Consider the following 42,141-nt stretch of genomic DNA (forward strand, 5'->3'; position numbering starts at 1 on the left):
CGAGCCTCGTTACGACGAGCTGTTCACCCTGATCCAGGCCGAACTGCGCCGCAGCGGCTACGAAGACCTGATCCCGGCCGGCATCGTGCTGACCGGGGGCACAGCGAAAATGGAAGGTGCGGTCGAACTGGCCGAGGAAATCTTCCACATGCCGGTGCGCTTGGGCGTACCGCACAGCGTCAAAGGGCTCGCTGATGTCGTCCGCAACCCGATTTACTCAACCGGCGTAGGCCTGTTGATGTACGGGCTGCAAAAACAATCGGATGGCATTTCGCTGTCCGGGATTGTCGGCAACAGCAGCTACAGCGACGAAACCAAGGCACCGGTGCTTGAGCGTATCAAGCGTTGGGTGCAGGGCAATTTCTAAGTTTCAACGTTCAACGGTTTCACAGCTTCAGATTCAGGGCTTCACCAGCAGTATCGGCAGGCAGTAGGCAAAACTAACTAGAAAGCGGAAGGAGAGAGAAAATGTTCGAACTCGTAGACAACGTCCCGCAAAGCCCGGTTATCAAGGTTATCGGCGTAGGCGGTGGTGGCGGCAACGCTGTCAATCACATGGTCAAGAGCAACATCGAAGGCGTGGAATTCATCTGCGCCAACACCGACGCTCAGGCGCTGAAAAACATCGGCGCGCGGACCATTCTGCAGCTGGGTACCGGCGTGACCAAGGGCCTTGGCGCTGGCGCCAACCCTGAAGTCGGTCGTCAGGCCGCACTGGAAGATCGTGAGCGCATTGCAGAAGTTCTGCAGGGCACCAACATGGTTTTCATCACCACTGGCATGGGCGGCGGTACCGGTACCGGTGCAGCACCGATCATTGCTGAAGTGGCCAAGGAAATGGGCATTCTGACGGTCGCAGTCGTGACCCGTCCGTTCCCGTTCGAAGGTCGCAAGCGTATGCAGATCGCCGATGAAGGCATCCGCATGCTGTCCGAAAGCGTCGACTCGTTGATCACCATTCCCAACGAGAAGCTGCTGACCATCCTCGGTAAAGACGCCAGCCTGCTGTCGGCTTTCGCCAAGGCTGACGATGTACTGGCCGGTGCCGTTCGCGGTATCTCCGACATCATCAAGCGTCCGGGCATGATCAACGTCGACTTCGCCGACGTGCGTACCGTGATGAGCGAAATGGGCATGGCGATGATGGGCACTGGCTGCGCCAGCGGTCCTAACCGTGCACGTGAAGCGACCGAAGCGGCGATCCGCAACCCGTTGCTCGAAGACGTCAACCTGCAGGGCGCTCGCGGCATCCTGGTCAACATCACTGCCGGTCCTGACCTGTCTCTGGGTGAGTACTCGGACGTGGGTAGCATCATCGAAGCGTTCGCTTCCGAGCACGCGATGGTCAAGGTCGGTACCGTTATCGATCCGGACATGCGTGACGAGTTGCACGTGACCGTGGTTGCCACCGGCCTGGGCGCGAAAATCGAGAAACCTGTCAAGGTTATCGACAACACGCTGCAGACCACCCAGCAGGCTCCTGCGCAGCAGGCGTCCCGTCAGGAAGCACCGTCGGTCAACTACCGTGACCTGGATCGTCCTACCGTGATGCGCAATCAGGCACACGCAGGCGCTACAGCAGCGGCGAAGATGAATCCAAACGATGATCTCGATTACCTGGACATCCCGGCTTTCCTGCGTCGTCAGGCCGATTGATGAAATGTATCAGGGGTATTAGGGTGATTGGTGTTCAGCAAAGGCATGGTCTGCTATCATCGCCAGCCTTTGTTGATACCAGTTCGCAACTTGCGCTGAAGCGGCCCATGCCATGATAAAACAACGCACCCTGAAAAATATTATCCGTGCCACAGGTGTAGGCCTGCACTCCGGGGAGAAGGTTTACCTGACCCTCAAGCCCGCACCTGTGAATACCGGCATTGTGTTTTGCCGAGCTGACCTTGACCCCGTCGTGCAGATCCCTGCGCGTGCGGAAAACGTCGGTGACACCACTCTGTCGACCACTCTGGTCAATGGTGATGTCAAAGTCGACACGGTAGAACACTTGCTCTCGGCCATGGCTGGCCTTGGCATCGATAACGCCTACGTCGAGCTCTCTGCCTCCGAAGTTCCTATCATGGACGGCAGCGCAGGCCCTTTCGTATTCCTGATTCAATCGGCAGGCCTGGAAGAACAGGACGAGCCGAAGAAATTCATCCGTATCCTGCGTGAAGTCACAGTCGAGGAGGGCGGTAAACGCGCTACTTTTGTGCCTTTCGAAGGGTTCAAGGTCAGTTTCGAGATCGATTTCGATCACCCCGTCTTCCGTGACCGCACCCAGAGTGCAAGCGTGGACTTTTCCAGTACTTCCTTCGTGAAGGAAGTCAGCCGTGCCCGGACCTTCGGGTTCATGAGTGATATCGAGTACCTGCGCAAGCACAACCTCGCACTCGGCGGCAGCGTGGAAAACGCCATCGTGGTCGACAAGGACGGTGTACTGAACGAAGACGGCCTGCGTTACGAGGACGAATTCGTCAAACACAAAATCCTCGACGCCATCGGTGACCTCTACCTGCTGGGCAACAGCCTGATTGGTGAGTTCCGGGGTTTCAAATCGGGGCATGCACTGAACAACCGTCTGCTGCGTACGTTGATCGAGCAGAAAGACGCTTGGGAAGTGGTGACTTTCGAGGATGCCAGTACGGCACCTATTTCTTACATGCGTCCTGTCGCGGCCGTGTAAGCAAGCTTTACTCTCTTTCCTTTTGTTCTTTAAAGGCTGCCCTCGGGTGGCCTTTTTTTATGGGTTTTTCAGGGGAGGTCAGTGCTGGCGGCGATCAGGCAGGGTTACTTCCTGTCCTTTGCATGGCTGGCCAGTCTTTCCAGTGCGGCACGCAAGCGCGGATCGGTGATGCCTTCAGCGGTGGCCTGAATGTTTTCGGCAGCCACTGCCGACAGGTCGATGGTGTGCGTGGCAGCTCCGCGTGGCGCTTCAGGCGGCTGCACCTTGAACACAATGCGGGTCAGGTTGATGAATTCGTCGAAGGCCATCATTTGCCGGTGCAGGCGTTTCTGCTGGTAGCGCAGGCGCGTGGCCCAGTGACCGTCCGTCACGATCAGCAACAAGGTACCTTCGCGCCACGAAGCCACGCGACAATGCTCCCGGGCCGCTGGTTGCAGCTGGCTTTCGAGCAGGCGCTGCAAGTGGCTGAGTCGCTCGGCGTGACGAAATATAGCCTTCAGGGGCTTGGCTTCACGCAGCAAAACCGCGGGCGGGCGGGCGTTCAGAGGACGAAAGGCCATGGTGGGATGCCTGGGTAACAAGATGAACATCTTAACAGAAAGCGTTCTGACGGCTGCTTTTCAGGGCATTTCCGTGCTTTCATATGCAAATCAATGAGTAACTTCCCCGGATAACGGGTTGAAGTGCTTGAAAATGGCCCCATTGTAAACCTGCCCCGTCACAGCGCTGTGCCAGCATCGTGGAATAACGCCACTTTCCTCACCATCGTTTCCGGGTAGAATGCTCGTTCGCATGCGGCCATCTGGGCTGCACGGGCGACTCACGGGGCCGCCCTCCATTCCTATGTGTGGAAGATCCTGTCGATATGTTTGCGCCTTTGTTGAAAAAACTTTTTGGAAGCAAGAACGAGCGTGAAGTAAAACGCATGCTCAAGACGGTACAGATCGTCAATGCCTTCGAAGAGCAAATGGTGGCCCTTTCGGACGAGCAACTGCGCGCCAAGACCGAAGAGTTCAAGGCCCGCATAGCCAAAGGCGAGACCCTCGATCAATTGCTCCCTGAAGCCTTTGCTGTCGCTCGTGAAGCGGGTAAGCGTGTCATGGGCATGCGCCACTTCGACGTACAGTTGATCGGCGGCATGACCCTGCACGAAGGTCAGATCGCGGAAATGCGTACCGGTGAAGGTAAAACCCTGGTCGGTACGCTGGCTGTCTACCTCAACGCATTGTCCGGCAAGGGCGTTCACGTGGTTACCGTGAACGACTACCTCGCTCGCCGCGATGCCAACTGGATGCGTCCGCTGTACGAATTCCTCGGCCTGACCGTAGGCATCGTCACGCCATTCCAGCCGCCGGAAGAGAAGCGCGCCGCCTACGCTGCCGATATCACTTACGGCACCAACAACGAGTACGGTTTCGATTACCTGCGCGACAACATGGCGTTCAGCATGGACGACAAGTTCCAGCGCGAACTCAATTTCGCCGTGATCGACGAAGTCGACTCGATTCTGATCGACGAAGCGCGTACGCCGCTGATCATCTCCGGTCAGGCTGAAGACAGCTCCAAGCTGTACACCGAAATCAACCGCCTGATCCCCAAGCTCGAGCAGCATATCGAGGAAGTGGAAGGCGAAGTCACCAAGCCGGGTCATTTCACCGTTGACGAGAAAACCCGTCAGGTCGAGCTGAACGAAGCCGGTCACCAGTTCATCGAGGAAATGCTCACCGAAGTCGGCCTGCTGGCTGAAGGCGAGAGCCTCTATTCGGCGCATAACCTGGGCCTGCTGACTCACGTCTATGCCGGTCTGCGGGCGCATAAGCTGTTCAATCGCAACGTCGAATACATCGTTTCCGACGGTCAGGTGCTGCTGGTTGACGAGCACACCGGTCGTACCATGCCGGGTCGTCGCCTCTCCGAGGGCCTGCATCAGGCTATCGAAGCCAAGGAAAACCTGAACATTCAGGCCGAAAGCCAGACCCTGGCATCGACCACGTTCCAGAACTACTTCCGTCTGTACAACAAGCTGTCCGGCATGACCGGTACGGCCGACACCGAAGCGTTCGAATTCCACCAGATCTACAACCTGGCCGTGATGGTCATCCCGCCTAACAAGCCTTTGGCGCGCAAGGACTTCAACGACCTCGTCTACCTGACGGCGGAAGAGAAGTACGCCGCCATCGTCACCGACATCAAGGCCTGCCTTGCAGAAAACCGTCCGGTGCTGGTGGGTACAGCGACCATCGAAACTTCCGAGCACATGTCCAGCCTGCTCAACAAGGAAGGCATCGAGCACAAGGTTCTGAACGCCAAGTTCCACGAGAAAGAAGCGGAAATCATTGCGCAGGCCGGTCGTCCGGGTGCATTGACCATCGCCACCAACATGGCCGGTCGTGGTACTGACATCCTGCTGGGAGGCAACTGGGAAGTCGAGGTCGCCAATCTGGAAGACCCGACTCCGGAGCAGATCGCGCAGATCAAGGCTGACTGGCAGAAACGCCATCAGCAGGTGATCGAAGCGGGCGGCCTGCACGTCATCGCCTCCGAGCGCCACGAATCGCGCCGTATCGACAACCAGCTGCGCGGTCGTGCCGGCCGTCAGGGCGACACCGGCTCCAGCCGTTTCTACTTGTCGCTCGAAGACAGCCTGATGCGCATCTTTGCCTCTGACCGGGTGAAGAACTTCATGAAGGCGCTGGGCATGCAGTCCGGTGAGGCCATCGAGCATCGCATGGTGACCAACGCCATCGAAAAAGCGCAGCGCAAGGTGGAAGGTCGCAACTTCGACATCCGCAAGCAATTGCTGGAGTTCGATGACGTTGCCAACGAACAGCGTAAAGTGATTTATCACATGCGTAACACGTTGCTGGCCGCCGAGAACATTGGCGAGACCATTGCTGACTTCCGTGAAGAAGTGCTCAACAACCTGATCAGCCAGCATATTCCGCCACAATCCCTGCCGGAGCAGTGGAATGTTGCCGGTCTGGAATCGGCGCTCAACACCGACTTCGCGGTTCAACTGCCGATCCAGCAGTGGCTCGACGAAGACGACAACCTGCACGAAGACAGCCTGCGCGAAAAAATCATGGCGCAGCTGCTGGTGGCTTACAACGAGAAGGAAGACCAGGCCAGCGCCGAAGCCCTGCGTTCCTTCGAGAAGCAGATCCTCCTGCGCGTGCTGGACGACCTGTGGAAAGATCACCTGTCGACCATGGACCACCTGCGTCACGGTATCCACCTGCGCGGTTACGCTCAGAAGAACCCTAAGCAGGAATACAAGCGCGAGTCCTTCACGCTGTTCCAGGAACTGCTCGATTCGATCAAGCGCGATACTATCCGTGTGCTTTCGCATGTTCAGGTTCGCCGCGAAGATCCAGAGGAAGAACAAGCACGCCTGCGTCAGGAAGCCGAAGAGCTGGCCAGTCGCATGCAGTTCGAACACGCGCCTGCACCGGGTATCGAGCAGCCGCTGCTCGACGAAGAGGGTGGCGAAGCGCCTGTTGCCGTTGCATCCGAGCCGGTTCGCAACGACCAGAAACTGGGCCGCAACGAGCTGTGCTGGTGTGGTTCGGGCAAGAAATTCAAACACTGTCACGGCCAGATCAACTAAGCCTTTGACTGTGTAATACCTGCGCCGCGACCGGCTTGCCCGTCGCGGCGTTTTTTCATTGATCGCCGTACCGATGCGGACGGCGCCACACTCCATGAGGAGCACCCCGATGGCTGTTGGTCTTGGTCCTTTGCCTGCGTTGCACCCGGTTCCCGGTTTTGAACTTGGCATTTCTTCTGCCGGCATCAAACGCCCGGGGCGCAAGGATGTCGTGGTCATGCGCTGTGCCGAAGGCTCCAGCGTTGCCGGTGTATTCACCTTGAATGCGTTCTGCGCAGCGCCGGTCATTCTGGCCAAACAGCGTGTTCAGGGCACCGTGCGTTATTTGCTGACCAACACCGGTAATGCCAATGCGGGCACAGGCGAACCAGGTCTTGTGGCGGCGCGGCGTACCTGCGAGAAACTGGCGCAACTGACTGGCGTCGATGCTTCTGCGGTGCTGCCGTACTCGACGGGCGTGATCGGCGAGCCGCTGCCAGTGGAAAAGATCGAAGGCGCTCTGCAGGCTGCGCTGGATGATCTGTCTGTGGATAACTGGGCCGCTGCGGCGACCGGGATCATGACTACCGACACCCTGCCCAAGGGCGCCAGCCGTCAGTTTAGCCATGACGGCGTGACCGTCACTGTGACCGGCATCAGCAAGGGCGCAGGCATGATTCGACCGAACATGGCGACCATGCTCGGTTACATCGCCACCGATGCCAAAGTGGCGCAGAGCGTGCTTCAGGACCTGATTCGTGACGGCGCCAACAAGTCGTTCAACCGCATCACCATCGATGGCGACACCTCGACCAACGATTGCTGCATGCTGATCGCCACCGGTCAGGCTGACCTGCCGGAAATCACCGAGGCCAAAGGCCCGCTATTCGAAGCGTTGAAGAAAGCCGTGTTCGATGTGTGCATGGAAGTCGCTCAGGCCATCGTGCGTGACGGTGAAGGTGCGACCAAGTTCGTGACCGTTGAAGTCAACGGTGGCGGCAATCATCAGGAATGCCTGGACGTCGGTTATGCCGTGGCCCACTCGCCACTGATCAAGACCGCGCTGTTCGCCTCCGACCCGAACTGGGGACGTATTCTGGCGGCTGTCGGCCGTGCCGGTGTGCCGGATATGGACGTGAGCAAGATCGACGTATTCCTGAGTGGCGTGTGCATCGCCAGCCAGGGCTGCCGCGCCACGACCTACACCGAAGAGCAGGGCTCGGCGGTGATGGCCGAAGAAGAAATCACCATCCGTATCGAGCTGGGCCGCGGCAATTGCAGCGAAACGATCTGGACCACCGATCTTTCTCACGAATACGTGAAGATCAATGCGGAATATCGCACCTGATTCAATGCCCGGCGCGCCGGCATCCTGTCTTCGCGCCGGGCTCAATGGAGCTGAACCATGAGCCTGCACCTGATTATCGGCGACAAACGCTACTCCTCCTGGTCGCTGCGTCCCTGGCTGGTGCTGGAAATGACCGGTGCTTCGTTCACCGATCAGGTCATCCGCCTGAACCAGCCTGACACCCGTGCGAACATTCTCAAGTATTCACCCACCGGCAAGGTCCCTGCGTTGCAGTGCGAGCACGGAACGATCATCGATTCGCTGGCCATTTGCGAATACCTGGTCGAACGTTTTCCGGACGCTGGCCTGTGGCCGAGTGACGTCGCTGCGCGTGCCCAGGCACGTTCTGCCTGCGCGCAGATGCACAGCGGCTTTGTCAGTCTGCGTTCGAACATGCCGATGGACCTGCGCCAGGATCAGGCACTGGAAGTAATCCCGGTCGATACCCAGAACGACATCGACCGTATCGTCGAACTGTGGGCCGAATGCCGCACTGCGTCGGCCGAAAGCGGTCCGTTTCTGTTCGGCAAGCCAAGCATTGCCGACGCGTTCTTTGCCCCGGTAGCCATTCGCCTGCGCAGCTACCGTGTCGAGTTGCCTGAAGAAGCGCTGAAGTACATCGAAACCATTTACCAGTGGCCTGCTTTCAAACGCTGGCAGCAGGCCGGTCTGGAGGAGTCCTGATCGTGAAACGAGTTCATGTGGCCGCCGCCGTCATTCGTGACGCTGACGGCAGCGTATTGATTGCCCGACGTGCCGACACTCAGCATCAAGGCGGCCTCTGGGAGTTTCCTGGCGGCAAGGTCGAGGAGGGCGAGACCGTCCAGGACGCGCTCGCACGTGAACTGCAGGAAGAGCTGGGCATCCTGGTGACGGCGGCACGTCCGCTGATCAAGGTTTGTCACGACTATCCGGACAAGCAGGTGCTGCTGGACGTCTGGGAAGTCTCGGCCTTCACTGGCCTGGCGCATGGTGCAGAAGGGCAGCCGCTGGTCTGGGCCAGCCCGCGTGAGCTGGCCAATTATGACTTTCCGGCCGCCAATCAGCCTATCGTCGCGGCGGCACGTTTGCCCGGCGAGTACCTGATCACCCCTGAGGGGCTGGACAATATCGAGCTGTTGCGCGGTATGCAGAAAGCCATCGCAGGCGGCATCAAACTGGTCCAGTTGCGTGCGCCGGGTGGTTACGACCCCAAGTACCGTGACCTGGCCGTGGATGCGGCGGGCCTGTGTGCCGGCAAGGCGCAGCTCATGCTCAAAGGGCCTCTGGAGTGGCTGGGCGACTTTCCGTCCGCCGGTTGGCACCTGACGGCGGAGCAACTGCGCAAGTACGCCAGTCGCGGGCGTCCGTTCCCTGAGAACCGTTGGCTGGCGGCGTCATGCCATAACGCCGAAGAGCTGGCTTTGGCAGAGCAGATGGGTGTGGATTTCGTCACCCTGTCGCCTGTTCAGCCAACCCTGACCCACCCGGATGCGCAGCCACTGGGCTGGCCGCAGGCAACGCAACTGATTGCAGGCTTCAATAAGCCGGTCTTTCTGTTGGGTGGCGTAGGCCCTGCCGAGCGTCAACAGGCCTGGGAAAGCGGCGCACAGGGCGTGGCCGGGATTCGCGCGTTCTGGCCTGACGAGATCGTCTGACGCTCAGCAGAGGACGCAGAGCTCCCAGAACGGCATGCCCACGCAGAGTATCTGACGTTATACACAAGTCTGCTCTTGATTCTGGCCGCAGGCCGTGGGAGTGAGCTTGCTCGCGAAGAGGCCAGTAAAACCCCTGAAAATGGGGCGTCTGGACCAACGTCTTTGTGAGCGATGCGGACCGCCGCCCCGCTCAATCCCACAAGGCCTATACATAACGCCAGGCCGCTGGCGTGAGGATGTCTTCTGTGCTGCTCCGTGTAATGGATATGCCCATCAAACCGGCTTGGGCGCGGGCTGCCAAAGGATCTCGGCAATGCCCTGTCGTCTGGCGATCAATCGAGCAGCGACGAACAGCAGGTCCGACAGCCTGTTGATGTACGCCAGCCCTGCGCCTTCCAGCGGCTCGACGGCATTCAGATGCTGACAGCGACGTTCTGCACTGCGCGCCAGGCTGCGGCAGATGTGCGCTTGGGCGATCAGCGATGAACCGCCTGGCAAAATGAAATTCTCCAGTGGCCCCAGTTCGTCATTCCAGACATCGATGGCGGCCTCCAGTCGCTCGACCTCGGCTTCGTTCAGCGCCTTGTAGGTCGGCATGGCCAGTTCGCCGCCCAGATCGAACAGACGGTGCTGACACGGTGCAAGTACTTCGATCACTTCCTTGAGGGCCGGGACGCGCTGAGCTTCATCGATCAATCCTGCCAGCAATAGCCCCAGCTGGCTGTTGAGCGTATCGACCTCACCGATGGCCTCGACGCGCGGATGATCCTTGGAGACCCGACGGCCATCGCCCAGACCGGTTTCACCGGCATCGCCAGTGCGCGTGTAAATCTTCGACAAACGAAAGCCCATTGATGCGATTCCTGATCAGGATTTTGAAATGACCTGCTGCTGAACGCTCACCTGGTTGGCCACCAGCGGTAGACGCAGCGTAAAGCAGGTGCCTGTGCCGAGAGAGGAATGTACCTCCATCTGGCCTTTGTGGTTGTTGGTGACAATGAAGTAGGACACCGACAAGCCCAGTCCGGTGCCCTGGCCGATTTCCTTGGTGGTGAAAAACGGCTCGAACGTACGCTTGCGGATGTTCTCCGACATGCCGATGCCGTTGTCCTCGACCTGGATCTCGGCCCACGGCGGATTGAGGCGCGTGCGCAGGGTGATGCGCCCGGGCTCTTCGCTCTCCGGCCGCTGGTGAATGGCCTGCGCGGCATTCTTCAGCAGGTTCAGCAGCACCTGCTCCAGCTCGTTGGCAATGCACGGCACCGGACCCAGTTCGGGGTCGAACTGACGGATGATGTGCTGGCCCTTGAAGTCGAAACCGATGGTCAGATCGAAGTCGTTACTGGCGATCTCCACGGCCTGATCGATCAAGGCAGGCAAGTCGCAGGGTGATAACTGACGACTGCTCAGGCGGCTGAAATTGAGCATGTGGCTGACAATTTTTGCAGCCCTGGCACCGGCCTGCTGAATGCCGTCGAGCAGTTTGGGCACTTCGCGGCTTTCCAGGTAATGGTTGACCTGCGCCAGATCGACGCCGTCGGCCTCGGCCTGCTCGATGTTCTTCGGCAGCTCCGGGGACAGCCGCCGGCGGATGTTCTGCACGTTGTGCAGAATGGCGCCCAGCGGGTTGTTGATCTCATGCGCCATGCCTGCTGCGAGCCCGCCGACGGACAACATTTTTTCCGACTGCACCATCATTTCTTCCAGTGATATGCGCTGGGTGATGTCATCGATCCGGATCACCACGCCGCGCCCGGCATCACCGGTCAATGGGTAGAACGTCAGCGCGTAGTGGCGGGACTCGTCATTCTTGATCCAGGTCACGCGCTCGATCTTGGTCACGCTGTGGCGCTCGACGGTGTGCTTGATCTGCGGCAGAAACGAGCGCATCGGCTCGAAGGCCAGGAAGATCGGCTGGTTCAGCGCTTCGTCCAGAGTCGTCCCGGACAATGCCGTCGCCTCCTGATTCCACTGGGTGACGTATAGCTGTTCATCCAGCGCGATCATCGCCGACGGCATCGAGTCGATGATGCTGTTGAGGTAGTTCTGGAAGCCGGTTAGCTTCTTCTCGATCTTGCTGCGCACCTGGACTTCCAGCTCCAGCTTGCGGTTGGTGTGGCGTGTCTCCTCGGCCAGCCCTTGGGCCTGATCGTAGGCTTCCTGCGAGTCGTCCCGCGCGCGCTTGAGTTGCTGTTCACGCGCTTCGATACGCGACAGCATGGTGTTGAACGCCTCGGCCAGGCTGCCGATTTCATCCTCGTTACCGGGTTCTGCGCGGAGTGCGTAGTTCTCTTCGCGGGTCACCTGCCGGGACAGTTCTTCAAGCTGATAAATAGGTTCAGTAATCAGGCGCCGAATCTGCCGTGCCACCACCAGCCATAGCAACACGCTGAACACCAGAATGCCCAGGCTGGCAGTCAGCGTACCGGTGTAAAACGCTGGGGGCAGCTCGCTGCTGGCAACCAGCAACAGATGCCCTGGCGGCTCGTCGCCCTTCGGTACGGTAATGACCTGCGTACTGCGAAATTCGGTCAGGCGCCAGTTGTCCATGTCTTTGAAGTGTCTGGGCAGCTCAAGGCTTTCGCCCTGATGCATCTGCTCAAGCCGCTCGCCGTTGTTGTCATACAGGGCTGCGGCACGTAACGGCCCGTAGCTTCTCAGTTCCTTGAGCAGCGCGCGCGCCTCATCAGGCGAGTACAAGGCCCGTTCGTTGAGGTTGGCGCTGCTAATCAGCCGGCCAATGGTCTGCAGGGCCTGCGGAGCCATCGCCTCCTGAGAGATGTAATAGGCCGCGCTGATGAAGGTCAGGTTGGCGACCAGCAGTACGGTGGTCATCAGGACCAGCAGGGCGGCCAGCAGTTTCTGGCCGACTGGCAGGTTTTCCAGGCGTTGGCGCAAGGGCATTGGGCAAGTCGCAGTGACGGGTGATGCGAGCAGGGTAGCGCGGGCTAGTCGGTACGCAAACCCTTGCTTGCCAGATGGGCTGTCAGACGCGTCTGCAAATGCTGCAGGTGCGGTGCGGGGCTGCCATGACGCGCTGCGGCTGCGCACGCATAACCCAGCAGATAGCTGATTTCGGTGCGTCGTCCGTGAAGCACATCCTGATACATGGATGAATAGTTGGCGGCGGTCGCCTGGATGACCCGCAGCACTTCGGCATGCAGTTCCTGCGCGGCCGCTGGCTGGCCGCAGCGGCCCAGCAGCTCGGTCAGCTCGGCGCACAGCGTGGCGACCTCGCTGGCGTGCTCGAGCAGGCCACCATTACGGCAGTCATGCAGCACCGTCAGCGGGTTGATCGCGCAGTTGAGGGCCAGCTTGCGCCACAGGCGGGTCAGGATGTCCGGCGTCCATTGGTGGGGAATGCCACTGTCGTGCAAGTCCTGCAGAAGCGCGGGGGCTGTCGGGTTGGATGCATCCCCCAGCCAGTTGAAACCATGGCCAGCGAACCTGACGTGCCAGTCCGATTCCAGAAACGCGCCTTCGGTGCTGGAGGCAAACAGGCAGCGCGCGTGGGGGATTTGCGCAGCCACTGCGTCCTGGCTGCCCAGGCCGTTCTGCAACAGGATGACGTCGGCCTGCGCCGTCAGTCGCGGAGCCAGCTGAGCGACAGCCTGCTCGGCCTCGTAAGCCTTGCAGGTCACCAGCAGTCGTTCGATGGGTTGTCGATGGTCGGCGGTCTGCGCTTCGACCGGGTACGCATGGGCAATATCGTTCTCGACCAGCGTCACGCAGCTGCCATTGGCTTGATAGGCGGCCAGCCGATCAGCGTTGCGAAGGATCAACCGCACCGGCAGATTCGCGCGTGCCAGTCGCGTCGCCCAGAGACTGCCCAGGCTGCCTGCACCGAGAACATGCCATGTCACCGCCATCACAGCGGCACGTTATGGCGCTGAAGCGGTCTGCAGAAGGTGAAAACAAGGATGTGCATGGAGGCTCACAGTGAACGCTGGAAAAGTCTCGTTATAATGAGCGTTCTTTCACACCGTCAAGTCATGCGTGCCCGAATTGTGCGCACGCCGTTTATCTGGAGAACATACATGCCCTCGTTCGACGTAGTGTCCGAATTGGATAAACACGAAGTCACGAATGCCGTCGACAACGCTATCAAAGAGCTGGACCGTCGCTATGACCTCAAAGGCAAAGGCACGTTCGAGTTCAAGGAACTGACCGTCACGCTGACTGCAGAAGCAGACTTCCAGCTGGAGGCCATGATCGAAATCCTCAAGCTGGCGCTGGTCAAACGCAAGATCGACGCGAAGTGCCTCGAGATCAAGGACGCTTATGCTTCCGGCAAATTGATGAAGCAGGAAGTCATCCTGCGTGAAGGCATCGACAAGGAGCTGGCGAAGAAAATCGTCGCTCACATCAAGGAAGCCAAACTCAAGGTCCAGGCCGCCATTCAGGGCGAGCAGGTGCGGGTGACCGGCAAGAAGCGCGACGACCTGCAAGAAGCCATCGCAGCGTTGCGTGCCTACGATTCGGGCATGCCGTTGCAATTCAACAACTTCCGCGACTGATCGTTGCATTGAAAGCCAGGGAACCCTGCGTTCCCCGGCCAGTCCGAATCGCCCTGAGCATTGAAATGACGGCAGGCTGCCGTGGTTTTGATCGCAGTTCGTGACGAGTAAGGAGATAACGATGGATTTAAACGCAGAAGTCGGTCATCTGTGGCAAGCGTCGCAGGCCTGGATTCCGATGATCATGGAGTACGGCAGCCGCTTGCTGCTGGCAGTCGTTACATTGTGCGTAGGCTGGTGGCTGATCAACCGGCTGACCGGCAAACTGGGCGCCTTGCTGGCCTTGCGACACGCCGACCTGGCCTTGCAGGGCTTTGTCAGCAACCTGGCCAACATCATTCTGAAAATCCTGCTGGTGGTCAGCGTCGCGTCGATGATCGGCGTGGAAACCACCTCGTTCGTGGCGGCGATCGGTGCGGCCGGTCTGGCGATCGGTCTGGCCCTGCAAGGCAGCCTGGCGAACTTCGCCGGTGGCGTACTGATTCTGTTGTTCCGCCCATTCCGTATCGGTGACTGGATTGAAGCCCAAGGTGTGTCGGGAACCGTCGACAACATCCAGATCTTCCACACTGTACTGCGCACCGGCGACAACCGTACGGTGATCATTCCCAACGGCAACCTGTCCAACGGCATCATCACCAACACTAACCGCCAGCCAACCCGCAAGATCACCTTCGATATCGGCGTCAGCCACGATGCGGATTTGAGGAAAGCATTGCAGGTCCTGCTGAACATGGCAGACGACCCACGCGTACTGAAGGACCCGGCCCCACAGGCCGTGGTGGCAGCACTGGGGGAGAACGCAATTACCTTGTCCCTACGTGTCTGGACCAGCAGTGGCGACATGGGCGACGTGACGTCGATGTTCAACATCGAAGCGCGCGACCGCCTGAAGGACGCAGGCATCGAGATCCCACTGCCGCAACGGATTGTGCGGGTGGTTCAGGAATAGTGGTTTGTGCGGTATGACAAAGCCCTGGCTCGTGAGAGTCGGGGCTTTTCTTTGGGGGAGGGGCGGGATCAGGAAAACGCTATTTCCAAGGTGATAATCAAAAGTGTCGTCATTCCAGAGACTAAAGCATGGATGTAAAAACTGATTCGCCATTTTTTCGAAAATCGCCATGGCTTTGCCCAGCATGCGTAGATGAAGAAAATAATGGTCGCTACGACTTCTGTATTCATCAGTAAACCAAGCGTAACGGCAACTGCCAGTATTCCTTCGCCCAAACCGGTGGACAGACGGACTACACAAAATAGCAATGCGATAAGAATAATGGGCAGCCAGACACCTAATCCCATAATCGCAAGCAGAACGTGGTGCCGGGTGCTTTCTTTATTCACAGCGTTCATTTTCGCTCCATGATTGTTTTCCAGCAGTGATGCTCTGGTATCCCTTATCCGTCGACGATGAACATGCCTTTTGGCTCCCCGGCACGAACTGTAGGTTATTTACTGTAAATGTAACCGTCGTCGTCCTCATCTTCCTCGTCGATATCTTTGAGTTTTTCTTGGTGAGGTACGGGGTAAAGACCCAGTACAGCTGCTACTCCCGCAGATATGCCCATGAGGAATGGCGTGGGCTCGGGATACTGCGAAAGCTTCCGATCGGGTTCCTCTGTGGGATTAACGCCGCTGCCAGTGGGGAGCTTCATTATCTTCATACCATCAGCGGTGAGAATGCAGCGAGGCGGTACTATTTTGCCTTCAAACATGTCCACTATTTCGGCGTTGGGTAAGGGGGTGAGGGGCTCGCTGACCTGGGTGCCTGCGTCACTTTGCGTGAGCGTGAAGTTCTCGCCGTTCTTCTCGATACGAAACTTCGGCTTATTTTTAGGCTTCGCGGCGTAGTCGCCAATCAGTTCGTCACACGCGGATACGGAGTCCTGCGTACAGCCTCCCATTAAAATCAATGCCGCGACTAAATTTATCCCTACAAAGGCCCTACAAAAATGCGTATACATATTTTCTTCCTTGTTTACGATTGAGAGTGTTTAGTGACCGCTAAGGCGAACCGAAGATAAACGGATCTGCGCTGCGGTTCTGGCTGTTCTTCGCTTTGCGGGCTTCATCGGGCGGGCGGACCATTTGTACGGTCAGGCTGCCATCGGTGCCTGCGTAGACCACGGCGCTGACGCCGCCATCCTTGTAACTGGCGATCGTCGCCAGATTGATCTCGACCAGCGCACCACTGACCCCGGTATTGCCCAGACGACGACCGATGTCGTAACCCTCTTCGACATTGCCCAGCTCAAGACCGTGGCCGTCTTTGTTCAGGTCGTGCAGGGCGTTGTTCAGGGCAATTTCGGCTTCCGGGTTGTTGGTGCTGTCATAGAACACCCGCACAGGTTTCTGACCATCTGGCAAGGTATCCAGCGCCTGCACCCAGGCGGCTTGCAACGCTTTGGCTTGCAAGGCCGGTTTCAGACGCTTGCCGTTTTCATCCTGCATGGGCGCCTTGATCGGGCGGTGCAGATAGCCGAGTACCGGTGCAGCATCGAACTCCTTGACCTGATGCTGACCCCAGCGGATTGGTAGCCAGGGGGAGGGCTCGAAGTTGCCAGGGCCGCGATTGCTTATGGTTTTCCAGAGGGTGGGGAGTTGGGATTGCCAGTAGGCGGTGGACATGGTGCCTGGAGCGTAGGGGCTTTCAATCCCCTTGGCGTTCTCCTCGCTTTCGTACCAGTCTGAAAATGCTTTATCACGGCTCCAATAAAAAGCCCAAAGTTTGCCCAGATCGGTATTTTTGTTTTGATTGTCTTCTTTTTCGCTTATCGCATAAGGACGAATATACCGGTCTACACGATCCGAACGGGTGACAAGTAGGCCTGTCATGCTTTCGAACACGGTCGGTACGACCTGAGCATTTTTGGGCAGGCCGGGGGTACCACGTTTACGATAAATGTTTCGTGTGACGTCGCCGTCCTGACTTGCGATCAATGCTTGTGGGACCTGCGGATTATCGTTGAAGAACTTGAAAAGTCGCTCAATCATGGCTTGAGCATTGCTCGTGCTCTCATCGTCCTGCCATAGGAATAGCGTGACGCCGAGAGTAGCAGCATTGCGACCGGCGTTGATCAGGTTTGCGGCTCTGTAGGGTTTTTCATATGGATTAGGTGGGCCAAGCGCGAAGACTGGAATCGGCCAATAGGCTACGGATTCAGACGCTGAATGTTTGAAAGCGACTTGTAATTTTATATCTGCGCTGATCTCTCTAGCGTCGAGTGAGGGGTCATAATCCTTGGGATCCCGTGAAAAGATAGAGACAAAATTATTGTTTTTCTTTTTTATGAAATCCCAGATTTCAGACTGATGATCTTCATAGATGCCAATTCCGCCACCTCTTATCTCCAGTGAATAGGTTCGCTGTCGAGCAGCCTCCTGTTCTGCATTCTGAGTGATCACTTCGGATTTATAAGCGGCCAGTTCAGCTTTTTCATGAGCGACCGCGTTGCCCCACCAATGCCCGCTGTAGCTAAGCAGAACCGCACTTAAAATCCCTACAATGCCCCAGCGTGTTATCGAATGTATGTCACGCAATTCCATATGGTTTTCCTGTGCTTCCATTGCATGACCTGATCACGAAATATCCTAAACCACTCGCACATTCATGGCGTGGCTGGCCACACCCTGACAGCCGCACGCCAGTCGGTGGCCGTGCAGGACCACCGGTATGCCGTTCAGTTTTCGGGTGGGGTGGCCTTCGATAAAGGCGAACTCTCCTGAATGAAGCGGGCAGGTGGCTTTGTCGCCCAGCACGGCCGGAGGCTTGCCGTTGAGGGTGTGGGTGCCTGCCAGTTGGCAGGACACCACTCGGCCACCACTGCTGGTGGCGTCGCCCAGGCAGACCGGATAACTCACTCTGCAGGTGCCCCGCCGGTTGGCGAGCCGAAGGTGAACGGGTCTGCGCCGCGGTTCTGGCTGTTCTTCGCTTTGCGGGCTTCATCGGGCGGGCGGACCATTTGTACGGTCAGGCTGCCATCGGTGCCGGCGTAGACCACGGCGCTGACGCCACCGTCCTTGTAACTGGCGATGGTCGCCAGATTGATCTCGACCAGCGCACCACTAACCCCGGTATTGCCCAGACGACGACCGATGTCGTAGCCCTCTTCAACATTGCCCAGCTCAAGACCGTGGCCGTCCTTGTTCAGGTCGTGGAGGGCGTTGTTCAGAGCGATTTCTGCTTCCGGGTTGTTGGTGCTGTCGTAGAACACCCGTACAGGTTTCTGACCGTCGGGCAAGGTATCCAGCGCCTGCACCCAGGCGGCTTGCAAGGCTTTGGCTTGCAAAGCAGGTTTCAAGCGCTTGCCGTTTTCATCCTGCATGGGCGCCTTGATCGGGCGGTGCAAATAGCCGAGTACCGGCGCGGCGTCGAACTCCTTGACCTGATGCTGACCCCAGCGGATCGGCAGCCAAGGGGAAGGCTCGAAGTTGCCAGGGCCTCGGTTGCTGATGGTTTTCCAGAGGGTGGGGAGTTGGGATTGCCAGTAGGTGGTGGATATGGTGCCTGGGCCTAATGGATCTTTAATTCCTTTGGTCTTCTGCGCATCCTCATAGACTTTTCTGAATTTACGCGGCTGCTCCCAGTAGAAAGCCCAAAGCTTGCCCAGATCGGTATCTTTGTTCTGGTTGTCTTCTGCGTCGTTAGTCGCATAAGGACGAACGTAGCGATCCACCCGGTCCGCGCGAGTAATCAGCAGGCCTGTCATGCTTTCGAATACTGTTGGCACTACTTGAGTATTTTTTTGCAGGCCTGGAGTACCGCGTTCGCGATATAAGTTCCGCGTTACGTCTCCGTCTTCGCTTGCGATAAGTGCCTGCGGCACTTTCGGGTTATCTTCAAAAAAACCAAACAGCCGCTCAATCATACCTTGTGCGTAGTTGGTATTTTCGTCTTCTTGCCAGAGAAACTGTGTGACTCCTAGCGTCGCCGCATTGCGGCCTGAGTTGATAATACTTGCAGCGCGGTAGGCCTTCTTGTAAGGGTTTGGAGGCCCGAGCGCAAAAACGGGAATTGGCCAGTAAGCTACTGATGGGCTTGCCGCGTGCTGAAAAGCCACCCGAGTATTGATATCCGCAGTCGTCTCTCGCGAGCTTAACGATGGATCGTAGGCTTTGGCTTGTGAAGGAAATATCGATGAAAAGTTGTTATTTTTTTTAACAATTTCTCGCCAGACAGACGATTGATGCCAGTCATTGACTGCTATGCCTACGCCTCGTATTTCTAGTGAGTATGTTCGTGCCAGCGAAGTCTGTTGCTCTGCATTTTTAGCAATCACTTGGGATTTGTAAGCTGCCAACTCATGCTTTTCATTGGCAAGGGCTTTCCCCCACCAGTGGCCGCTATAGGCTAGCAAAACGACACCTAAAATCCCTGCTATACCCCAGCGCGTTACTGAGTTTATGTCACGAAGTTCCATGTTGGTTTCCTGTGCTTTTAGGTATACAAGAAAGACAAATCCGAGCCACAGAGCAAGCAAAATCCCGATGATCCATAGGTAAGCTTTTAGCTTCGGACGAAGTGATTTTTTCTGTAAAGGGGCACTCACTTGACACCCCTCGATTGCTGGTTGTCTTGGAGCAAGGGCGGCGGTGTAAGTTTGACTAGATCGTCGGAAGGAAACTCTCCTTCCTCATAGTAAAGATGGCTCGCGCTAACCAACTCCTGCGATTCCTCGCTAAGCCTTTCCCAGCCAGGTAAGTCAGTTGTTTTAGCAAACTGTTTTTTATCCATCTTCCAATCCGCGATCGCCACCAGCACATCACGCATTGCTGGATCGTCCAAGCATTTCGCCTGACCAATCGCAATATCCATCGCCGTTACCCGTCGATGGTTTTCAGAGCTACGCAACAGACCCGAGTGATAGCTATTGTCGTCTAGCACATCTTTGCTCTTGTCCATGTATTCACGTATTTCGTCCGGGGTTTCTTCCCGTTCTATATCGTAAGGATCCATAGGTTTCGGTGCGCCTTCGCCGGGCGTTCTTCGTTTGCGCATCATGCGAGTTTGTTCACCGGGCGCTTTGCCCATGTTCCATTTAGCGACCTCTAGCTCCAGATCTACGGGTCCAATCTGGCTGCGAACATAGCGCCATTTGAATTTGGCCCTGGGATTACCCAAGGCAGAGGCTTGGTTCGCATCATCCGGCCTGTCTAGCCCCGATGGGCTCGATTTTTCTGTCTTCTCCTCCCCTCCAAACATTTGGGGGGCATGTGGCGGGTACAGTTGTTCAGCGTTGATCAGGACTTTATGCCCTTTTTCTATAGCGCCTTTAGATAGGGGGCCAGTGAGCCATCCTCCGCCGGGATAGCGAGATTCGCCTTTGGCACGCAAAAGCTCATAGCCCGGTGGCTTGCCAACCATGACCGGCAAATTGTCACGCTTGCGCTTGGTCCACATGCGTTGATAAAAACGCACGGCTTTCAATTCAGCCATAGGATTTCGATCGCTATCCTTACCATGCGTATCCCACACCCCAAACGTACCGATGCCTCTTACGTCATCCAGTGCGACGGTGGTGTCGTCCGGGCAGAAATACAGGTACACCTTGCCGCGGTTATCGCGCTCGGGAAATACCGTCATGTTATCGTGACTGTCCAAGCGCGTACCTTGTGTAGGCGACCACTGCGGGCCGCTTCGTCCGCAGTAGGTTGCAGTGTTGCGCAGGTCCGACAGCGGCGGTTGGGCATGGGGTGCCTGAGTCACCTGCGCTACGATGCGGGTCAGTGTGGTTAGTGTGTCCTGATCTTTGGGGGTGACTTCCGGGAACAGGCAGTAGGGCGTGTCCACCATAATGATTGTGTCCGCGCAACGATGCCCCCCGTCAACCAACAGTGCTTGCGCCAGCAGGGTGATTAACGAGCCTTGGCTGTGCGCCATGATCGAAATGGTCTCGTCGGGAGAAACCCGGCGTATCTCCTTGACCATCATGGCGAGCCGATGAGCGGCCAGCACGTAATAACGCCGATGCGGGTTATTGCTCATAAAATGGGTATTGGGCAGCGTGAGGCTCGCAAGCTCAAGACGCGTGTTTAATTGCAAACCGTTGTCATACATCTGCAGTAGGTTGTTGGTGGCATTGACGAAAAAACCACCGGCCTTGCCGAAATGGCGATCAAGGCGATTGCGCTGTTTGTCCTGGTACTGGCCGCGTAGCTTGGTAGGGGCGTTGTTTTGGTCTCGACTGATTTCGCCCGGCTCGGCCCGATATCCCCAATAGAAGGGGATTAGCAGGCTACGGGTTTTCGGGTCGTCCGTATCGCGCTTATAAAGATAGGTGTCAGGGTCGTCAAGCAACTGCTTATCTCGATCTCCCAGTTGTTGTTTGGTATTGAGTTTTTCTCTCGCTACGCCGTACTTAGCCCCATAACGCCCCGGCACCAGATCCGGCCGGTCCAGTCGCTCATTCACCCCCTGACACAACCCGCTCTCCACCATGCTGTACGACGCCCCCGGGTCATTCACACCGTGCAGAAAGATCACTACGCCTGGCAAATCGCCGGGCACTTCCATTTTGCAGGTGGTGTTGAGGTTGGGGATCAGGCGTGTGTTGCCTTGGGCAACGGCGTATTCATCGGCGCCGTTCATTGCGCACCTCCTTTCGGGGTGCCGCTGCGCAGTGCCGATACTTGCGCCTGATGCATCATTTCGCGTTCCACGCGCTCGGTCAGTCCGTCTGCGTTCGTCATTCCTTTCACCAGGCTGCCATCTTCCAGTTTGATTTCATACGAGTGATCCGCTGCTGCCCGCGGGCTTTGTTCGCTGTGGCCGGGGTAGTGGAAGGTGACCTGCTGGGCGGCGGGGTCGCGGCCGAAAGAGGGGATAGCAGCGCTGTCGGTCTTGGGGCCGATCCAGTCGTGTTCGCTGGCGTGCACGGTGACTTTGCCCTGTGAGCCGATCTCGACGCCGCCGCCAATCTTGATGTAACTGCCGTCATCGGCGACCAGGCGGATGGTCGGCGCGGTGATGACCACTTCGCCTTCGACGGCCGAGACGTGCAGGTTTTTCTGGGCATTGAGGGCGATGTCGTCTTCCTGCGCTTGCACCAGCACCTTGCCGCGGTTGGCGATGGCGCTGATGCCTGCATCCTGAGCGAAGGCCGACAGCCCTTTGCCTGCTTGCAGGTGCATGGCCGCGCCGCTGGTCAATTGCAGGTTGTCCTGCGCAGTGGTGTCGTGATTTTCACCCGCATAGTGAACCTGCGAGCGTGGTGTGGCGCTGGCAATGCCGGCGGCAGCGGTCATGGCCAGTACCGGGTCGCCCAGGCCGTTATTGTCCGGCGCGGGCCATTGGTCGAGCGACTGGCGCAAGGCTTCCATACCTTTGACATCCACCGCCTGACTGCCACGTGCGGCTGCGGTTTCGCCGAGGGATTTGAACAGCTCGCCGCACTCGGCCAGCAGTTTGAGCAGCTCTTCGCGATCCAGCTGTGAGCCTTTTGCGTCGGTACGCGCATAGGTGGTCAGCAACATGCCTTGCGCGGCACGCAGGGCGATGGCGGCATCGGTGCGCAGTTCTGCGCCGTTGCCGCGTGGCTGAGCGGTGCCGTCAGTACGCGGATCGGTCAGTTTGCCCAGGTTGAGGGCAGTGGCCTGATGGGTCGTGCCCATGCGTGCGCGCAGCGAGCCCGGCGTGTCATCGAACAGCAGTTCGTTGAAGCCGCTGCCTTTGTGTTCCTGGGTGCGGATCCCCGACAGCGTGCGGTTGCCGGGCAGCCCCGAGGCCTTGCTGAAGCGTGGCGGCAGATTAATGTTGTTGTAGAGTACCGACGTCACCAGAGGCCGGTCGATATCGCCCGCCAGAAAGGTCACCAGCACTTCCTGGCCGATGCGTGGCATGAACTGATGCCCGAAGCCGCTACCGGCACTGGGCATCGCCACTCTTTAACCAGGTGGTGCCTTGCGGTAGGCTGTCGCCGCGCTGCCAGTGGAACCTGACCTGTATCCGCGCCAGTTCATCAGTGAACACTTCCTCACCTTCCGGCCCGACCACGATGGCGCTCAGAGGGCCCGGAATGCTCGGGCGCGGGACGGTGATCGGATGACGGTAGGGGATTTTGTGGCGAATGCACACGAACTCGTTTGTGTAGCCCGCGTCTTCGTCTGACAGGTAATTGTTGCTGCCCTCATGCTTGACCGATATCAGCAGAAAACTGCGATCTTCAGCAGAGCCGCGGTCATGATCAAAATGTTGGGTCAGTTCAAAGGTGTGGCCAGGGTACATGGCGCGGCAGTTACTGTTGCCGGTGAATGTCTTGCCCTGAACTTCAATGGCCTCCAGACGCTGACGTACCAGGCGTTCACCGTCATTGAAGGTGCCGTGGCTGTAGTGATCGAGCACGTCATACACTTCATACGAATCGACGTTGCCCTGCTCGTTGAGACTCGGCATGCCAACCGGCAGCGAATTGCGCGGCTGCTTGTAATCGAAAGTCTGAATGGACATGCGCCCCGACTGCAGGCGTCGATGGCTGCGCCATTCGGTAATCGAATCCGCTGTCTCGGTAACGGATGCACTGTGATAACGAATGGTGGGCTGTTGCGGCAGGGGCGAGAGGTCACGCGAGTGATCAAGAATGATCAGCGTGTGCTTTTCCTGATTGTGATCGAAATAGAAGAACAACCCTTCGTGTTCCAGCAAGCGCAATACAAAGGTCAGATCGCTTTCACGGTACTGGGTGATGTAACTGTGTGTCTTGAGTGGCTGGCTGAGTTGAAACTCGAAATCGGGCAACGCGCCATAGACCGCAAATACCGTTCGGATAACGGCTTCGATGGTCTGTTCCTGAAATATGCGCGAGTCGACGCGTCGCGAGAGCATCCACAGCCAGGGGCTCAGTGTTGCGCTGTAACGTGCCAGACCGCCGTCGCTGCCTTCCAGGCTGAAGGCACTGATATAGCCATTGATGAAGCGCGACTCGCCGGTGGCCAGCTCTATTGCCAGTTGTGCAGGCTGGCCGATCTGCGATTTGAGCTCCAGGCCGGCATCGCGACTGATCATCGACAACTCGAAACTGAACAGCTCGGACAGGCTTTCAGTGCCGGAAAAACGTTCCAGCAGGAGTTCCTGTTCGTCACGGGCAACGGTCGTCAGTTTGATCAGACGACGGTTTTGTGGCGCAAATAGCGCCGTTAGATCCTTTAACATTGTTGCTCCGTTATATAAAACCAGCCGCTCGTTCCGAGCGAGAGTGCTGATATAGAGAGGTGGGTGAGTCTATAGACTTCTTTCCGGGGGCATACAGTTAAATTGCAAAGGGCCATTACCGAGCGACATTACTCCTGAAGGCGCGGTGAGGCAGTGAGGAATGGCTAACGATGTCGTCGGCCAATTCATAAGAAGCTGTAGTGCGTTTCTTACGGCTTAATGAGAGACGCCACGAGGAAAGACTGTAAGGGGAGGGCGCGCGATATGAAAAAAGCCCTGGCGGGTGAGCGTCAGGGCTTTTTTATTCGGCGATTACTGCAGGCTTATATTGGCCAGCGTAACGATAATGCCGATTGCCGCGACGACGGCGGCGACTGCGTTGATCGAGAACACCGTGCGTAGGGTTGTGGAGAGTCTCCACGGTTTTACGGCGAATGCATAAATCAGCAGGAAGATGATGGCGAAGATTTCAACCTGCGCGAGCAGCACTACGGCGCTGCCAAACGCCATTGACCCGGACAGGGCATCAGCATCTCGCGACAGATAATATGTCAGCAGGGTGCCGATGATGGGCAGCCAGATCCCCAGGCTGATAAGGATCAGGGGAACGGGGTTGAAAGCGCGTGCTTTGTTTTCGGTGTCCAATGTTGTTCCTTGAAGGGTTGGCCAGGGCTCAGGGCTTGTCGATAACGGAAGCCTCTTGAGGCGGCTCGGTCTTCGCCGTGCGTATCTCTCGGTTCCATTGCAGGATGATCATCACTAGCGTCGGAATGCCCAGCAGCGCGGTGATCAGGAAGAAGTTGTGGTAGCCGTACTTTTCCACCACCACACCGGAGTAGCCGCCCAGCAGGCGCGGTAGCAGCAGCATGATGGAGCTGAGCAAGGCGTATTGCGTGGCGGAGAACTTCAGGTTGGTGAGGCTCGACAGGTAGGCGACGAACGCCGATGTCGCCAGCCCGGAACTGAGGTTGTCCAGCGAGATGGTGAGGATCAGCATCTTCACGTTCGGGCCCATGTCCGCCAGCAACAGGAACAGGATGTTGGTCGAGGCTGAGGTCAGGCCGCCGATGAACAGGATCGGCATGATGCCGAAGCGCACGATCAGCAGCCCGCCGATACCGGCCCCCAGCAGGGTCATGATCAGGCCGAAGATTTTGCTGACGCTGGCGATCTGGTCCTTGGTAAAGCCCTGATCGATGTAGAACACGTTGGCCATGACGCCCATCACCGTGTCCGACATCCGGTAGGTCGCGATCAGGCCCAGCAACAGCAGCGCTTGCCAGCGGTAGCGCATGATGAAATCGTTGATCGGAGTGAGCACCGGTGCCAGTCCGCGGCGACCCATCGAGGACAGGCAGGCGATGGTCAGGAGCGTGTAGAGAATCGCGCGTAAAAACGCCCGGTCTTCCAGCAACAGGTCCATCCAGCTGGTGCCGTTGAACAGCACACTGGCGAAGTCGGTATTGTAAAGTTGGGTAAACATCGCCGGTACGGAGACCAGCAGCACAATCAGCACGAACACCGAGGCCAACTGGTGCGTAAAGCCATAGCGCGCTGCCGACAGCTGGGTGCGCAGCGGCACCGGCGGCTCGCGCATGATCAGTGTGGTGACCAGGGCGGGCAGCATCAGCAGACCGAACAGCACATAAGTACCGGTCCACGCCGAATGCTTGTAGGCAAAGCCCGTCGAGCCGAAGCCCTCGGCGAAATACAGTGCACCCGCGGTCGCCAGCAGTGCAGCGACCCGGTAGCCGGACATGTAGCTGGCGGCGAGGGCAGCCTGTTGCGTGTCCTGGGCAATTTCCAGGCGATAAGCATCAATGGCGATGTCTTGCGTTGCGGAGGCGAAGGCCACCACTACGGCAATTGCGATCAGCCAGGACAAATGCTTCTGCGGATCGCAGAAGCCCATGCCTATCAGGCCGAGAATCACCAGGCTCTGTGCCAGCACCAGCCAGGAGCGACGTCGCCCGAGTTTGCCGAGCAGGGGCAGACGCCATTGGTCGAGCAATGGCGACCAGACCCATTTGAAGGCGTAGGCAAGGCCGATCAGGCTCGCATAGCCGATGGTCTCGCGCGCGACACCGGCTTCGCGCAACCACACGGACAATGTCGAAAAGACCAGCATATAAGGCATGCCCGCAGCGAATCCGAGCAGCAGTAACACTAATGTCGACGGGCTGGCATATGCGGCGAGCGCGGCGCGCCAGGTTTTACGGGGCATGGGCTGGAATCTGCCTCAGGTTACGAAAACAAAGGGCGCACTCTAACCGCTGTGCTATAGGGGACGCCAGCCATGGCGCTGCATATCAACCCGATTATTCACAATGGTCACGCCCTCGGCGCGTAAACGTGCCCGTTGTTCGTCACCGGAAACGCTGCCGGGCGGCAGACTGAGCCGACCACCGGCGCCCAAAACCCGGTGCCAGGGCAGGGAAGAGCCGTCCGGCAACTGGCTCAACGTACGGCCCACCCAGCGTGCAGCTCGGCCCAGGCCCGCCAGTTCGGCGAGTTGCCCGTAGGCGACTACTTTGCCTTCCGGTATCTGCGCCATCGTCAGGTAGAGAGCGGTGCGTCGTGCCTCGCTCGGCGATTGCCCTGCCGGGTAAAGTAATGTTAAGTCCGGGTCTGCCACGCGATAATCCTGTATAAAAACGATATTGATTGTCGTTCAGTGAACTTTTGGTTGTCCGGGCTGTCAGTTACCACCGTGCTTGGTGGTACATGGATCGTCCCGTCACCTCCCCCGCAGGAAAATGCCCGATTCCCGCCTTACAGAGCCTAGTTATCGCTTATGTTGTCCAGAACCCTGTTGTGCCTTGCAATCACTGCTGTTTCCACTCCATTGCTTGCCGATACCGTCTGGTTGAAGAATGGCGACCGCCTGACCGGCACAATCAAGGTGTTCGACGGCGGCAAGTTGCTGCTGCAGACCGAATACGGCGGCGCTATCGCGCTGGACTGGAAACAGGTCAAGACCCTGAAAAGCGATCAGCCGTTGCTGGTCAAGCAGGATGAGCATGGCGGCGAAGTCTCCAATTCGCTGCAGGCTGCGGATGACGGCAAGGTTGTGCTGGCCAATGGCGATGCGCCCAAGACCGTCGATCTGGCAAGTATCCATCAGATCATCAAGCCCAAGCCGGTTATCACGGATCTTGTCTGGAAAGGCAACATCGATGCGGCGCTGGATTTCCAGCAGGCCGAAAACGATACCAATGATTACAACGTGGCCTTCAAGACCTCTGCTCGCCATGGCGACTGGCGTCACAACGCCAAGGGCGATTACAACCGCGAGACCACCGACGATGTGGTTGGCACTGACAACTGGAGCGCCGAGTACTCGCTGGACCGCTTCCTGACCGAGAAATTCTTCTGGGACGGCCGCGTCAGCTACAAACGCGACAAGGTCGAGGATCTGTCTCGTCAGCGCGTCGTAGGTACCGGTCCAGGTTACCAGCTGTGGGATGACGAACTGGGTGCATTCAAGGTCGGTGCGCTGCTTAACCGTACCGATTTCGAGTTCTCCAACGACGAGAAGGAAAACTTCTATTCCGTTGCCGGCACCTGGGATTACAACCGCTACCTGATTGGCAAGAAGGTCGAATTCTTCACCAACGGCGAGCTGGGCAAGCCGCTGAGCTCCGTTGCCGATTACTCGCTGGATGTCGAGGCGGGGCTGCGCTACAAGGTGACCGACTGGGCGTCGCTTAACCTGAAAGCCGAGAAGAACGTCATCAGTGGTTCGAGCAATGGCGATGTCGACAAGACGCGCTACACCGCTGGCTTCGGCGTAAGCTGGTAAGCGAAGGGCGGGCGGCGCACACCCTGTGCGTCGCCCGCTGCTTTTACGCGCTGACTAGATTCGCATCGCGCCATCCAGCTCAAGGATGCGTCCGCTGAAATAATCATTCTCCAGAATATAAGCCACCGAGTGTGCAATCTCGTCCGGCCTGCCCATGCGCTTGAGCGGGATCGCTGAGGTCATCTTCTCCAGGGCTTCGGGGCGCATGCTGCCGGTCATTTCGGTTTCAATGAACCCAGGCGCCACACCTGCCACGCGAATGCCGTAGCGGGCCAGTTCCCTTGCCCAGGTAACCGTCGCAGCCGCCACGCCAGCCTTGGCTGCCGAGTAGTTGGTCTGTCCGATATTGCCCGCACGTGAAATCGACGAGATATTGATGATCGCGCCCTGACTCTTCTGCTCGATCATTTTCGCCGCCACTTCACGTGTGCAGAGGAATACGCCGGTCAGGTTGACGTCAATCACCGCCTGCCATTGCGCGAGGCTCAGTTTGGTCATCTCGCCATCCTTGACCTTGACCAGCAGGCCGTCACGCAGAATGCCAGCGTTGTTGACCAGGCCATGAATGGCGCCGAAATCCTCGGCGACCTTGCTGACCGTGTCGACGACCTGTTCTTCATTGGCAACATTGCACAGATAAGCGCGAGCCTTGACCCCGAGTGCCTCACAGGCGGCGACAGCCTGATCGAGTTTCTCCTGATTGAGGTCAAGCAGCGCCAGGTGGGCGCCTTTGCCGGCCAGGTATTCGGCCATGGCTCTGCCCAGCCCCTGGCAGCCGCCGGTGATGATTATCAGCTTGTCTTTCAATTCCATATGCGTGCCCAATCACAGTTGATCGTTTCCATGGCATCACTGGCGGGTTGCGAGTGCTTATGCCATAGCCAGAGCACGTTATAGGCTGTTTTTGCGCGTTCGTCTCGGGTGGGCCGCCAGCCCTGAAATACACCGATACACGTTTGTGAAGGCCTGGTTCAGCTCACTTGTGCGCATAATTTAGCGGTAAGCCAGATGCAGGGAGCTTGAATTAACGACCTTCTGACATCACATACGGTCTACTCGGAAGGCATTCTTCCCTTGAGGAACTCATTTGATGCGTGTTTTTTTGCTGCTGTTTCTATTATTCCCGGTACTTGAGCTGTTTCTGCTGGTTCGTGTCGGGATGTCCATCGGCTTTCTCTGGACCTTTCTGCTGGTCGTCGCGACGTCGATGCTCGGCTTGTTCGTGATGCGCGTGGCCGGTTTCGCGACGGCGCTGCGTGCACGCGAAAGCCTGGCGCGTGGCGAGTTGCCTGCGCAGGAAATGCTCGAAGGCCTGATGGTTGCCGTGGGCGGCGGCCTGCTGCTGTTGCCTGGTTTCATCAGCGACATTCTGGGTGTGATCTGCCTGCTGCCGATCACCCGTCGTCTGCTGATCAACAAGGTCCGCCAGCGCGCCCAGGATCAGGCCATGCGTCAGCGGGCCTTCGCCGATGATTTGCAGACACCTGCCAATCAGGGTGCGTCGAGTCATCGCCCGACGGCGATTCACCAGCCTACCCGCGAGCCCGACGTCATCGAAGGCGAGTTCGAGCATCGCGACAAGTAATCTTCCACACCCCCCGGCAGCGCGGCACCTCAGGGTGCCGCGTTCGTTTTGACCAGCCGGTTCGGGTGTAAAAAATTTCTACCCAAGACTTGTAATCACTTTGCTCGCCCTTATGTATGGGTCACCGCAAGGTTTCTGGCCTGAAGGCCAGACCGTATTCTGCGGTTCGCGCGTCGAACCGTAACCGGCAAGTCCGGATTTAAACCGGCCGGTGCACTCACCGGACGATCAAACAAACATAATCAGGAGATCGACAATGAAGCTTCGTCCTCTGCATGACCGCGTCGTCATCCGTCGCAGTGAAGAAGAAACGAAAACTGCCGGCGGTATCGTTCTGCCAGGTTCGGCTGCTGAAAAGCCTAACCGCGGCGAGATCGTTGCTGTGGGTACCGGCCGCGTGCTGGACAACGGCGAAGTACGTGCGCTGGCTGTGAAAGTGGGTGACAAGGTTGTGTTCGGCCCTTATTCCGGCAGCAACACAGTGAAAGTAGACGGCGAAGACCTGCTGGTGATGAGCGAGAACGAGATTCTTGCTGTCGTCGAAGGCTGAGTGCTCCCGCTGACTTCCGTTACTACTAAGTATTCAAGGAATAATGATCATGGCTGCTAAAGAAGTTAAATTCGGCGATTCTGGCCGCAAAAAAATGCTCGCCGGTGTAAACGTCCTGGCTGACGCAGTTAAAGCGACCCTGGGCCCTAAAGGCCGCAACGTTATCATCGAGAAAAGCTTTGGCGCTCCGCTGATCACCAAAGACGGTGTTTCGGTTGCCAAGGAAATCGAGCTTAAAGACCGTTTCGAAAACATGGGCGCGCAGCTGGTCAAAGACGTTGCCTCTCGTGCCAACGATGATGCAGGCGACGGTACCACTACCGCTACCGTTCTGGCTCAGGCCATCGTCAACGAAGGCCTGAAGGCCGTCGCTGCCGGCATGAACCCGATGGACCTCAAGCGCGGCATCGACAAGGCGACCATCGCCATTGTTGCCGAGCTGAAGAAGCTGTCCAAGCCATGCACCGACACCAAGGCTATTGCCCAGGTCGGCACCATCTCGGCCAACTCCGATCACTCCATCGGCGACATCATTGCTGAAGCCATGGAAAAAGTGACCAAAGACGGCGTTATCACCGTTGAAGAAGGTTCGGGTCTGGAAAACGAGCTGTCTGTTGTAGAAGGCATGCAGTTTGACCGTGGTTACCTGTCCCCGTACTTCATCAACAAGCCGGACACCATGGTTGCCGAGCTGGACAGCCCGCTGCTGTTGTTGGTCGACAAGAAGATCTCCAACATTCGCGAAATGCTGCCGGTTCTGGAAGCAGTCGCCAAGGCTGGCCGTCCTCTGCTGATCGTTGCCGAAGACGTTGAAGGCGAAGCGCTGGCCACTCTGGTCGTCAACAACATGCGCGGTATCGTGAAAGTTGCAGCCGTCAAGGCTCCAGGTTTCGGCGATCGTCGCAAGGCCATGCTGCAGGACATCGCTGTTCTGACTGGCGGTACCGTTATCTCCGAAGAGATCGGCCTGAGCCTGGAAACCACTACCCTGGAACACTTGGGTAATGCCAAGCGCGTCATCCTGAACAAGGAAAACACCACCATCATCGATGGTGCTGGCGTGAAAACCGATATCGACTCGCGTATCTCCCAGATCCGTCAGCAAATCGGTGACACCAGCTCGGACTACGACAAGGAAAAACTGCAAGAGCGTCTGGCCAAGCTGTCTGGTGGCGTTGCAGTGATCAAGGTCGGTGCCGGTTCCGAAGTCGAGATGAAAGAGAAGAAAGCCCGCGTTGAAGACGCCCTGCACGCAACCCGCGCAGCCGTTGAAGAAGGCGTGGTACCTGGCGGTGGCGTGGCACTGGTTCGCTCCCTGCAGGCTATCGAAGGTCTGAAAGGCGACAACGCTGATCAGGACGTCGGTATCGCTCTGCTGCGTCGTGCAGTCGAAGCGCCTCTGCGCCAGATCGTTGCCAACTCCGGTGACGAGCCAAGCGTTGTTGTTGACAAGGTCAAGCAGGGTTCGGGTAACTTCGGTTACAACGCTGCTTCCGGCGAATACGGCGACATGATCGAAATGGGTATCCTTGACCCGGCCAAAGTGACTCGCTCTGCTCTGCAGGCCGCGTCCTCCATCGCCAGCTTGATGATCACCACCGAAGCGATGATCGCTGACGTGCCTGAAGACAAGCCAGCAGGCGGCGGCATGCCGGACATGGGCGGCATGGGTGGTATGGGCGGCATGATGTAAGCCGGCTTTACCCCTTAAGCTACACCCATAAAGAACCCCGCCTTGTGCGGGGTTTTTTTATGGACTTTCTGTGCCGGACCAATCAGTGCGTCGGTTGTATGTTGCTGTTCGCGAGGCCCTTGGGTTCGGGACGATAAAGCACGAAGTAATAAACCCCCAGGCAGATCAGCCAGCAGAACACTGCGGTCCAGATGTTATGGGAAAAGAAGTGCGCACCTTGCAGCATTCGCCCGACAGAGAAAACAGTTCCCAAGCCAAACGCCAGAGCCAGACCCATTTTCGCCATCCGTGGGCGACGGTCGCGAAGGGCGAAGAACAGTGCGAACAGGGTAAAGCCGGTCGCCGCATGCCCGCCCGGCCAGCAGCGTCCTGGTTTATCGGTCGCAGGGCGTGGGCTCAACAGTTCGCTGTAGGTTTCCTGACCACCGAATTCTTTCAGGCTCCAGGGGCATTGCACTGAAGTCACCACTTTCACCGGGGTAACGAAGGCGGTGGAAAGCGCCATGGACAGCACCAGGCAACCCAACTCTCTGCGCCACGGGATCAGGCGCTCTACCTTGAAGGACGCCGCGAAGCCGATCATGGCCAAAGCGCCGAATACCATGACCAGCTGTTTGGCGCGGTCGTGGAGAACGTCTTCGAGAAAATAACTGTGCCTGCCGATGAACTGCCCGCTGACGGGATCGAAGGCCAGCTTGGCGATGTCCATGTCCAGTGACGTCAGTTCCAGCAGCATGAGGATCAGCGCCACGGCAATGGGGATACCCAGGTAAATCCACGGGTTGATCGAACGGGAGTAGGGTGGGGCGACGGTTTTCGACATATCGAATCCAGATCTTTGAAGGGCATGCCGCGATTATTGTGTGCGACGGTTCGTCTCAAAGTGTGTCATGAGCCTTATGAATCATAGGTGAAAAAATCGTCATGCCATATCGGCGCTGGCCCTGACGCCCACTTCGTCTTAAGCTGCGCCAGCCCAAACTGCATATGAGAGTGCTTTATGCGAATTCTTCTGGTTGAAGACAACCGCGACATCCTGGCGAACATGGCCGATTACCTGGGCATGAAAGGCTATACCGTCGACTGCGCCCAGGATGGCCTCTCAGGACTGCATCTGGCAGCCACCGAGCACTATGACCTGATCGTTCTCGACATCATGCTGCCCGGTATCGACGGCTACACCTTGTGCAAGCGCCTGCGCGAAGATGCCCGGCGCGACACGCCAGTCATCATGCTGACTGCCCGCGATCAGTTGGACGACCGCCTACAGGGTTTTCGCTCCGGTGCTGACGACTACCTGCTCAAGCCATTCGCCCTGTCTGAACTGGCCGCGCGGATCGAAGCGGTATTGCGTCGTGCCCAAGGCGGCGGGCGGCGTACCTTGCAGGTGGCCGATCTGGTCTATGACCTTGACACCCTCGAGGTGACACGTGAGGGGCGCATGCTCAAGCTCAACCCGGTCGGGCTCAAGCTGCTCGCCGTGCTGATGCAGAAGAGCCCGCATGTACTGCGCCGCGAGATTCTGGAAGAAGCCCTGTGGGGCGACGATTGCCCGGACAGCGACAGCCTGCGCAGCCATGTGCACCAGTTGCGTCAGGTGATCGACAAACCGTTTGGCAAACCGCTGTTGCAGACCGTGCATGGCGTGGGCTATCGCTTGGCCGAGGGCCGGGATGGAGTTTAAACAGAGTCTTGCCCAACGGATCATCATTGCCTTTGCATTGATGAGTGCACTGGTCGCCGGGTCGTTCGCCATCGGAATCATTTCCACCGTTCACCTGGTCGAAGAAAAGCTGATTTCCGCCGGCCTCGGGGGTGACCTCAACCGCCTGATGCTGATGGACAGTGTCAGCGACTGGAGCCACCGGCCCAAGCCCGACCAGTTGTTCTACTTCAGCAATGGTCCGGGTGACTTCGATCTGCCCAAGGACATTCGTCACCTCGAGCCAGGCTTCCACGAGGTGTTCCGTGGGCCGTTGTCCTACCACGCCATGATCGAGGTGGTGGATGGCCGGCATTACGCCCTGTTGCAGGATCAGAGCGATTTTGAAGAGCGTGAGCGGGTGCTGTTCGCCGTCGTGCTGGTCGGCTTCGTTCTGGCCCTGGCGCTGGCGGTGTTTCTGGGTTGGGTGCTGGCGCGCCGGGTCATGGCGCCTGTCGTACGTCTGGCCCGGCAGGTTCGTCACCGTGACCAGTTGCTTGGACTGGCACCGCCATTGGCGCCCGACTATGCCGCTGACGAAGTCGGCGAGTTGGCGGTGGCCTTCGATGCAACATTGGGTCGCTTGCGGCAGGCGCTGATCCGTGAGCGTATGTTTACCAGCGACGTGAGCCATGAACTGCGTACGCCGTTGATGGTGCTGGCCAGCTCTTGTGAGCTGCTGCTGGAAAACCCTGCGCTCGATCTGCGCGGCCGTCGTCAGGTCGAGCGTATCGGCCGTGCCTGCGAAGAAATGCGTGATCTGGTGCAAACCTTCCTCATGCTCGCGCGCACCCAGCGCGAAGACCCGGCCATGACGCCCAAGGCCACGCTGGTCGGGGTGGCCGAGCAATTGATCTCCCAGTGGCGTGACCCGATAGAGAGCAAGGGGCTGCAGTTGACCTACACGCCGCCTGCCGATGACCAGCTGTCCGATATTCGTTACAACGCGACCTTCCTGCATGCCGTGATGGGCAACCTGCTGCGCAACGCGCTGCATTACACCGATCACGGATTCATTGCGCTGACCCTGCACGCTGAAAGCTTCACCGTGGAGGACAGTGGCGTGGGCATTCCCGAGGAAAAACGCGAGGCGATGTTCGAGCCTTTCGTACGCGGCAACGAGCAGCGCGGAGAGGGGCTGGGCCTCGGGCTGTCACTGGTGCAGCGCATTTGCACCAATCAGGGATGGAGCGTCGATCTCACCCCTATGGAACCCCATGGTTGCCGGTTCAAGGTGACGCTCAACGTGGTCAAACCCTGACCTTCCTCTCGAGTAGACCGGCCTTATTGGGTAGCGGCCAATTGACTGCACTTCGTCGATTGGCCACACACTGCCTCTAACTCTCTGTAAAATCTCGAAACACCTGACGTTAAAAGGTAACATTTTTTTCACATTCAGATGACCTGACGGTGACGGCGGTGCCTTTAGTTTGGCCCCCATCAACATCAGGAGCTGCTCTCATGAGCGATCGCATCGAACTCGAGTTTTCCCGAAAGTACGACAAGACACATGCCCGCCAGTACCTGGAAAAGCATCAGGACGGTATCTGGCGCAAGCTGTCGCATCATCGCGATGAACAGCTGGCGAGAAAGGCTCTGCACATGGCCGGGGACCCGGGCCTGGTGCTGGACCTGCCTTGTGGTGCGGGACGCTTCTGGCCATTGTTGGCCGAGAAGCCGAACCGCTCGATCATCGGTGCCGATAACTCCGCAGACATGCTCAGCACCGCCTGTGCCTCGCAGCCGGCAGACGTTGTAAAAAGGGTACAACCTTTGCAGACATCTGCCTTTGCCATCGACCTGCCTGATAACGCAGTAGACAGCATCTTCTGCATGCGCTTGTTGCACCATGTTGGTCAGTCCAGCGACCGGATGGCTCTATTGCGCGAGTTTCAACGCGTAACCCGTGACAGCGTGATCGTCTCCCTCTGGGTGGATGGCAATTTCAAGGCATGGAAGCGTGCGCGTCTGGAGAACAAGCGTCAGCAGAAAACTGGGCGGGAAAGTTACCAGAATCGTTTTGTGTTACCTGTTGTTACCGCAGAAACCGAATTTGAGCAGGCAGGATTTCGCATTCAGAACCGAATGGATTTCCTGCCCATGTACGCCATGTGGCGAGTCTATGTCCTACGTAAAAGGTAAAAAGATGGGTTTGCAGTCCATGAAAGAACCAGTTGTGAACCCGATCCAGAATGAGTTCGATCAGTTCTGGAGCCAGCGTGGCGAATGGGTTGAAGAACCCAATGTGCGTCGCGGTGGAGAGAGTGGTGTGCAGCGGCTGGTCATGGACGATGGGCAGACCCTCTATGCCAAACGTCAGACAGGTCACATCTACCGTAGCCTGCTGCACCCGCTGGGCCGACCTACCGTGCTGCGTGAGCGCGAGGCGCTTGAGGGGCTTCGCAAGCTTGGCGTCGTCGTCCCCGAAGTGGTGTTTTGCGGTGCCGAGCGGGGCGAGGACAATGCCTGGCGGGCATTGCTGGTGACGGTGGCGCTGGAGGGCTTCGAGGAAATTGAAAAATGGCAGGCTGCCGGAGGGCGCGAGCGCCATGGCGAGCTGTTCTATGAGCGCGTGCTCAAGGAAGTGGCAGACACTCTGGCCCGCATGCACCTTGGCCGCTGGCAGCACAGCTGTCTGTACATCAAGCACATTTTCGTGCGGGTGACAGGGGACGGGCCGGACGCCAACGTCGAGGTCGCCTTGCTCGATCTCGAAAAGGGCCGTCGTCGCCTTACCGCGCAAGGCGCAGCCCAACACGACATGAAACAGCTACGACGCCATTCGTCATTCAGCGCTGCAGACTGGCAGAAGTTGATCTACTTTTATCAAGCAGCGTTTGGCAGCTCTATCAAAGGTTTAGAGTCATGAAGCTAGAAATGGCAAGAGGTCTGTTTATCTTCGGTGCGCTGGCAGTTGCCACCGTCGCCGTGGCGGCGCTTGAACAACCGTCCACCCGCATACTTACCACACAGCATGGCGAGGGCTACTGCCCACTGCCACGCGTGGCGAAGAGTCTGGTGAACGTACAGCCGGACCACGACCTTTTGCTGTTCATGTACAGCCTGGCGCAGGGTACCGGGGTTAAAAACTGAAGCCCTCACAGGCCCGGTATCTAACCCACCTCAGCCAGGTGAAGATGGTTGTCCCACAGCCCGGCCGGCAGGTCCAATGGCTGGGCCAGCAGCTGCGCCTTGCGGCAATCATAAAATCGGCAGCGTCCCTGGCCTGAGGTCACGACAAAGCCATCGGTCACAGCCCCCACGCCCGCGCAGTCCGGCAAGGGCGCATCCAGTTTCAATGCGCCACTGTCCAGATCCCAGATAAAGAAGCGGTTGCCGCGGGGTGCCGTCAGGGCCACCAGTCGCAGCTCGCTGTGTACTGCGACGCTGGCGGTGTAGTGGGCCATCGCGCGCAATTGCTCCTCTGCCACCGGAAACGCCTGGAATGGCTGGCCTGGACGCTTGATTGCCAGCAGCTCGGCCAACTCGTGGCTGTCGCCCATGAACTGTTGACCCGCGACGATGGTGCCATCGCTGGCGATGCCCATGTGGCGTACGCTGTTCATCTGTTGGGAAAGCGCTTCCTTGCTGAGCAAGGTGCCGTCACGCTGCATGATGACCAGGCTGGGTTGCATGGCATCGAGGTTCATCTCTACCCGACTTTCCGCTTCGGTGCGAATGCCGCCATTGGCGATCACCAGCGTTTCACCGTCCGGCATCCACGAGACCTGGTGCGGACCGATGCCATGCGTGGGGATCTCGGCCGAGTGCACCAGGCGCTCGTCAACGAAGCGGTAGATGCCCAATAAGCCGCGGCCTGGGTCACGGGTGTCGTTTTCCGTCGCATACAGCCATTCGCCGTCGCGATGGATCACCGCATGGCCGTAGAAGTGGCGGTCAGGCTGCGAAACGATGGTTTGCAGCAAGCGGCCATCGCGCAGATCGATCAGGTAGCTTTCAGTGCCAGGACGACGGGCGATGAACACCGCGAGTGGCAGGTCGGGATGATTGATGATGTCGTGGCAGCGCTGGCCCACCTGGGTCGCGAATACCTGCGTCCCGTCGAGCCTGAAACCCACCGCATAGTGCTTTCCGTCGCCATCGTCGCGAGCGGAAAGCAATAAGGGGCGTGTGTCTTTCTGCCGGAACAGTGTCCAGCCACCCAGCGTGCAGGCGCTGCGCAGAAGACTGCCGAGCGCCATGGCCTGACGTCGCAACATCACATGTACCTCTTGATCAATCGCCGTCGTTGGCGTTGAAACCCAACTGAATGCCGAGTGCCTTGGCCAGCTCGCCTTCGTGCAGGCGGTGCACGGCGTTCAGGCTGTCGTAAAACGCATTGAGTTGCTGGCGTCCTGCATCCGTGGCCAGCAGGTCGGCCAGTGGCGGCTTGAGTTCCGACAGCAATTTTCGGCTGTTAGCGTAGGCGGCGTCGATTTTGTCGGCCAGCGGTTTCTGCTCGGCGGGCAGCAGGCTGCGCAATCCCTTGTTGTCGACACCGGTCCACACCGTTTCGGCGCTGATCAGGCTGGCTTCCAGGCTGCTGAGCGACGACTTGCTGCGCCACGCATCTGCCTGGAATGGCTGCGGCTGCCCCTTGCTCTGACGACCCAGTGGCGTGCCAAGTTTCTTCTTCAGGCTGTCGAGCGCGGTGACCTGAACCCGCAGCAATTCGGCAATCGCCTCGTGGGAGTCGGCGTAGCGCTGATTGGGGAACTTGCTCAGTTGCGCGAGCATGCCGTCGGTGCTGTTCCAGCTGTTGAGGATTTCTTCGGCAAGCAGCTTTTGGCGCTCACCGATGGCCATCAGCAGCGGGCAGTAGCGCGCTTTCTGCTCGGCATTGGCCATGTCGATGTCAGCGTCGAAGAGGATGTATTCGTAGGCGGACAAACCCTGCACCACGACACTGGCCTTGGACAGTTCCTGAGCGGTGATCTGTGGCTGTGCAGTCACCAGTTGCTCGACCTGACGGCCCACCAGGTTTTTCTTGTCCGGCCAGAACTGTATTTGCCAGGCGCGGTTGCCTTCGGCCAGAGGACCGATCAACAGCGGTTGCAACTCTGCCCAGGTCTTCTGTGCTTTCAGAAAGTCGGCGCGGGCTGTGGCCAGATCAGTCTTGCCCTGGCAGAACGCCAATGCGCTGGCTGCCAACTGACGATCAGCCTCCACCCAACGGCTGTAAGTCGGCAGGATGACCTGTTTGGCAATCGCTGCGGACGTCACGGCCTGAGGATCGGATGGCGAGCAGGCACCCAAGGCAAGTGCCGCAAGGCTGGTCAGCAACAACTTGGGTCGGAACATGTCCGGCTCCTTATTTTTGAAAGAACGATGTTTGAACAGGAAGATTCTGCAAAGGGCGCAATCATAACGAATTCAGGAAGGCCAGCAGCGCTTCACGTTGCTGTGCGTCAAAAGCCAGAACCTGGCGCTTTGCCGCCTGGGCTTCGCCGCCGTGCCAGAGTATCGCCTCAAGCACATTACGTGCGCGACCGTCGTGCAACAGTTGGGTGTGTCCGCTTACCGTGCCGGTCAGGCCCAGCCCCCACAAGGGCGGGGTGCGCCACTCACTTCCGCTGGCCTGGAACTCGGTACGGTTATCGGCCAGCCCTTCGCCCATGTCGTGCAGCAGCAAGTCGCTGTACGGGCGAATCTCCTGATTGGCCAGCTCAGGCTCGGCGGCGTCGCTACGGGTTTTGAAAGAGGGGGTGTGGCATTGCTGGCAGCCCGCCTGGAAAAACAGGTTCTTGCCTGCCAGCACCTGCGGGTCGTCGACCTTGCGACGTGCTGGAACAGCCAGGTTGCGGGTGTAGAACTCCACCAGACGCAGGATGTTGTCGCTGACTTCCGGTTCGTCATCCGGACCATTGCCATTGGGCGCGGCCAGGCAATCGGTCTGGGCCGGCGTGCAGTCATCGAAAGGGCGCAGGCTGGTGGTCAGCCCCATGTCGCCGGAAAACGCGTGCACGTTCTGCTGGTTAAGGTTTGGCTGTCCGGCTTTCCAGCCAAACCTGCCCATCACTACTTTTTGCCGAGCATCGTCCCAGACCCAGTTGGGACGTCCCGAGATGCCATCGGCGTTCTTGTCATCGGGGTCGGCATTGGCAAGGATGGCCTCATCGGCAATGGCCTCGAGCAAGCCCAGGCCGATCATCGGCGGAGCTACGCGTGCCGAGATGTGCGTCTCGGGGTGCATGGGGCCGTAGCCCAGCTGGGTAATCCTGAGGGTCGGCTGGCGCAGCTCGACTGAGGTGCCATCGCGAAATTCGACCGTCAGCGCATCGTACTCGACCCGCACCTTGCCCTCGGGGGCCACGCCGGGGTTTGACATGTCCTGCAATTGCCCGCCGTAAACCGGTTCGGGCAGCACACCGTTGCGCTTTATAAGGTCGGCATAGGCCGGGTCATCGGGAATCGACAGCCTGACCAGCATCGACACGGCATTGCTGTCGCCAGCTTCCGGCGGATGACCGCGACCGTCCTTGATATGGCAGTTCTGGCAGGCATTGGTGTTGAACAACGGCCCAAGCCCGTCGCGAGCCGTGGTAGTCGAGGGCGCAATCACCCACGGGCTGCGGAAAAAGCTGTTACCGACACTGAAGTCCAGCCGCCGCACGGGGGACAGATTGGCCGAGGGCATGGAGAAAGCGTTCTGATCGCTCTTCCTGACGGTGGCGCTGCCAGCGGACAAGGCTTCTCCCGGCTCGGCGTGCGTGAAACGCGGGGCGTCATCGCATGCGCTCACGGCCAGAGTCGTGAGCAAGGCAAGGGATAGACGGAGCCGCGTAATCATAGACATCCTGCAACGGGGCGAAAAATCGAGGCGTGCAAGCTTAGCAGCCTCGTGCGGTTTGAATAAGAGGGATTATCGTTTGCCTGCTCTGACGTAATGCGTTGTTACGAATCTCTGAGGCTGGTCTGGTCCCGGCATTTTTGCCTATGCTGCATATGTCGAAGTTGACAGCACACACGCAGATAAAACACCCAGCAGAGACCACATCAATGGATAACCCGGAAAACAGCGCGTTCGTGACCACCACCGAGGCACTGGAAGCGCTCTATGGCCCGATTGCTCCTCCTTCCATGACCAAGGAAGTCGACCATATTCACGCGGTTTACCGGCCCTTCATCGAGTCGGCACCCTTTGTTGTGCTGGCCTCTGCCGGGCCTGACGGCCTTGATGCGTCCCCGCGTGGTGATCAGGCGGGCTTCGTGCATATCGAGGACAACAAGACGCTTTATCTGCCTGACCGGCGCGGCAACAACCGCATCGACACCTTGCGCAATATCATCAGCGACCCACGTGTCGCGTTGCTGTTCCTCATCCCTGGCGTGGGCGAGACCTTGCGGGTCAACGGAACAGCGCAGATATCGGTTCAGCCCGAACTGTTGTCGCGTTTCGAAGTGAACGGCCAAATGCCCAGGTCGGTGCTGCGCATCTCCGTGACCAGCGTGTACTTCCAATGCAGCAGGGCAACCATCAGGTCCGGTTTATGGGATGCAGCCCGGCACATCGAACGCAGCGCGCTGCCGACTGCCGGGCAAATACTAAAAGCGGTTTCGGCCGAGCAGATCGATGGTGACGCCTATGACAAGGCGTTGCCGGGACGCATTGCGGATACGTTGTATTGATCATGGCTGATACCGTATTGCGCCTCTTGTGGTCATGTCTTGATCAGACACCGGTTTTGCTCTGATTTTTTTCCTTCTCAAGAAAGTAGTCGAAGATACTCATACCCTTGCGAAGACTTTTGCGGACTTCTTCACTTTCCTTGATCAGCTCGGCGCTAGGAGATTGCCATTGTTCGCGGGGCAGGGGTTTGGACCAGTCCTGTACTGCTTTGGGAAATGCCGTTTTCGGCAGTTGCTTGACCCAGCTGGCGACGTGGCAGGGCAACGTCCAGCCGCTGAAAAACTGGATCAGCAGAAAGCCGAACAGGTAGCGCAAGCAGCCGTGGTCAAGCAGGTAGTCACGGCGACACATGTGGAAAAACGCCACAGTGCCTTCCTCCAGGTCAGTGCCCATCATGGGCTTTCGCAGGGCGCTCGGGCCTTCTTCCATGTAGGCGCGGATCGCTTCCCACTCGCTGACTGCCATGCCGAGCGTGAAGGTAGGCACCGTGAGCCACATCACCTGGCTATCCGAGGCGTCTACGAAGCCGATCATCAGAGCGAATTTCTGCTGAGTGGCGTACTGCGTTGCAACAGTGCTGCTGCTGACGCAGGCAATTATTTCTTCCCAAGGGATAAACCGGGGCGGTTGGCCACGCTTGGCGACATAGGCCACCTCGCGGCGCTGACGGTTGAAGCGGATGGGGGGAGTGGAGATTTGGTGAATAGCTTGAAGTAAAAATAAGCCGTAGCTGCTTATCAAAAATGAAAAGAACCCCCAAATAGGCCAATTAGGTGAAAAGGCGGTGACTACGATTTCGAACACCGGGCGCCCAGTATTTATATGATCAAGGGCTCCGAGCCCAAGACATATCGTGAAAATGAACAAAGCGATGCCCACTATAACGCCTAGGTAACAGCGAACTGAAAATTCTATTTTTGGAACGCCCATCGCAAAGTCAAGATAAATTTCATTGGTGGCTTGATGGAGTTGTTGCGGGCTAGTAACCGCCACGCCCGTTATTAAAGGAAGTGGTGCAAGATAAAAAATACTTGTGCTGGATTGATGTTCGGTATCGCCAGCTTGACGGGAGCGATTATAGTTATAATTGGTCATCCAGAAACTCTCTTTTGATCTGAACGGTCGGCAATGCAATTTTCTCCGTCTGGTAGGTTGGTACCGCTTTTATTGGTTTGTTTAGCACATCCATACCTAGGGAGGCGCTGCAAAAATAGCCAACTGTCCCCACCCTTGGCACACTAAGTTCCTTCAACCAGCCTCCCTCTCC

Annotated in this window: 38 protein-coding genes and 2 pseudogenes (1 of these 40 only partly in view); 19 read left to right on the forward strand and 21 right to left on the reverse strand. The window is 58.0% G+C overall.

Annotated elements, in window-relative coordinates; genetic code table 11:
- From ftsA to lpxC, 3 genes are all read left to right on the forward strand, one after another.
- On the forward strand, positions 1 to 367 hold the 3' end of the coding sequence (gene ftsA / locus AO388_RS06320; protein WP_003364017.1) for a cell division protein FtsA. The gene continues 890 nt to the left of window position 1, outside the view; 367 of the gene's 1,257 nt are visible here — the last part of the coding sequence; its start codon lies off the left edge, out of view; it ends in the stop codon at positions 365 to 367.
- A gap of 101 nt (positions 368 to 468) precedes the next feature.
- Positions 469 to 1,656: a cell division protein FtsZ gene (ftsZ, locus tag AO388_RS06325; protein ID WP_002555041.1), complete on the forward strand. Its 1,188-nt coding sequence runs from the start codon at positions 469 to 471 to the stop codon at positions 1,654 to 1,656.
- A 112-nt stretch (positions 1,657 to 1,768) separates the two neighbouring features.
- Complete coding sequence (lpxC, locus tag AO388_RS06330; RefSeq protein ID WP_003364012.1) at positions 1,769 to 2,680, forward strand: UDP-3-O-acyl-N-acetylglucosamine deacetylase; 912 nt, start codon at positions 1,769 to 1,771, stop codon at positions 2,678 to 2,680.
- A 104-nt stretch (positions 2,681 to 2,784) separates the two neighbouring features.
- Here the strand turns inward: lpxC and AO388_RS06335 are convergent, their stop codons facing one another.
- Positions 2,785 to 3,240: a DUF721 domain-containing protein gene (locus AO388_RS06335; protein ID WP_003313540.1), complete on the reverse strand. Its 456-nt coding sequence runs from the start codon at positions 3,238 to 3,240 to the stop codon at positions 2,785 to 2,787.
- Between the two features lie 305 nt (positions 3,241 to 3,545).
- On the opposite strand from AO388_RS06335, the gene secA reads away from it, so the two are divergent.
- From secA to AO388_RS06355, 4 genes are all read left to right on the forward strand, one after another.
- The gene (gene secA, locus AO388_RS06340) at positions 3,546 to 6,287 is read left to right on the forward strand and encodes a preprotein translocase subunit SecA (RefSeq protein WP_058416194.1); all 2,742 of its coding nucleotides are present in this window, start codon (positions 3,546 to 3,548) and stop codon (positions 6,285 to 6,287) included.
- 109 nt (positions 6,288 to 6,396) lie between these two features.
- Positions 6,397 to 7,614, forward strand: a complete 1,218-nt coding sequence (gene argJ, locus AO388_RS06345; protein ID WP_003431450.1) for a bifunctional glutamate N-acetyltransferase/amino-acid acetyltransferase ArgJ — start codon at positions 6,397 to 6,399, stop codon at positions 7,612 to 7,614.
- Between the two features lie 57 nt (positions 7,615 to 7,671).
- Positions 7,672 to 8,298: a glutathione S-transferase family protein gene (locus AO388_RS06350; protein ID WP_058397316.1), complete on the forward strand. Its 627-nt coding sequence runs from the start codon at positions 7,672 to 7,674 to the stop codon at positions 8,296 to 8,298.
- Between the two features lie 2 nt (positions 8,299 to 8,300).
- Positions 8,301 to 9,251, forward strand: coding sequence for a Nudix family hydrolase (locus AO388_RS06355; RefSeq protein ID WP_058397315.1), 951 nt, complete (start codon positions 8,301 to 8,303; stop codon positions 9,249 to 9,251).
- 273 nt (positions 9,252 to 9,524) lie between these two features.
- Here the strand turns inward: AO388_RS06355 and AO388_RS06360 are convergent, their stop codons facing one another.
- The 3 genes from AO388_RS06360 to AO388_RS06370 are packed head-to-tail and all read right to left on the reverse strand — an operon-like array spanning position 9,525 to position 13,120.
- Positions 9,525 to 10,103, reverse strand: coding sequence for a cob(I)yrinic acid a,c-diamide adenosyltransferase (locus AO388_RS06360; protein ID WP_003363999.1), 579 nt, complete (start codon positions 10,101 to 10,103; stop codon positions 9,525 to 9,527).
- Between the two features lie 15 nt (positions 10,104 to 10,118).
- A complete protein-coding gene (locus AO388_RS06365; RefSeq protein WP_003363997.1) occupies positions 10,119 to 12,155 on the reverse strand; it encodes a sensor histidine kinase in 2,037 nt (678 codons plus the stop codon).
- 44 nt (positions 12,156 to 12,199) lie between these two features.
- Positions 12,200 to 13,120 (reverse strand): putative 2-dehydropantoate 2-reductase, encoded by a 921-nt coding sequence (locus tag AO388_RS06370; RefSeq protein WP_058416195.1) that lies wholly within the window; start codon positions 13,118 to 13,120, stop codon positions 12,200 to 12,202.
- Between the two features lie 168 nt (positions 13,121 to 13,288).
- Between AO388_RS06370 and AO388_RS06375 the strand changes: the two genes are divergently transcribed.
- Both AO388_RS06375 and AO388_RS06380 read left to right on the forward strand, forming a co-directional pair.
- Positions 13,289 to 13,768 carry a YajQ family cyclic di-GMP-binding protein gene (locus AO388_RS06375; protein ID WP_003304827.1) on the forward strand — a complete coding sequence of 160 codons (480 nt, stop codon included), beginning with the start codon at positions 13,289 to 13,291 and terminating at the stop codon, positions 13,766 to 13,768.
- Positions 13,769 to 13,889: 121 nt separating this feature from the next.
- Complete coding sequence (locus AO388_RS06380) at positions 13,890 to 14,720, forward strand: mechanosensitive ion channel family protein (protein ID WP_058416196.1); 831 nt, start codon at positions 13,890 to 13,892, stop codon at positions 14,718 to 14,720.
- Between the two features lie 68 nt (positions 14,721 to 14,788).
- Here the strand turns inward: AO388_RS06380 and AO388_RS06385 are convergent, their stop codons facing one another.
- The 10 genes and pseudogenes from AO388_RS06385 to AO388_RS06430 all read right to left on the reverse strand — a co-directional run bounded on the left by AO388_RS06385 (position 14,789) and on the right by AO388_RS06430 (position 26,547).
- Positions 14,789 to 15,118, reverse strand: a complete 330-nt coding sequence (locus tag AO388_RS06385; RefSeq protein ID WP_058416197.1) for a hypothetical protein — start codon at positions 15,116 to 15,118, stop codon at positions 14,789 to 14,791.
- A gap of 95 nt (positions 15,119 to 15,213) precedes the next feature.
- On the reverse strand, positions 15,214 to 15,729 hold the full coding sequence (locus AO388_RS06390; RefSeq protein WP_058416198.1) for a hypothetical protein: 516 nt from the start codon (positions 15,727 to 15,729) through the stop codon (positions 15,214 to 15,216).
- Positions 15,730 to 15,769: 40 nt separating this feature from the next.
- Positions 15,770 to 17,311: a type VI lipase adapter Tla3 domain-containing protein gene (locus AO388_RS27180; protein ID WP_083515775.1), complete on the reverse strand. Its 1,542-nt coding sequence runs from the start codon at positions 17,309 to 17,311 to the stop codon at positions 15,770 to 15,772.
- Positions 17,312 to 17,356: 45 nt separating this feature from the next.
- Entirely contained in the window at positions 17,357 to 17,626 is a 270-nt protein-coding gene (locus AO388_RS06400; RefSeq protein WP_003350919.1) for a PAAR domain-containing protein, read from the reverse strand.
- Positions 17,623 to 19,314, reverse strand: a complete 1,692-nt coding sequence (locus AO388_RS27185; protein ID WP_177343125.1) for a type VI lipase adapter Tla3 domain-containing protein — start codon at positions 19,312 to 19,314, stop codon at positions 17,623 to 17,625. The genes AO388_RS06400 and AO388_RS27185 overlap by 4 nt, the downstream gene beginning before the upstream one ends.
- Positions 19,311 to 21,353 carry a T6SS effector phospholipase Tle3 domain-containing protein gene (locus AO388_RS06410; protein WP_058416201.1) on the reverse strand — a complete coding sequence of 681 codons (2,043 nt, stop codon included), beginning with the start codon at positions 21,351 to 21,353 and terminating at the stop codon, positions 19,311 to 19,313. Before AO388_RS06410 ends, AO388_RS27185 begins: the two co-directional genes overlap by 4 nt.
- Positions 21,350 to 23,912: pseudogene (locus tag AO388_RS06415) on the reverse strand (type VI secretion system Vgr family protein). Before AO388_RS06415 ends, AO388_RS06410 begins: the two are co-directional and overlap by 4 nt.
- A gap of 312 nt (positions 23,913 to 24,224) precedes the next feature.
- Positions 24,225 to 24,557, reverse strand: coding sequence for a hypothetical protein (locus AO388_RS06420; RefSeq protein WP_003363981.1), 333 nt, complete (start codon positions 24,555 to 24,557; stop codon positions 24,225 to 24,227).
- 28 nt (positions 24,558 to 24,585) lie between these two features.
- Positions 24,586 to 26,136 (reverse strand): AmpG family muropeptide MFS transporter, encoded by a 1,551-nt coding sequence (locus AO388_RS06425; RefSeq protein ID WP_003363979.1) that lies wholly within the window; start codon positions 26,134 to 26,136, stop codon positions 24,586 to 24,588.
- Between the two features lie 54 nt (positions 26,137 to 26,190).
- On the reverse strand, positions 26,191 to 26,547 hold the full coding sequence (locus AO388_RS06430; RefSeq protein ID WP_003431434.1) for an MGMT family protein: 357 nt from the start codon (positions 26,545 to 26,547) through the stop codon (positions 26,191 to 26,193).
- 159 nt (positions 26,548 to 26,706) lie between these two features.
- Between AO388_RS06430 and AO388_RS06435 the strand changes: the two genes are divergently transcribed.
- Positions 26,707 to 27,714: a DUF481 domain-containing protein gene (locus AO388_RS06435; RefSeq protein ID WP_003431433.1), complete on the forward strand. Its 1,008-nt coding sequence runs from the start codon at positions 26,707 to 26,709 to the stop codon at positions 27,712 to 27,714.
- A 54-nt stretch (positions 27,715 to 27,768) separates the two neighbouring features.
- On the opposite strand, the gene AO388_RS06440 is transcribed toward AO388_RS06435, so the two are convergent.
- Positions 27,769 to 28,527, reverse strand: a complete 759-nt coding sequence (locus AO388_RS06440) for an SDR family oxidoreductase (RefSeq protein WP_058416202.1) — start codon at positions 28,525 to 28,527, stop codon at positions 27,769 to 27,771.
- A 277-nt stretch (positions 28,528 to 28,804) separates the two neighbouring features.
- Between AO388_RS06440 and AO388_RS06445 the strand changes: the two genes are divergently transcribed.
- From AO388_RS06445 to groL, 3 genes are all read left to right on the forward strand, one after another.
- Positions 28,805 to 29,299 carry an FxsA family protein gene (locus tag AO388_RS06445; RefSeq protein ID WP_003363969.1) on the forward strand — a complete coding sequence of 165 codons (495 nt, stop codon included), beginning with the start codon at positions 28,805 to 28,807 and terminating at the stop codon, positions 29,297 to 29,299.
- 256 nt (positions 29,300 to 29,555) lie between these two features.
- Positions 29,556 to 29,849 (forward strand): co-chaperone GroES, encoded by a 294-nt coding sequence (locus AO388_RS06450; protein ID WP_003304675.1) that lies wholly within the window; start codon positions 29,556 to 29,558, stop codon positions 29,847 to 29,849.
- A gap of 49 nt (positions 29,850 to 29,898) precedes the next feature.
- Entirely contained in the window at positions 29,899 to 31,542 is a 1,644-nt protein-coding gene (gene groL, locus AO388_RS06455) for a chaperonin GroEL (protein ID WP_002555022.1), read from the forward strand.
- Between the two features lie 82 nt (positions 31,543 to 31,624).
- On the opposite strand, the gene AO388_RS06460 is transcribed toward groL, so the two are convergent.
- The gene (locus AO388_RS06460) at positions 31,625 to 32,365 is read right to left on the reverse strand and encodes a phosphatase PAP2 family protein (RefSeq protein ID WP_003363961.1); all 741 of its coding nucleotides are present in this window, start codon (positions 32,363 to 32,365) and stop codon (positions 31,625 to 31,627) included.
- A gap of 177 nt (positions 32,366 to 32,542) precedes the next feature.
- Between AO388_RS06460 and colR the strand changes: the two genes are divergently transcribed.
- The 5 genes from colR (at position 32,543) to AO388_RS06485 (ending at position 36,337) form a co-directional block, all read left to right on the forward strand.
- Positions 32,543 to 33,226, forward strand: coding sequence for a two-component system response regulator ColR (gene colR / locus AO388_RS06465; protein WP_002555020.1), 684 nt, complete (start codon positions 32,543 to 32,545; stop codon positions 33,224 to 33,226).
- Positions 33,216 to 34,505 carry a sensor histidine kinase gene (locus AO388_RS06470; protein WP_003431432.1) on the forward strand — a complete coding sequence of 430 codons (1,290 nt, stop codon included), beginning with the start codon at positions 33,216 to 33,218 and terminating at the stop codon, positions 34,503 to 34,505. The genes colR and AO388_RS06470 overlap by 11 nt, the downstream gene beginning before the upstream one ends.
- Before the next feature lie 200 nt (positions 34,506 to 34,705).
- Positions 34,706 to 35,386 (forward strand): class I SAM-dependent methyltransferase, encoded by a 681-nt coding sequence (locus tag AO388_RS06475; RefSeq protein ID WP_003405955.1) that lies wholly within the window; start codon positions 34,706 to 34,708, stop codon positions 35,384 to 35,386.
- Between the two features lie 4 nt (positions 35,387 to 35,390).
- Positions 35,391 to 36,113 carry a lipopolysaccharide kinase InaA family protein gene (locus AO388_RS06480; protein ID WP_058416203.1) on the forward strand — a complete coding sequence of 241 codons (723 nt, stop codon included), beginning with the start codon at positions 35,391 to 35,393 and terminating at the stop codon, positions 36,111 to 36,113.
- Positions 36,110 to 36,337 (forward strand): hypothetical protein, encoded by a 228-nt coding sequence (locus AO388_RS06485; RefSeq protein ID WP_003363953.1) that lies wholly within the window; start codon positions 36,110 to 36,112, stop codon positions 36,335 to 36,337. The genes AO388_RS06480 and AO388_RS06485 overlap by 4 nt, the downstream gene beginning before the upstream one ends.
- Positions 36,338 to 36,357: 20 nt before the next feature.
- Here AO388_RS06485 and AO388_RS06490 read toward each other — a convergent pair whose 3' ends face one another.
- The 3 genes from AO388_RS06490 to AO388_RS06500 all read right to left on the reverse strand — a co-directional run bounded on the left by AO388_RS06490 (position 36,358) and on the right by AO388_RS06500 (position 40,034).
- Entirely contained in the window at positions 36,358 to 37,464 is a 1,107-nt protein-coding gene (locus AO388_RS06490) for a DUF1513 domain-containing protein (RefSeq protein ID WP_058416204.1), read from the reverse strand.
- 16 nt (positions 37,465 to 37,480) lie between these two features.
- On the reverse strand, positions 37,481 to 38,545 hold the full coding sequence (locus AO388_RS06495) for an imelysin family protein (RefSeq protein ID WP_003413318.1): 1,065 nt from the start codon (positions 38,543 to 38,545) through the stop codon (positions 37,481 to 37,483).
- 61 nt (positions 38,546 to 38,606) lie between these two features.
- Positions 38,607 to 40,034, reverse strand: coding sequence for a di-heme oxidoreductase family protein (locus tag AO388_RS06500; protein WP_058416205.1), 1,428 nt, complete (start codon positions 40,032 to 40,034; stop codon positions 38,607 to 38,609).
- Between the two features lie 209 nt (positions 40,035 to 40,243).
- Between AO388_RS06500 and AO388_RS06505 the strand changes: the two genes are divergently transcribed.
- Complete coding sequence (locus AO388_RS06505; RefSeq protein WP_058416206.1) at positions 40,244 to 40,873, forward strand: pyridoxamine 5'-phosphate oxidase family protein; 630 nt, start codon at positions 40,244 to 40,246, stop codon at positions 40,871 to 40,873.
- Positions 40,874 to 40,916: 43 nt separating this feature from the next.
- Here the strand turns inward: AO388_RS06505 and AO388_RS30010 are convergent, their stop codons facing one another.
- Together AO388_RS30010 and AO388_RS29575 are read right to left on the reverse strand one after the other, a co-directional pair.
- Positions 40,917 to 41,612, reverse strand: coding sequence for a DUF6708 domain-containing protein (locus AO388_RS30010; RefSeq protein WP_373458260.1), 696 nt, complete (start codon positions 41,610 to 41,612; stop codon positions 40,917 to 40,919).
- 343 nt (positions 41,613 to 41,955) lie between these two features.
- Positions 41,956 to 42,141 (reverse strand): annotated as a pseudogene (locus AO388_RS29575) (hypothetical protein); the annotation flags it as partial.

This window comes from Pseudomonas sp. ICMP 10191 (assembly GCF_001467335.1).
Taxonomy (GTDB): domain Bacteria; phylum Pseudomonadota; class Gammaproteobacteria; order Pseudomonadales; family Pseudomonadaceae; genus Aquipseudomonas; species Aquipseudomonas cerasi.

Excerpts from the sequence above, each read along its gene's own strand:
- AO388_RS06380 (WP_058416196.1), top strand. The coding sequence starts at position 13,890 with ATGGATTTAAACGCAGAAGTCGGTCATCTGTGGCAAGCGTCGCAGGCC.
- AO388_RS06480 (WP_058416203.1), top strand. The coding sequence starts at position 35,391 with ATGGGTTTGCAGTCCATGAAAGAACCAGTTGTGAACCCGATCCAGAAT.
- AO388_RS06500 (WP_058416205.1), bottom strand. The coding sequence starts at position 40,034 with ATGATTACGCGGCTCCGTCTATCCCTTGCCTTGCTCACGACTCTGGCC.
- AO388_RS06505 (WP_058416206.1), top strand. The coding sequence starts at position 40,244 with ATGGATAACCCGGAAAACAGCGCGTTCGTGACCACCACCGAGGCACTG.
- ftsZ (WP_002555041.1), top strand. The coding sequence starts at position 469 with ATGTTCGAACTCGTAGACAACGTCCCGCAAAGCCCGGTTATCAAGGTT.
- AO388_RS06475 (WP_003405955.1), top strand. The coding sequence starts at position 34,706 with ATGAGCGATCGCATCGAACTCGAGTTTTCCCGAAAGTACGACAAGACA.
- AO388_RS06435 (WP_003431433.1), top strand. The coding sequence starts at position 26,707 with ATGTTGTCCAGAACCCTGTTGTGCCTTGCAATCACTGCTGTTTCCACT.
- AO388_RS06350 (WP_058397316.1), top strand. The coding sequence starts at position 7,672 with ATGAGCCTGCACCTGATTATCGGCGACAAACGCTACTCCTCCTGGTCG.
- secA (WP_058416194.1), top strand. The coding sequence starts at position 3,546 with ATGTTTGCGCCTTTGTTGAAAAAACTTTTTGGAAGCAAGAACGAGCGT.
- groL (WP_002555022.1), top strand. The coding sequence starts at position 29,899 with ATGGCTGCTAAAGAAGTTAAATTCGGCGATTCTGGCCGCAAAAAAATG.
- AO388_RS06385 (WP_058416197.1), bottom strand. The coding sequence starts at position 15,118 with ATGAACGCTGTGAATAAAGAAAGCACCCGGCACCACGTTCTGCTTGCG.
- AO388_RS06375 (WP_003304827.1), top strand. The coding sequence starts at position 13,289 with ATGCCCTCGTTCGACGTAGTGTCCGAATTGGATAAACACGAAGTCACG.
- AO388_RS06335 (WP_003313540.1), bottom strand. The coding sequence starts at position 3,240 with ATGGCCTTTCGTCCTCTGAACGCCCGCCCGCCCGCGGTTTTGCTGCGT.
- AO388_RS06460 (WP_003363961.1), bottom strand. The coding sequence starts at position 32,365 with ATGTCGAAAACCGTCGCCCCACCCTACTCCCGTTCGATCAACCCGTGG.
- colR (WP_002555020.1), top strand. The coding sequence starts at position 32,543 with ATGCGAATTCTTCTGGTTGAAGACAACCGCGACATCCTGGCGAACATG.
- AO388_RS06440 (WP_058416202.1), bottom strand. The coding sequence starts at position 28,527 with ATGGAATTGAAAGACAAGCTGATAATCATCACCGGCGGCTGCCAGGGG.
- AO388_RS06470 (WP_003431432.1), top strand. The coding sequence starts at position 33,216 with ATGGAGTTTAAACAGAGTCTTGCCCAACGGATCATCATTGCCTTTGCA.
- AO388_RS06495 (WP_003413318.1), bottom strand. The coding sequence starts at position 38,545 with ATGTTCCGACCCAAGTTGTTGCTGACCAGCCTTGCGGCACTTGCCTTG.
- lpxC (WP_003364012.1), top strand. The coding sequence starts at position 1,769 with ATGATAAAACAACGCACCCTGAAAAATATTATCCGTGCCACAGGTGTA.
- AO388_RS06425 (WP_003363979.1), bottom strand. The coding sequence starts at position 26,136 with ATGCCCCGTAAAACCTGGCGCGCCGCGCTCGCCGCATATGCCAGCCCG.
- AO388_RS06410 (WP_058416201.1), bottom strand. The coding sequence starts at position 21,353 with ATGAACGGCGCCGATGAATACGCCGTTGCCCAAGGCAACACACGCCTG.
- AO388_RS27180 (WP_083515775.1), bottom strand. The coding sequence starts at position 17,311 with ATGGAATTGCGTGACATACATTCGATAACACGCTGGGGCATTGTAGGG.
- AO388_RS06360 (WP_003363999.1), bottom strand. The coding sequence starts at position 10,103 with ATGGGCTTTCGTTTGTCGAAGATTTACACGCGCACTGGCGATGCCGGT.
- AO388_RS06445 (WP_003363969.1), top strand. The coding sequence starts at position 28,805 with ATGCGTGTTTTTTTGCTGCTGTTTCTATTATTCCCGGTACTTGAGCTG.
- AO388_RS06370 (WP_058416195.1), bottom strand. The coding sequence starts at position 13,120 with ATGGCGGTGACATGGCATGTTCTCGGTGCAGGCAGCCTGGGCAGTCTC.
- AO388_RS06485 (WP_003363953.1), top strand. The coding sequence starts at position 36,110 with ATGAAGCTAGAAATGGCAAGAGGTCTGTTTATCTTCGGTGCGCTGGCA.
- AO388_RS06390 (WP_058416198.1), bottom strand. The coding sequence starts at position 15,729 with ATGTATACGCATTTTTGTAGGGCCTTTGTAGGGATAAATTTAGTCGCG.
- AO388_RS06365 (WP_003363997.1), bottom strand. The coding sequence starts at position 12,155 with ATGCCCTTGCGCCAACGCCTGGAAAACCTGCCAGTCGGCCAGAAACTG.
- argJ (WP_003431450.1), top strand. The coding sequence starts at position 6,397 with ATGGCTGTTGGTCTTGGTCCTTTGCCTGCGTTGCACCCGGTTCCCGGT.
- AO388_RS06490 (WP_058416204.1), bottom strand. The coding sequence starts at position 37,464 with ATGTTGCGACGTCAGGCCATGGCGCTCGGCAGTCTTCTGCGCAGCGCC.
- AO388_RS06450 (WP_003304675.1), top strand. The coding sequence starts at position 29,556 with ATGAAGCTTCGTCCTCTGCATGACCGCGTCGTCATCCGTCGCAGTGAA.